The organism is Massilia norwichensis, assembly GCF_024753245.1.
In the GTDB taxonomy this organism is placed as follows: Bacteria; Pseudomonadota; Gammaproteobacteria; order Burkholderiales; family Burkholderiaceae_D; genus Telluria; species Telluria norwichensis.
The window spans coordinates 1-56,752 of the sequence record NZ_JANUGX010000012.1; the positions used below are offsets into that span (position 1 = coordinate 1).

The 56,752-nt window shown below is 64.8% G+C and carries 53 protein-coding genes and 1 tRNA gene (1 of these 54 cut by a window edge); 16 read left to right on the forward strand and 38 right to left on the reverse strand.

Going from position 1 to position 56,752, the window contains the following annotated elements:
* Window positions 1–30 precede the first annotated feature (30 nt).
* Together NX782_RS11570 and NX782_RS11575 are read right to left on the reverse strand one after the other, a co-directional pair.
* Window positions 31–107 (reverse strand) — tRNA-Pro (locus NX782_RS11570).
* A gap of 48 nt (window positions 108–155) precedes the next feature.
* Entirely contained in the window at window positions 156–2,051 is a 1,896-nt protein-coding gene (locus NX782_RS11575) for an MFS transporter (RefSeq protein WP_258845606.1), read from the reverse strand.
* A 291-nt stretch (window positions 2,052–2,342) separates the two neighbouring features.
* Here NX782_RS11575 and NX782_RS11580 point away from each other — a divergent pair, with 291 nt between their 5' ends.
* A complete protein-coding gene (locus NX782_RS11580) occupies window positions 2,343–2,552 on the forward strand; it encodes a hypothetical protein (RefSeq protein WP_258845607.1) in 210 nt (69 codons plus the stop codon).
* Here the strand turns inward: NX782_RS11580 and NX782_RS11585 are convergent.
* Together NX782_RS11585 and NX782_RS11590 are read right to left on the reverse strand one after the other, a co-directional pair.
* Complete coding sequence (locus tag NX782_RS11585; RefSeq protein WP_258845608.1) at window positions 2,549–3,868, reverse strand: homoserine dehydrogenase; 1,320 nt, start codon at window positions 3,866–3,868, stop codon at window positions 2,549–2,551. The two genes, NX782_RS11580 and NX782_RS11585, sit on opposite strands and share 4 nt — an antisense overlap.
* Window positions 3,869–3,890: 22 nt before the next feature.
* A complete protein-coding gene (locus NX782_RS11590; RefSeq protein WP_258845609.1) occupies window positions 3,891–5,117 on the reverse strand; it encodes a pyridoxal phosphate-dependent aminotransferase in 1,227 nt (408 codons plus the stop codon).
* A 151-nt stretch (window positions 5,118–5,268) separates the two neighbouring features.
* Between NX782_RS11590 and NX782_RS11595 the strand changes: the two genes are divergently transcribed.
* From NX782_RS11595 to NX782_RS11640, 10 genes are all read left to right on the forward strand, one after another.
* Entirely contained in the window at window positions 5,269–5,640 is a 372-nt protein-coding gene (locus NX782_RS11595; RefSeq protein WP_258845610.1) for an Mth938-like domain-containing protein, read from the forward strand.
* Window positions 5,637–7,304, forward strand: coding sequence for a glycosyltransferase family 39 protein (locus tag NX782_RS11600; RefSeq protein WP_258845611.1), 1,668 nt, complete (start codon window positions 5,637–5,639; stop codon window positions 7,302–7,304). The genes NX782_RS11595 and NX782_RS11600 overlap by 4 nt, the downstream gene beginning before the upstream one ends.
* Before the next feature lie 2 nt (window positions 7,305–7,306).
* Window positions 7,307–7,681: an SMR family transporter gene (locus tag NX782_RS11605; protein WP_258845613.1), complete on the forward strand. Its 375-nt coding sequence runs from the start codon at window positions 7,307–7,309 to the stop codon at window positions 7,679–7,681.
* 52 nt (window positions 7,682–7,733) lie between these two features.
* Window positions 7,734–8,873: a DegT/DnrJ/EryC1/StrS family aminotransferase gene (locus NX782_RS11610; RefSeq protein ID WP_258845614.1), complete on the forward strand. Its 1,140-nt coding sequence runs from the start codon at window positions 7,734–7,736 to the stop codon at window positions 8,871–8,873.
* Between the two features lie 26 nt (window positions 8,874–8,899).
* Entirely contained in the window at window positions 8,900–9,904 is a 1,005-nt protein-coding gene (locus NX782_RS11615) for a glycosyltransferase (protein ID WP_258845616.1), read from the forward strand.
* Between the two features lie 37 nt (window positions 9,905–9,941).
* Window positions 9,942–10,853 (forward strand): formyltransferase, encoded by a 912-nt coding sequence (locus NX782_RS11620; protein WP_258845617.1) that lies wholly within the window; start codon window positions 9,942–9,944, stop codon window positions 10,851–10,853.
* 11 nt (window positions 10,854–10,864) lie between these two features.
* Entirely contained in the window at window positions 10,865–11,806 is a 942-nt protein-coding gene (locus tag NX782_RS11625; protein WP_258845618.1) for a polysaccharide deacetylase family protein, read from the forward strand.
* Between the two features lie 12 nt (window positions 11,807–11,818).
* Window positions 11,819–12,325: a peroxiredoxin gene (locus NX782_RS11630; protein ID WP_370661787.1), complete on the forward strand. Its 507-nt coding sequence runs from the start codon at window positions 11,819–11,821 to the stop codon at window positions 12,323–12,325.
* Between the two features lie 339 nt (window positions 12,326–12,664).
* Complete coding sequence (locus NX782_RS11635; RefSeq protein WP_258845619.1) at window positions 12,665–14,461, forward strand: PhoH family protein; 1,797 nt, start codon at window positions 12,665–12,667, stop codon at window positions 14,459–14,461.
* Between the two features lie 166 nt (window positions 14,462–14,627).
* Window positions 14,628–14,864 (forward strand): hypothetical protein, encoded by a 237-nt coding sequence (locus NX782_RS11640; protein ID WP_258845620.1) that lies wholly within the window; start codon window positions 14,628–14,630, stop codon window positions 14,862–14,864.
* Window positions 14,865–14,933: 69 nt separating this feature from the next.
* Here NX782_RS11640 and pulA read toward each other — a convergent pair whose 3' ends face one another.
* From pulA to rpsF, 8 genes are all read right to left on the reverse strand, one after another.
* A complete protein-coding gene (gene pulA / locus NX782_RS11645; protein WP_258845621.1) occupies window positions 14,934–18,017 on the reverse strand; it encodes a pullulanase-type alpha-1,6-glucosidase in 3,084 nt (1,027 codons plus the stop codon).
* A gap of 220 nt (window positions 18,018–18,237) precedes the next feature.
* The gene (locus tag NX782_RS11650) at window positions 18,238–19,248 is read right to left on the reverse strand and encodes an inorganic phosphate transporter (RefSeq protein WP_258845622.1); all 1,011 of its coding nucleotides are present in this window, start codon (window positions 19,246–19,248) and stop codon (window positions 18,238–18,240) included.
* A gap of 21 nt (window positions 19,249–19,269) precedes the next feature.
* Window positions 19,270–19,896: a DUF47 domain-containing protein gene (locus NX782_RS11655; RefSeq protein ID WP_047823888.1), complete on the reverse strand. Its 627-nt coding sequence runs from the start codon at window positions 19,894–19,896 to the stop codon at window positions 19,270–19,272.
* Between the two features lie 114 nt (window positions 19,897–20,010).
* Window positions 20,011–21,396 carry a replicative DNA helicase gene (locus NX782_RS11660; protein WP_258845623.1) on the reverse strand — a complete coding sequence of 462 codons (1,386 nt, stop codon included), beginning with the start codon at window positions 21,394–21,396 and terminating at the stop codon, window positions 20,011–20,013.
* Window positions 21,397–21,514: 118 nt separating this feature from the next.
* The gene (gene rplI / locus NX782_RS11665; RefSeq protein ID WP_258845624.1) at window positions 21,515–21,967 is read right to left on the reverse strand and encodes a 50S ribosomal protein L9; all 453 of its coding nucleotides are present in this window, start codon (window positions 21,965–21,967) and stop codon (window positions 21,515–21,517) included.
* A gap of 33 nt (window positions 21,968–22,000) precedes the next feature.
* Complete coding sequence (gene rpsR, locus NX782_RS11670) at window positions 22,001–22,291, reverse strand: 30S ribosomal protein S18 (RefSeq protein WP_036249492.1); 291 nt, start codon at window positions 22,289–22,291, stop codon at window positions 22,001–22,003.
* On the reverse strand, window positions 22,278–22,595 hold the full coding sequence (gene priB / locus NX782_RS11675) for a primosomal replication protein N (protein ID WP_258845625.1): 318 nt from the start codon (window positions 22,593–22,595) through the stop codon (window positions 22,278–22,280). The genes rpsR and priB overlap by 14 nt, the downstream gene beginning before the upstream one ends.
* A gap of 27 nt (window positions 22,596–22,622) precedes the next feature.
* Window positions 22,623–23,006 (reverse strand): 30S ribosomal protein S6, encoded by a 384-nt coding sequence (rpsF, locus tag NX782_RS11680; protein WP_258845626.1) that lies wholly within the window; start codon window positions 23,004–23,006, stop codon window positions 22,623–22,625.
* A 296-nt stretch (window positions 23,007–23,302) separates the two neighbouring features.
* Here rpsF and lexA point away from each other — a divergent pair, with 296 nt between their 5' ends.
* The gene (gene lexA / locus NX782_RS11685; protein WP_258845627.1) at window positions 23,303–23,944 is read left to right on the forward strand and encodes a transcriptional repressor LexA; all 642 of its coding nucleotides are present in this window, start codon (window positions 23,303–23,305) and stop codon (window positions 23,942–23,944) included.
* A gap of 77 nt (window positions 23,945–24,021) precedes the next feature.
* Here lexA and NX782_RS11690 read toward each other — a convergent pair whose 3' ends face one another.
* The 10 genes from NX782_RS11690 to NX782_RS11735 form a co-directional block, all read right to left on the reverse strand.
* The gene (locus tag NX782_RS11690; protein WP_258845628.1) at window positions 24,022–24,777 is read right to left on the reverse strand and encodes a tetratricopeptide repeat protein; all 756 of its coding nucleotides are present in this window, start codon (window positions 24,775–24,777) and stop codon (window positions 24,022–24,024) included.
* 63 nt (window positions 24,778–24,840) lie between these two features.
* Window positions 24,841–25,626, reverse strand: a complete 786-nt coding sequence (locus tag NX782_RS11695; RefSeq protein ID WP_258845630.1) for a tetratricopeptide repeat protein — start codon at window positions 25,624–25,626, stop codon at window positions 24,841–24,843.
* A gap of 68 nt (window positions 25,627–25,694) precedes the next feature.
* Window positions 25,695–26,933, reverse strand: a complete 1,239-nt coding sequence (locus NX782_RS11700; RefSeq protein WP_258845631.1) for a cystathionine gamma-synthase family protein — start codon at window positions 26,931–26,933, stop codon at window positions 25,695–25,697.
* 125 nt (window positions 26,934–27,058) lie between these two features.
* Complete coding sequence (purF, locus tag NX782_RS11705) at window positions 27,059–28,582, reverse strand: amidophosphoribosyltransferase (protein ID WP_258845632.1); 1,524 nt, start codon at window positions 28,580–28,582, stop codon at window positions 27,059–27,061.
* 32 nt (window positions 28,583–28,614) lie between these two features.
* Window positions 28,615–29,103, reverse strand: coding sequence for a CvpA family protein (locus tag NX782_RS11710; RefSeq protein WP_258845633.1), 489 nt, complete (start codon window positions 29,101–29,103; stop codon window positions 28,615–28,617).
* 3 nt (window positions 29,104–29,106) lie between these two features.
* Window positions 29,107–30,111 (reverse strand): SPOR domain-containing protein, encoded by a 1,005-nt coding sequence (locus NX782_RS11715; protein WP_258845634.1) that lies wholly within the window; start codon window positions 30,109–30,111, stop codon window positions 29,107–29,109.
* An 11-nt stretch (window positions 30,112–30,122) separates the two neighbouring features.
* Window positions 30,123–31,421, reverse strand: a complete 1,299-nt coding sequence (gene folC / locus NX782_RS11720; RefSeq protein WP_258845635.1) for a bifunctional tetrahydrofolate synthase/dihydrofolate synthase — start codon at window positions 31,419–31,421, stop codon at window positions 30,123–30,125.
* Between the two features lie 72 nt (window positions 31,422–31,493).
* Entirely contained in the window at window positions 31,494–32,369 is an 876-nt protein-coding gene (accD, locus tag NX782_RS11725; RefSeq protein ID WP_258845636.1) for an acetyl-CoA carboxylase, carboxyltransferase subunit beta, read from the reverse strand.
* A gap of 131 nt (window positions 32,370–32,500) precedes the next feature.
* On the reverse strand, window positions 32,501–32,893 hold the full coding sequence (locus NX782_RS11730) for an ASCH domain-containing protein (protein WP_258845637.1): 393 nt from the start codon (window positions 32,891–32,893) through the stop codon (window positions 32,501–32,503).
* A complete protein-coding gene (locus NX782_RS11735; protein WP_258845638.1) occupies window positions 32,890–33,114 on the reverse strand; it encodes a hypothetical protein in 225 nt (74 codons plus the stop codon). Before NX782_RS11735 ends, NX782_RS11730 begins: the two co-directional genes overlap by 4 nt.
* Window positions 33,115–33,299: 185 nt before the next feature.
* Between NX782_RS11735 and NX782_RS11740 the strand changes: the two genes are divergently transcribed.
* Entirely contained in the window at window positions 33,300–33,653 is a 354-nt protein-coding gene (locus NX782_RS11740; protein WP_258845639.1) for a hypothetical protein, read from the forward strand.
* Between the two features lie 32 nt (window positions 33,654–33,685).
* Here NX782_RS11740 and trpA read toward each other — a convergent pair whose 3' ends face one another.
* From trpA to NX782_RS11800, 12 genes are all read right to left on the reverse strand, one after another.
* Window positions 33,686–34,486, reverse strand: coding sequence for a tryptophan synthase subunit alpha (trpA, locus tag NX782_RS11745; protein WP_258845640.1), 801 nt, complete (start codon window positions 34,484–34,486; stop codon window positions 33,686–33,688).
* A gap of 16 nt (window positions 34,487–34,502) precedes the next feature.
* Window positions 34,503–35,747: a tryptophan synthase subunit beta gene (gene trpB / locus NX782_RS11750; RefSeq protein ID WP_258845641.1), complete on the reverse strand. Its 1,245-nt coding sequence runs from the start codon at window positions 35,745–35,747 to the stop codon at window positions 34,503–34,505.
* The gene (locus tag NX782_RS11755; protein ID WP_258845642.1) at window positions 35,731–36,426 is read right to left on the reverse strand and encodes a phosphoribosylanthranilate isomerase; all 696 of its coding nucleotides are present in this window, start codon (window positions 36,424–36,426) and stop codon (window positions 35,731–35,733) included. The genes trpB and NX782_RS11755 overlap by 17 nt, the downstream gene beginning before the upstream one ends.
* The gene (gene truA / locus NX782_RS11760; protein ID WP_258845643.1) at window positions 36,423–37,220 is read right to left on the reverse strand and encodes a tRNA pseudouridine(38-40) synthase TruA; all 798 of its coding nucleotides are present in this window, start codon (window positions 37,218–37,220) and stop codon (window positions 36,423–36,425) included. Before truA ends, NX782_RS11755 begins: the two co-directional genes overlap by 4 nt.
* Before the next feature lie 10 nt (window positions 37,221–37,230).
* Entirely contained in the window at window positions 37,231–40,272 is a 3,042-nt protein-coding gene (locus tag NX782_RS11765) for a motility hub landmark protein FimV (RefSeq protein ID WP_258845644.1), read from the reverse strand.
* A gap of 274 nt (window positions 40,273–40,546) precedes the next feature.
* Window positions 40,547–41,671: an aspartate-semialdehyde dehydrogenase gene (gene asd, locus NX782_RS11770; RefSeq protein ID WP_258845645.1), complete on the reverse strand. Its 1,125-nt coding sequence runs from the start codon at window positions 41,669–41,671 to the stop codon at window positions 40,547–40,549.
* 72 nt (window positions 41,672–41,743) lie between these two features.
* The gene (gene leuB / locus NX782_RS11775) at window positions 41,744–42,814 is read right to left on the reverse strand and encodes a 3-isopropylmalate dehydrogenase (protein ID WP_258845646.1); all 1,071 of its coding nucleotides are present in this window, start codon (window positions 42,812–42,814) and stop codon (window positions 41,744–41,746) included.
* Between the two features lie 11 nt (window positions 42,815–42,825).
* On the reverse strand, window positions 42,826–43,473 hold the full coding sequence (gene leuD / locus NX782_RS11780; protein ID WP_258845647.1) for a 3-isopropylmalate dehydratase small subunit: 648 nt from the start codon (window positions 43,471–43,473) through the stop codon (window positions 42,826–42,828).
* 82 nt (window positions 43,474–43,555) lie between these two features.
* Entirely contained in the window at window positions 43,556–43,678 is a 123-nt protein-coding gene (locus tag NX782_RS11785) for an entericidin A/B family lipoprotein (protein WP_258845648.1), read from the reverse strand.
* A 63-nt stretch (window positions 43,679–43,741) separates the two neighbouring features.
* Complete coding sequence (leuC, locus tag NX782_RS11790) at window positions 43,742–45,142, reverse strand: 3-isopropylmalate dehydratase large subunit (protein ID WP_258845650.1); 1,401 nt, start codon at window positions 45,140–45,142, stop codon at window positions 43,742–43,744.
* Window positions 45,143–45,351: 209 nt separating this feature from the next.
* A complete protein-coding gene (locus NX782_RS11795) occupies window positions 45,352–47,256 on the reverse strand; it encodes a chemotaxis protein CheA (RefSeq protein WP_258845653.1) in 1,905 nt (634 codons plus the stop codon).
* Window positions 47,256–48,146, reverse strand: a complete 891-nt coding sequence (locus NX782_RS11800) for a protein phosphatase CheZ (protein WP_258845654.1) — start codon at window positions 48,144–48,146, stop codon at window positions 47,256–47,258. The genes NX782_RS11795 and NX782_RS11800 overlap by 1 nt, the downstream gene beginning before the upstream one ends.
* Window positions 48,147–48,513: 367 nt before the next feature.
* On the opposite strand from NX782_RS11800, the gene NX782_RS11805 reads away from it, so the two are divergent.
* The 3 genes from NX782_RS11805 (at window position 48,514) to NX782_RS11815 (ending at window position 50,912) form a co-directional block, all read left to right on the forward strand.
* Window positions 48,514–48,978, forward strand: coding sequence for a universal stress protein (locus tag NX782_RS11805; RefSeq protein ID WP_258845655.1), 465 nt, complete (start codon window positions 48,514–48,516; stop codon window positions 48,976–48,978).
* Between the two features lie 124 nt (window positions 48,979–49,102).
* Window positions 49,103–49,747 (forward strand): response regulator, encoded by a 645-nt coding sequence (locus NX782_RS11810; RefSeq protein ID WP_036232923.1) that lies wholly within the window; start codon window positions 49,103–49,105, stop codon window positions 49,745–49,747.
* Between the two features lie 370 nt (window positions 49,748–50,117).
* Window positions 50,118–50,912, forward strand: a complete 795-nt coding sequence (locus NX782_RS11815) for a Crp/Fnr family transcriptional regulator (RefSeq protein WP_258845752.1) — start codon at window positions 50,118–50,120, stop codon at window positions 50,910–50,912.
* A gap of 169 nt (window positions 50,913–51,081) precedes the next feature.
* Here the strand turns inward: NX782_RS11815 and NX782_RS11820 are convergent, their stop codons facing one another.
* The 4 genes from NX782_RS11820 to NX782_RS11835 all read right to left on the reverse strand — a co-directional run.
* Entirely contained in the window at window positions 51,082–52,212 is a 1,131-nt protein-coding gene (locus NX782_RS11820) for a glycine zipper 2TM domain-containing protein (protein WP_258845656.1), read from the reverse strand.
* A 69-nt stretch (window positions 52,213–52,281) separates the two neighbouring features.
* Complete coding sequence (pdeM, locus tag NX782_RS11825) at window positions 52,282–52,950, reverse strand: ligase-associated DNA damage response endonuclease PdeM (protein ID WP_258845657.1); 669 nt, start codon at window positions 52,948–52,950, stop codon at window positions 52,282–52,284.
* Window positions 52,947–55,442, reverse strand: coding sequence for a ligase-associated DNA damage response DEXH box helicase (locus NX782_RS11830; protein WP_258845659.1), 2,496 nt, complete (start codon window positions 55,440–55,442; stop codon window positions 52,947–52,949). The genes pdeM and NX782_RS11830 overlap by 4 nt, the downstream gene beginning before the upstream one ends.
* Window positions 55,439–56,752: the 3' portion of an ATP-dependent DNA ligase gene (locus NX782_RS11835; RefSeq protein ID WP_258845661.1), read on the reverse strand. It continues 318 nt past the right edge of the window; the window shows 1,314 of its 1,632 coding nt (coding positions 319–1,632); the start codon falls outside the window, past its right edge — the gene reads right to left on this strand; it ends in the stop codon at window positions 55,439–55,441. Before NX782_RS11835 ends, NX782_RS11830 begins: the two co-directional genes overlap by 4 nt.

Consider the following 56,752-nt stretch of genomic DNA (forward strand, 5'->3'; position numbering starts at 1 on the left):
ACCCGAAGGTTGGCTTTTTTTCTGATCTGTTGGTCGGGGCGAGAGGATTCGAACCTCCGACCCCCTGCACCCCATGCAGGTACGCTACCAGGCTGCGCTACGCCCCGACTCAGCCTGCAATTATATCAGAGGCGGACGGAATGATAAGTTTTTTGTTACTTCCACTCACCACGCAAGGCCAGGACCTCGTCGTACAGCCCTTCCGGCGTCACCTCCTGCGGCGGCACCGGACGTCCCACCGCCAGCGCCAGGCGCGAACGCCAGCCGCGCGCGAACGAGCGCTCGAACACGTTCGACGGGTCGCGCGAGAACACGCTGCCCCACAAGCCGCGCAGGGCCATCGGGATCACCGGCACCTTGCTGCGTTCGACGATCTTCGTGATGCCGCCGCGGAATTCGTTCATCTCGCCGGTGCGGGTCAGCTTGCCCTCCGGGAAAATGCAGACCAGCTCGCCTTCGTGCAGGGCCTGGGCGATGTCGACGAAGGCTTTTTCCATCAGCCACGGGTCTTCCTTGGCCGGGGCGATCGGAATCGCCTTTGCGGTGCGGAAGATGAAGCCCAGCAGCGGGGTCTTGAAGATGCGGTGGTCCATCACGAAGCGGATCGGGCGCGGACTGGCCGCCATGATCACGATCGCGTCGACGTAGGACACGTGGTTGCAGACCAGGACCGCGGCGCCCTCTTCCGGGATGCGGTCGGTATCGACGGTCGAGACGCGGTGGATGGTGTGGATCAGCAGCCAGGCCAGGAAGCGCATCAGGAATTCCGGCACCAGCGAGAAGATGTAGATGGCCACGACCGCGTTCAGCAGCGCGGTGGTCAGGAACATCTCGGGAATCGAGAAGCCCTGGCCGATCAGGAACACCGCCACGCCGGCCGCCGCCACCATGAACAGGGCGTTCAGGATGTTCATGCCGGCGATGGTGCGCGAGACGTGCTTGGGGTCGCAGCGGGTCTGGATCAGGGCAAACAGCGGCACGATGAAGAAGCCGCCGAACACGCCCAGCAGCAGCAGGTCCAGCAGGATGCGCCAGGTGCCGTGCTGGGCCAGCAGGCCGAGGAAATCGACGGCCGCGGTATTCGTGTACGCCAGGCTGGCGAAATAAAGGTCGATGCCGAACAGCGACAGGCCGATCGCGCCGAAGGGCACCAGGCCGATCTCGACCTTGCGGCCCGAGAGCTTTTCGCACAGCAGCGAGCCGGCGCCGATGCCCAGCGAGAAAATGGTCAGCAGCAGCACGAAGACGCTGTGGTCGCCGTGTAGGTAATCCTTGGCGTACAGCGGGAATTGCGACAGCACCAGGGCGCCGTAGAACCAGAACCAGGAATTGCCGAGCATGGACAGGAACACGGTGCGGTTCCGGCGCGAATAGCCCAGGTTGCGCAGCGATTCGGCGATCGGGTTCTTGCTGATGACGAGATCCGGCGCCGGCGCCGGCGATGCCGGTATGCGCGAGCTGGTCATCAGGCCCAGCACCGCCACCACGATGGTGCCGCCGGCCACCAGGTGAACGCCGAGGTCACCGTGGCCGGCCAGCACCGCGCCCATCACCTCGCCCAGCAGGATGCCGACGAAGGTGCCCATCTCGATCACGCCATTGCCGCCGACCAGTTCTTCCGGCTTCAGGTGCTGCGGCAGGTAGGCATATTTCACCGGTCCGAACAGGGTCGAGTGCACGCCCATGCCCGCCACCGCCACGATCAGCAGCCACAGAGTGTGCGTGTACCAGCCCACCGCCGCCACCATCATGATCACGATTTCGAGCGACTTGACCCAGCGCGCCAGCCTGCCCTTCTCGACCTTGTCCGCGATCTGGCCGGCGGTGGCCGAGAACACGACATAGGGCAGGATGAACAGGCCCGGAATCAGGTTGTTGAGCAGGGACGGCGCCAAGGTGGTCCAGGACAGCGCGTCGTAGGTCAGCACGACCAGGAGCGCGGTCTTGAACAGGTTGTCGTTGAAGGCGCCCAGGAACTGGGTCCAGAAAAAGGGGCCGAAGCGGCGCTGGCGCAGCAGGGCAAATTGGCTGGATTGGCTGGGGTGGCTCATGCAGGTATGGAATATCGTGGCGTCGAGAACCGTAATCTACCTCACAACATCAGGCTTGAACACCTGACATTGCTAGTTCTCAAACAGAGTCGCGGATAGTGATACCGTGCGGATCAGGTACCGCTGCATGGCACCACAGGTAGCGATTGATGACACCAAGCATGTACCGTACGACAACGTGCATTGCGCCCTGACAAGCATTCGCAGCGGCAAAAGCCCAGAAATTTGAGCCAGCACAAGCTGGATTCAGTACACGCTTTTTGTGCGGTGCAGCGCGGGTAGAATGCGCCCATGAACACGACCCGACACGCTTACAGCCTCCTGGAGTACAGCGCCGCCGATGCGCTGTTCGACCAGATCGAGCAGGACCTGCTCGCCCTCACCACTGCGCCGCTCGACAGCCGGGGCGGAGAACCGCCCGAGTGCGTCGACGAGTTCGCCGACGACTTTTTCAGTTGCATGGGCACGCTGCCCGGTACCGGGACCGGGCTGGCGAATTAGCTGAAGCTTTCCAGGCGGATGCGGATGACTTTGGCAACCACCGTCGACAGGGCTTCGATCTTCGCGATCGCCGCGTTGACGTATTTTTCGCGGGTCTGGTGGGTGATGATGACGATGTCCGTGCGCGCCTTCTCGCCCGGCTCCTTCTGCAGCACGGCGTCGATCGAGATGCCGGCTTCCGCCAGGATGCGGGTCAGGTCGGCCATCACGCCCAGCTGGTCCTGCACGTATACACGCAAATAGTAAGCGGTGCGGATCTCTTCCATCGGCAGGATAGGCAAATCCGCCAGCTCGGCCGGTTGGAAGGCCAGGTGCGGCACGCGCTGGTAAGGATCGACGGTCGCCAGGCGGGTCACATCCACCAGGTCGGCAATCACGGCCGAGGCAGTCGGCTCGGCGCCGGCGCCCTTGCCGTAGTAGAGCGTGGTGCCGACCGCATCGGCCTTGACCAGCACGGCATTCATCGCGCCTTCGACGTTGGCGATCAGGCGCGCGGCCGGAATCAGGGTCGGGTGCACGCGCAGCTCGATGCCCTCGGCGCCGTCGACCACGGTGCGGCGGGTGATGCCGAGCAGCTTGATGCGGTAGCCGAGCTGTTCGGCATAGCGGATGTCGACCGCCTGCAGCTGGCTGATGCCTTCGATGTGGCTGCGCGCAAACTGCATCGGGATGCCGAAGGCGATCGCCGCCATGATGGTCAGCTTGTGGGCGGCGTCGACGCCTTCGATGTCGAAGGTCGGGTCGGCTTCCGCATAGCCCAGCTCCTGGGCCTGCTTCAGCACGGTGGCGAAGTCCAGGCCCTTGTCGCGCATCTCGGACAGGATGAAGTTGGTGGTGCCGTTGATGATGCCGGCCACCGATTCGATGCGGTTGGCGGAGAGGCCCTCGCGCAGCGCCTTGATGATCGGCACACCGCCGGCCACCGCCGCCTCGAAAGCCACCATCACGCCCTTGGCCTGGGCCGCTTCGAAGATCTCGTTGCCGTGCAGGGCCAGCAGGGCTTTGTTGGCGGTGACGACGTGCTTGCCGTTGGCGATCGCCTGCAGCACCAGGTCGCGCGCCAGCTCGTAGCCGCCGATCAGCTCGACGACGATGTCGATCTCGGGGTGGTTCACGACCGCGAAGGGATCACCCACCACTTCCACGGCCTCACCCACGATACGCCGTGCGCGCTCGAGGTTGCGGGCGGCGACCATCGTCACTTCGATGCCGCGGCCGGCGCGGCGGCGGATTTCTTCCTGGTTGCGTTGGAGCACATGCCAGGTGCCGGCACCCACGGTGCCGACGCCCAGCAGACCTACTTTGATCGGTTTCATATAGTTAATTCTATTGTCGTTCTCAGCGCGCGTGGCGGCGCCGGTAGCCGTCGAGGAAGCGTGCGATGCGGCCGCAGGCATCCGTCAGGTCGTCGGAATTGGGCAGGAACACCAGCCGGAAGTGGTCCGGGGCGATCCAGTTGAAGCCGGTGCCTTGCACCAGCAGGACTTTTTCCTCGGACAACAGCTCGCAGATGAATTGCTGGTCGTCGGCGATCGGGTAGATCTTGGGGTCGAGGCGCGGGAACATGTACAGCGCGGCTTTTGGCTTCACGCAGGTCACGCCCGGAATATCGGTCAGGAGTTTGTGCGCGAGGTCGCGCTGGCGCGTCAGGCGGCCGTTCGGCGCCACCAGGTCGGCGATGCTCTGGTAGCCGCCGAGCGCGGTCTGGATCGCGAACTGGCCCGGCGCATTCGCGCACAGGCGCATCGAGGCCAGCATGTTCAGGCCTTCGATATAGTCTTTCGCATGGCGCTTTTCGCCGGATACCACCATCCAGCCGGCGCGGTAGCCGCAGGAGCGGTAGTTCTTCGACAGGCCGTTCAGGGTGACGAACAGCACGTCGTCGGCCAGCGAGGCCAGCGAGATGTGCTGTTCATCATCGTACAGTGTCTTGTCGTAGATTTCGTCGGCGTAGACGATCAGGCCGTGCTGGCGCGCCAGCTCGACGATCTCCAGCAGCACCTCGCGCGAATACAGTGCGCCGGTCGGGTTGTTCGGGTTGATGACGACGATCGCACGGGTGTTCGGCGTGATCTTCTTGCGCATGTCGGCGATGTCCGGCATCCAGCCGGCCTGCTCGTCGCACACGTAGTGCACCGGGTTGCCGCCGGCCAGGCTGACGGCGGCGGTCCACAGCGGGTAGTCGGGCGCCGGCACCAGCACTTCGTCGCCGTTGTTCAGCAGGCCCTGCATCGCCATCACGATCAGCTCGGAAGCGCCGTTGCCGAGGTAGATGTCGTCGATCTTCACGCCGGGAATGTTCTTTCCCTGGGTGTAGTGCATGACCGCCTTGCGCGGTGCAAACATGCCCTTCGAATCGGTGTAGCCGGCGGCGCCGTGCAGGTTGCGGATCATGTCCTGCACGATCTCGTCGGGCGGGTCGAAGCCGAACACGGCCAGGTTGCCGATGTTGAGTTTGATGATCTTGTGGCCGTCATCCTCCATCTGGCGCGCCTTCTCGAGCGCGGGGCCGCGGATTTCGTAACACACGTCATCCAGCTTGTTCGATTTCAGAATCGGTCGCAAAATGTCACCCTGCCAAGATATGGTTTGTTGCAATGCGAAAAATCCCATTCTGCCCAAAGCGCCGGGATTACGCAACCCGACTATGGCGGCGCAAGTAAACCCAGTTAAAATAGAAAGTTAGCGCGCGCAGCACGCACCCGAGAAAACGCCCATGAAGCTCCATTCCAGCAATACCGAGAAATTCCAGACCGTCACCGGTTACGACCGGTCCGGCGTCGAGATCAATGCCAAGCGCTTCGACTACAGCGTGCTGGTGATGCCCGAGCTTGCGCCGCGCGCATGGGACGTCAAGCGCTTCGAAGACCTCACTGCCGAGCACTTCGAACGGATCGCCGCCGACAACCCCGACGTGGTGGTGCTCGGCACCGGCGAACGCCAGCGTTTCGTGCACCCGCGCCTGATCGCCAGCCTGTCCGGCAAGCAGGTGGGCGTGGAAAGCATGGATAGCCATGCTGCCTGCCGCACCTATAACATCCTGATGGGTGAAGGCCGCAAGGTCACGCTGGCGCTGATCATCGAATGAAGGAACTGCACAAGAACAAGACGCTCGCCTGGACCCTGTTTCTTGCCTTTGCCGCCGTCCTGCTCGGCGTGCTGAGGGCGCGGACCCTGGTTCCTCCCGACGAAGGGCGCTACGCCGAGATGGCGCGCGAGATGTTCGCCAGCGGCGACTGGATCACCACCCGCCTGAACGGCATCAAGTACTTCGAGAAGCCGCCGCTGCAGACCTGGATGAACGCGCTGTCGTTCGAACTGTTCGGGCTGGGCGACTGGCAGGCGCGCCTGTGGACCGGCCTGTGCGGCCTGCTCGGCGTCGGCCTGACCGGCTATGCCGGCATGCGCGTGTTCGGCAGCCGCGTCGGCTTCTACGCCGCGCTGGTGCTGGGCTCCTCCTTCTACTGGGTCGCCTGCAGCCAGATCAATTCGCTCGACATGGGCCTGTCCGGCATGATGACGATCGCGCTGTGCGCCCTGCTGGTGGCCCAGCGCGACGAGGCCACGCCGGCTGAACAGCGCAACTGGATGCTGCTGTGCTGGGCCGGCATGGCCTTGTCGGTGCTGGCCAAAGGCCTGATCGGCCTGGTGCTGCCGGGCGGTGTACTGTTCTTCTACACCCTGTTCTCGCGCGACTGGAAGATCTGGACCCGGCTGCACCTGGTCAAAGGCCTGCTGCTGTTCTTCCTGATCGCCGCGCCCTGGTTCGTGCTGGTCGGCCTGAAGAATCCGGAGCAGCCGCACTTCTTCTTCATCCACGAACACTTCGACCGCTTCCTCAAAACCGAGCACCACCGCGAAGCCGCCTGGTATGTGTTCTTCGTCCTGCTGGCGGCCGGCAGCGTGCCCTGGGCCGGCGTGCTGATCCAGAGCCTGATCCTCGGCGCGAAGCGCGGCGGCGAAACCACCCGTTTCAAGCCGCGCCTGATGCTGCTGGTCTGGGTCGCCTTCATCATCCTGTTCTTCACCAAGTCGAATTCCAAGCTGCCCGGCTATATCGTGCCGGTGTTCCCGGCGGTGGCCCTGCTGGTGGCGAACTACCTGGAAGGCGGCACCCGCCGCGGCCGCATGATCACGGCCGGCCTCACCGCCCTGCTCGGCGCCGCCCTGCTCGGCTTCGTGCCCTTCATGCTGAAACTCGCCCGCCATCCCGGCGAGGACGTGCTGTACGCGGCCTACCAGCCCTGGGCGCTGGCGGCCGGCCTGGTGCTGCTGATCGGCGGGCTGCTTTCGATGCTGTACGCGCGCCAGATGCAGCGCGACCTGACGGTGCTGGTGCTGGCCATCGCCGGTTTCGCCGGCACCGAACTGCTCCTGACCGGCTTCGAGCCGATCGGCCAGGTCCGCGCCGGCACCACCCTGCTGCCGGCAATGAAGGCCGCCGGCGCCGCCAACCCGGCCACTCGCGTCTACTCGGTCGGCATCTACGAACAGTCGCTGACCTTCTACCTGGGCCGCCCGGTGACCCTGGTCGACTACTGGGACGAATTTAGCTTCGGCCTGGAGCAGCAGCCGCAGCTCTCGATTCCGACCATCCCGGCCTTCCTGGCGCGCTGGCGCCAGGAGGCGGCGGCCGGCGTGAAGAGCATCGCCATCGTCCGTCCCGAATTCGTGGCCGAATTCCAGCGCCAGGGCGTGCCGCTGCGCGTGGTCGCCGGCGATGCGCGCCGCACCGTGATCGCCAATTTCTGACTATGAACCTCTCTACTTTCGCATTCATCATTTCGGGCGTGCTGCTGAACGCCGTGGCCCAGGTGCTGCTCAAGGCCGGCACCAATGCCCTCGGCGGCGCCATCAATCTCACCTTCGGCAACGCCTTCGAGACCTTCATCCGGGTCGCGTCCCAGTTGCCCATCCTCGGTGGCCTGGCCTGCTATGCGCTGTCGCTGGTGGTGTGGATCATGGGCCTGTCGCGCACCGACGTGACCATCGCCTACCCGATGCTGTCGCTGGGCTATGTGGTCGCCGCGCTCGGCGCCTGGATGTTCCTGGGCGAGACCGTGTCGCCGCAGCGCCTGCTGGGGATCGGCGTGATCATGGTCGGCGTGGCGCTGCTTGCGCGTTCCTGACTGATAAAATCGTATTTACACATCCACCAATAACAATCCGACCGAGTTTTCCATGACTGCCGAGCTGCCCTTCCTGCCCTTTTCCCGGCCCACCATCGACGAAGAAACCATTGCCGCCGTCGGCGAGGTGCTGCGCTCCGGCTGGATCACCACCGGTCCGAAGAACCAGGCCTTCGAAGCCATGCTGTCCGAGTACTTCGGCGGCCGTCCGGTGCGCACCTTCAATTCCGGCACCTGCACGATGGAGATCGCGCTGCGCATCGCCGGCGTCGGGCCGGGCGACGAAGTGATCACCACCCCGAATTCCTGGGTCGCGACGGCCAACGTCATCATCGAAGTCGGCGCCACGCCGGTGTTCGCGGACATCGACCCGCTGACCCGCAACATCGACCTCGACAAGCTGGAAGCCGCGATCACCCCGCGTACTCGCGCGATCATCCCGGTCCACCTGACCGGCCTGCCGGTCGACATGGACCGCCTGTACACGATCGCCAACAAGCACGGGCTGCGCGTGGTCGAAGATGCGGCCCAGGCCCTGGGCTCGCAGTGGCAGGGCAAGCCGATCGGCTCCTTCGGCGACTTCGTCTCCTTCAGCTTCCAGGCCAACAAGAACATCACCACCGGCGAAGGCGGCTGCCTGGTCCTGAACAATGCGGAAGAGGCGCGCCTGGCCGAGAAATACCGCCTGCAGGGCGTGACCCGCAGCGGCGTGGACGGCATCGACGTCGACGTCCTGGGCGGCAAGTACAACCTGAGCGACATCATGGCCGTGATCGGCCTGGGCCAGATGAAGAACCTGGACAAGATCACCGCCCACCGCGCGATGCTGGCCCAGCACTACTTCGACTGCTTCGGTCCGGACTTCGAAGAACAATACGGCGTCCAGCTGCCGCTGAAGGCCTTCGGCAGCACCAACTGGCACCTGTTCCAGATCGTCCTGCCGGACAATGGTCCGGACACCCGCGCCGAGTTCATGACGCGCCTGCAGAAGGAGCACAACGTCGGCACCGGCTACCACTACCGCCCGATCCACCTGTTCACGATGTACCGCGAACGCGGCTTCACCGACGGGCAATTCCCGGTGGCCGAAAAGATCGGCCGCCTGAACGTGACCCTGCCGATGTTCTATGCGATGACCAGGGCCGACGTCGAGCGCGCCGTGGCGGCAGTGAAGGCGGTGCTGGCCAAATGAGCTTGAACGAAACAATGAGCGGCGCAATGAGCGGCACCATGAGCGCGGCGAAGCCCGAGCTGTCGATCGTCATCCCGGTCTATAACGAGGAGGCCGGCCTGGCCAACCTGTTCGCGCGCCTGTATCCGGCGATGGACAGGCTGGGCCTGGCCTATGAAGTCATCTTCGTCAACGACGGCAGCCGCGACAACTCGGTGGCGATCCTGGCCGAGCAGTACCGCAAGCGTCCGGACGTGACGCGCGTGGTGCTCTTCAACGGCAACTACGGCCAGCACATGGCGATCCTGGCCGGCTTCGAGCAGACCCGCGGCGACATCGTCATCACCCTCGACGCCGACCTGCAGAACCCGCCGGAAGAGATCCACAAGCTGGTCGCCAAGATGCGCGAGGGCTACGACTACGTCGGCTCGATCCGCCGCAAGCGCCAGGATTCGGCATGGCGCACCTATGCGTCCAAGGCCATGAACCGCCTGCGCGAGAAGATCACCAACATCCACATCACCGACCAGGGCAACATGCTGCGCGCCTATGGCCGCAACGTGATCGATCTGGTCAACCAGTGCGGCGAGGTGAACACCTTCGTGCCGGCGCTGGCCTATAAATTCTCGCGCAAGCCGACCGAGATCGTGGTCGAACACGAAGAACGCGCGGCCGGCGAATCGAAGTATTCGCTGTACAGCCTGATTCGCCTGAACTTCGATCTGATGACCGGCTTCTCGCTGGTGCCGCTGCAGTTCTTCTCGCTGATGGGCATGGTGCTGTCGCTGCTGTCGGCACTGCTGGTGGTGGTGCTGCTGCTGCGCCGCTTCATGCTGGGCGCCGAGGCCGAGGGCGTGTTCACCCTGTTCGCGATCGCCTTCTTCTTCATGGGCGTGATCCTGTTCGGCATCGGCCTGGTGGGCGAATACGTCGGCCGGATCTACCAGCAGGTGCGCGCGCGGCCGCGCTATGTGGTGCAGACCATCCTGCAGGGCGTGCCGCACGCGGTGCCGACACCCGAGCAAGCCGAAAAGCGCGGCATTGCGCGTTGATTCCTTCACCCGATCGCACCGAGAACACCGAAAGCCCATGAGCCAACCAGCCAAACGCGCAGTCGTCTTCGCCTACCATAACGTGGGCGTGCGCTGCCTGAAAGTCCTGCTCGCCGGCGGCGTCGACGTCGCCCTGGTCGTCACCCACGAAGACAGCGCCACCGAGAACATCTGGTTCGAGTCCGTGCAGTCGCTGTGCGAAACCGAGGGCATCCCCTTCATCACGCCGGCGGATGCGAAAGCGCCCGAGCTGCTGGCGCAACTCCAGGCGCTCAAGCCGGACCTGATGTTCAGCTTCTACTTCCGCCACATGCTGCCGCAGGCGATCCTCGACGTCGCCCCGGCCTACAACATGCACGGCTCGCTGCTCCCGGAATACCGCGGCCGCGCGCCGACCAACTGGGCGGTGCTGCACGGTGCGACCCGCACCGGCGCCACGCTGCACGAGATGACCGCCAAGCCGGATGCCGGCGCCATCGTGGCCCAGCAGGCCGTGCCCATTCTGCCCGACGATACCGCCTTCGAAGTCTTCGGCAAGGTGACTGTGGCGGCCGAACTGGCCCTTTACGACGTGCTGCCGCAACTGCTGGCCGGTACCGCGCCGCGCACGCCGAACGACCTGACCAAGGGCGGCTACTTCGGCGGGCGCAAGCCGGAAGACGGCCGCATCGACTGGGCCAGGCCTGCCAGGGAAGTCTACAACCTGCACCGCGCGGTGGCTCCGCCCTACCCCGGCGCCTTCACCGACATCGGCCCGCGCCGTTACGTGATCGAGCGCGCCCGCCCGTATCGCGGTGCGCTGCCCGACGGCCTGGCACCGGGCCTGGCGGTGGTTGACGGCGCCATTCTCGGCATCTGCGGCGATGGCCGCGCCCTGTCCATCCACAGCCTGCTGGCCGACGGCCTGCGCATTTCCGCTGCCGAACTGAAGACGCAACTCGCAGCGTAAGAGATTGAACCGTGGCCCCTCTGCTCGTTCTTAAAATCGACGTCGACACCTACCGCGGGACGCTCGAAGGCGTGCCGAACCTGGTGCGCATGCTGAGCCGCCACGCGGCCGGCGCGACCTTCCTGTTCTCGCTCGGCCCCGACCACACCGGCTGGGCGATGCGCCGCGCGCTGCGTCCGGGCTTCTTCCAGAAGGTCTCGCGCACCTCGGTGGTCGAACACTACGGCTTCAAGACGCTGATGTACGGGGTGCTGCTGCCCGGCCCGGACATCGGCGTGAAGGGTGCGGCCGAGATGCGCGCCGCGCGCGACGCCGGCTTCGAATGCGGCATCCACACCTGGGACCACGTGCGCTGGCAGGACAATGTGCGCACGCGCGACGCGCGCTGGACCGATGCCATGATGCAGAAAAGCGAACAGCGCTACGCCCAGGTCTTCGGCGAGGCCCCGCATACCCATGGCGCGGCCGGCTGGCAGATGAATCTTCCGGCTTTCCGGCGTCACGATAGCCAGGGCTATGCCTACGCATCCGATGGCCGCGCCATGCTGCGCGAGAACGGCGCGCTGGCCGATCCGCAGGCCGGGCCCTACCGCTTCCAGGGCATGCGCCACATCCAGATGCCGACCACGCTGCCCACGCTCGACGAGCTGCTGGGACGCGAAGTCGACGGCGTGGAGCTGAGTACGCAGAACATCGCCGCCCACCTGCTGCAGCTGACGGCCGACAACCGTCGCGATCACGTGTATACGCTGCACGCAGAACTTGAAGGACAGAAACTTGCCCCCATCTTCGAGCAGCTGTTGTCAGGTTGGAAAGCACAAGGCTACCAGCTTGCCTCAATGGCCGACTATTATGAGAAGATAAAACATGACCCGCTGCCCGAGTATCCGGTTCAGTGGGGAGAATTACCGGGACGCTCGGGAGAGCTGATCGTCCTCGATACCGAAACCTGAACGGAGAAACCCGTGGCCGAAAGCCCATCCGCAGCATCCACCGAACCCTTGGCCAACACGCAATTGGCGAACTTCAGCGCCGCCATGACCGGCGACCAGACCTTCGAGCTGCAAGGTCGCCCGGCGCGCTACACGGTGCTGTATTTTTATCCCAAGGACAATACGCCCGGCTGCACGACGGAAGCGATGAACTTCCGCGACCACCATGACGAACTGACCGCGCTGGGCGCCGTCGTCTACGGGATCAGCCGCGATTCGCTGCGCTCGCACGAGAGCTTCAAGTCCAAGCTCGGCCTGCCCTTCGAACTGATTTCCGACCCGGACGAGGCGGTCTGCAACCAGTTCAATGTCATGAAGATGAAAAACATGTACGGCAAGAAAGTACGTGGGGTCGAGCGCAGTACGTTTGTCATTGACGCTGGCGGCAAAGTGGTGAAAGAATGGCGTGGCGTGAAAGTCAATGATCACGTCAAGGAAGTGCTGGATTTCCTAAAGACCCAGCCCCCAGGCGCTCAATAAGCTACTGCGCGTTGCATTGGCGGCCTGCGATGCTCGCTGTACTTAAGTACAGCTGCGCTTCTCGGCCACCACTGCGGCCGCTCGCTACGCTTCTTGAGCACCTGGTAATGATGGCTCGGGTATTATTAACTCGTTGCCATTACATTTGCCTATTTTGAGTCCGAGTTTTACCCCTACGCATCATTTCAATCTGGCCCCCGCTCCCCTTGAGGAGCGACTTCCCGGCATGAGCGGAAGTGACGGGGCCGCGCAGCTTCCCCCACGGTTGCATCTGTCCGGCCCGGCGGCGACGACGTCCGCGCGGTGCATTTTTTCGACTTCATTACGATTGAGAACCTGATGCCATTACCGAAAATTCCAAGCAAGCCGGCGACGATTCTGCTGGCAAAAGATTATCCCAAAGCCGAACCCGGCAAATCGCCTGTCCGCGCAGCCGCGAAGGCGGAGAACGACCCCGTCGAAGACCTGATCAGCGGCGAAGCCGTCCCAGCCAAGACCACCCGCGCGCGCAAGTCCAAGGCCGCGCTGCTGGTCGAAGCGCCCTCGCGCGAATCGACCCCGCCCGCAGCGCCGGCAACGCTGCCCGCCCCTGCCCGCGCAGACAAGAGCGGCAAGAACGGCGTTGGCGCCAAACTGCGTGAAACCGACATGAACGAGCCGCATCCGGTCAAGCACAAGCCGGTCGAGGTCAACGTCAAGTCTTCGGTCAGCCGCAAGGCCGACAAGGCCGGCGCCGGCAAGATGTTCGTGCTCGACACGAACGTGCTGATGCACGATCCGACCTCGCTGTTCCGCTTCGAGGAGCACGACGTGTATCTGCCGATGATGACCCTCGAGGAGCTCGACAACCACAAGAAGGGCATGTCGGAAGTCGCCCGCAACGCGCGCCAGGTCTCGCGCACGCTGGACGCGCTGATCGCCAACACCGACGACGACGCCATCGAAGCCGGCATCCCGCTGGCCAAGCTGGGCAACAAGGATGCGCGCGGCCGCCTGTACTTCCAGACCCGCCTGAACGCCGCCACGCTGCCGGAAGGCCTGCCGTCGGGCAAAGCCGACAACCAGATCCTGGGCGTGGTGCGCGCGCTGGAAGCCGACCAGTCGGGCCGCGCGATCGTACTGGTGTCGAAGGACATCAACATGCGCATCAAGGCGCGTGCCCTGGGCCTGGCCGCCGAGGACTACTTCAACGACCACGTGCTGGAAGATACCGACCTGCTGTACTCGGGCATCGTCCAGCTGCCGGACGACTTCTGGGACAAGCATGGCAAGAACATGGAGTCCTGGCAGGAGATCAAGGGCGGCAATTCGTCGACCTACTACCGCGTCACCGGCCCCTTCATTCCTTCGCTGATGGTGAACCAGTTCGTGTTCTTCGAGCCGAACAATGGCGAAGCGCCGTTCCAGGGCCAGGTCAAGGAAATCAACGGCAAGACCGCCGTGTTCCAGACCCTGCGCGACTACAGCCACAACAAGAACAACGTCTGGGGCATCACCGCGCGCAACCGCGAGCAGAATTTCGCGCTGAACCTGCTCATGAACCCGGAAGTCGACTTCATCACCCTGCTCGGCCAGGCCGGTACCGGCAAGACCCTGCTGGCGCTGGCCGCCGGCCTGGCGCAGGTGCTGGAGACCAAGGTCTACAACGAGATCATCGTCACCCGCGTCACGGTGCCGGTGGGCGAGGACATCGGCTTCCTGCCGGGTACCGAGGAAGAGAAGATGTCGCCGTGGATGGGCGCCTTCGACGACAACCTCGAAGTCCTGATGAAGGGCGACAGCGACGCCGGCGACTGGGGCCGCGCTGCGACCCAGGACCTGATCCGTTCGCGCATCAAGATCAAGTCGCTGAACTTCATGCGCGGCCGTACCTTCGTGAACAAGTTCCTGATCATCGACGAGGCCCAGAACCTGACGCCCAAGCAGATGAAGACCCTGGTCACGCGCGCCGGTCCCGGCACCAAGATCCTCTGCCTGGGTAACATCGCGCAGATCGACACGCCTTACCTGACCGAAGGCTCGAGCGGCCTGACCTACGTGGTCGACCGCTTCAAGGGCTGGAGCCACGGCGGCCACGTGACGCTGGCGCGCGGCGAACGTTCGCGCCTGGCCGACCACGCGAGCGACGTACTGTAAGCCTCGGGCGCACCCAGCGCCCCACAACGAAAAGCCTGCGGCCCTTGATGGGGACGCAGGCTTTTTTATTGCCGCCCTGTCAATGCAAAATTGTAATTACAGAGAAGTTTCCTCTATGATACGGCTATCATGCATTCATCAACGTAGTGCAACCAAGGAGAAAGCAATGAAACGTTTTACCCTGCTGGCGGCAAGCGTGCTCGTCCTGCTGGCCGGCTGTGCCGCTAGCGGCACCCAGGAAGGCGCCCAGCGTGCCGGCGTTGAAGAATCGTATGTCCCGACCGGCAGCATGATCGCGCGCCGCAACGTCGACCGCAACAGCGCCGTGAAGTCCGCGAGCAAGGAAGAACTGGAAAATGCGCGCCTGCTGGGCGGCGGCGCCCTGAACCTGCCGCAGAACTGAGGCAGCGCGCCAAAGCGAAGGGCCGGGCGCTTGCGCTGCCCGGCCCTTGTCATTCAGCCCTTCCCTGCTTTACTCGTTGGCGTTCTGGACGAACACCGCCGCCGTGCGCGCCGGGATGCTGAAGGTGGCGCGATTGCCGTCGAAATCGGCGGCCTTCACCACCTCGTCGCTGCCGTTGCGCTGGATGCGGTGCAGCTTCAGCTTGCGTCCCTTCAGGGCCGGCACCGCGATGGTCCTGGCGGCCTTGTCGACGTTGAACACCACCACCACGCCCTTGTACTGGGCGCCCTTGTATTTGCCCGGATCGTTGCCGTCGATTTCCATCACGATCATGCCCGGCACCTGGTCGGGGCCGACGTTATGGAACTTCAGGCGTTCGATCACGTCCTGGGCGCTGCGCAGGCGGAACAGGGTCGACTCCTGGCGGATCGCCAGCAGGTCTTCGAACACGGCCTTGGCCTGCAGGATCGCGCGCGTATCCGGCTTGATCAGCGGATTGTTCAGGATCGGCGCCATCAGGCCCCAATTGTCCTGGTTCGGTCCCGCCATCGGCAGGCCGACGCCGAAGTTATTCGACGCGTAGCTGTAGTCCAGGCGGTTGAACCAGTCGCCGGCGTTGTAGCTGTCGCGGTCCAGCGACTTCGAACGCAGGATCTCCTGGCCGGCATGGATGAAGGGCACGCCCTGCGACAGCAGCACGATGGCCGCGCCCAGATTCTGCACGCGCACGCGGTCCGCCAGCGAAGTCGATTGCGGCAGGCGGAAGGCGTTGATGTCGAACAGGGTCTGGTTGTCGTGCGCCTCGATGTAGTTGATGGTCTCCGACGGGCTCAGCGCAAAGCCTGCCTGCTGGCCGAAGTAGTCGATCTGGGCGTTGGTCCGCAGCGAACCGAAACGGTCGGTGAAGCGGTAGTCGCGCAGGGTGCCGGACAGCGCGACGCGCACCATGTCGGCCAGGCGCAAGGCGTCGTCGCGGCTCTGGTTGGCCTGGCCGTTCGGGTCGTACCACACGCCGTTGATGAAGCCCTGCTGGGTGATCAGCGCACTGCCGCCGTCGCAGCAGCCGCCGCCGCGCACGGCGTCGCGCATGCGGTCGTTGAAGGAGCCGATGCCGGTGCCGGCCATGTTGGCCTGGCGCGCCTGCACGAAGCGGGCGTCGTTGGCGACGCTGCCGAAGTTCCAGGCTTCGCCGTACAGGTAGATGTCGCGGCCGGCGGCCTGGTTGACCGAGGCTTGCAGGCGCTTGAGCAGGTCGAGCGGGGTGAAACCCATGATGTCGAAGCGGAAGCTGTCGACCTTGTACTGCCTGGCCCACAGCGATACCGAGTCGATCATCAGCTTGCCCATCATCGCGTTTTCCTGGGCGGTGTCGGCGCAGCAGCTGTCGTTGAGGATGTTGCCGTTAGCGCCGAGGCGGTAGTAATAGGTCGGCACGATGCGGTCCAGCACCGACAGCGGCCCCTGTTGCGACTGGCTGGTGTGGTTGTAGACCACGTCCATGGTCACGCGCAGGCCGTTGTCGTGCAGGCTCTGCACCATCGCGCGGAACTCGCGCACGCGCGCGGCGCCGTCGTTGGCATCGCTGGCGTAGCTGCCTTCCGGCGCGTTGTAGTGGACCGGGTCGTAGCCCCAGTTGAAGCAGTCGCTGTCCGCCACCGCCGCCACCGCCGCCTGCTGGGCGCTCGAATCGGCGGCCGCGGCCGGGATGGCAGGCGTCGCGCAGCCAGCCTCGTTCACGCTGGCGAAGTCGAAGCTGGGCAGCAGGTGCACATGGGTCATGCCGGCCTTCTGCAGCGACTTCAGGTGGCGCATCGGGTTCGCCTGTTCATCGGTGAAAGCCAGGTACTTGCCGCGGTAGGCGGCTGGCACCGTCGTGTCCTGGGCCGAGAAGTCGCGGATGTGCAGCTCGTACAGCGCGATATCGGTCGGCGCCTCCAGCTTCGGGATGCGCTGGTTGTCCCAGCCGGCCGGTTTCAGCGCCGGGCTGTCGAGGTTGGCCACAAAAGAACGGGTGCTGTTCGCGTTCAGGCTCAGCGAATACGGATCGGTGACGGTGTTAGTCACGAGGGCATTGTTCGCCCAGCGCGACAGCACCTGCACGGTGTAGGTGTAGTAAGCGCGGTTGGTCCAGCTGCCGTCCGCCGCCGTGTAACGCCACACGCCGCTGGCTGCATCCTTCGTCATCGGCACGCTGGCGCTCGCCGCTGCGGTGCCGTTCGGGTAGACGTTCAGCGACACCGCCTTTGCGGTCGGTGCCCACACGCGGAAGGTCGGGATGCCGGCACGGTCGAAGCTCAGGCCCAGCTCGGCGTTCGATGCCGCCGGGGCGAACACGTCGTCCAGCATGCCGGCCATCTGCAGCGAAGTCGCCTGCACCAGATTGCCGCTGGCGTCGTACTGGGCGATCGCGAACTGGCCGCTGGCCAGCTGCGCGGCCTTGGCCGCGTCAGGGCCGGCGAGCTGCAGGCCGGTGGCGCCGGCCAGGTGCGGATACTTGCTGCGGATCGCGTCCGACAGCGGCGCCGGAACCAGGGCGAAGCTGCCGTTCGCGCCGACCAGGCCGGTGGCGGCATCGGGCGTGGCGCTCAAGCCGCCGTTCAGCGCGTAGAACAGCTTGTAGCTGGCGCCGGATGCCGGCACGCCGGGCCAGGCCAGCGTGGTGGCGGACAGCCAGTGCGCGCTGGCGTTGCCGAGGTTGCCGTAGCTAAGCGCCGGCGCGCTGTTGTAGACCGCGCAGTCGCCTTCCAGCATCCAGATTTCCTGGCCCTTGGCATACACATCGGCGTTCAGGTCGGCGTGCTGGTCGCTGCCGCAGTTCTTGAAGCCGGTGCCGTCGGTGACCAGGAACCAGATCGCGCTTTTACCGGCGGCCAGCGGAATGTCGACGTAGCCGCCGAAGGCATCGGTCCCGGTGAACATGAAGCGGTCGGTGATCCAGGCGCCGCTCGGACGCTGCGGGCCGTCCCAGGAATACACGCCCCATTGCGCGGTGTCGTTCTGGATACGGTGGAAGTGCATGCGGATGCTGCCGGGCGCTACCGGCGCGACGGCGGCGGCCGGCGCCGAGGCCAGCAGGCGGGCGCCGCCACTGCTGCCCTGCAGGTCGGCGCTGTCGCCGGCACCGCAGGCGGTTAGTAGACTGCCGAGCAGCACGGATGTGCAAACGGCTGCGGCAAAGCGCAGCCGTGAAGTCAAACTACGTCTGGTTAGCATAGTGTCCCCTGTGTTTATTATCGGTGGCAAAAGCCACTGTGTAATATTACTACCATCGATAACAAAAAATCATGGAACAACGTTGCGTGGCGTCCACAAAACAAAAGGGCGGGATTCGCATCCCGCCCTTCTCATTTGAAGCTGGCTCGAAAGCCGCTGCTTACAGCACGTGGGTACCGATCCACCAGGCGATCGCCGACATGAAAGCCGAGGCCGGAATCGTGAAGACCCAGGCCCAGACGATGTTGCCCGCCACGCCCCAGCGCACGGCCGACGCCTTCTGCGCCGAGCCGACACCGACGATCGCGCCGGTGATGGTGTGGGTGGTCGAGACCGGCACGCCGATGGCGCTGGCCAGGAACAGGGTGATGGCGCCGCCCGATTCCGCGCAGAAGCCGCCCACCGGTTTCAGCTTGGTGATCTTCTGGCCCATGGTCTTGACGATGCGCCAGCCGCCGAACAGGGTGCCGAGCGAGATCGCGGTGTAGCAGGAGATGATGACCCACAGCGGCGGTGCGGCATCGCCCTGCGCCGACACGCCGGCGAAGATCAGCATCATCCAGATGATGCCGATGGTCTTTTGCGCGTCATTGCCGCCGTGGCCCAGGCTGTAGGCTGCGGCCGAGACCAGCTGCAGGCGGCGGAACCAGGTGTCGACCTTGCGCGGCGGGGTCTTCACGAAGATCCAGGACACCGCCAGCATCACGACCGAGCCGAGCAGGAAGCCCAGCAGCGGCGACAGGATGATCCAGGTGACGGTCTTCAGCAGGCCGCCGCCGACCAGGGCGCCGGTGCCCGACTTGGCCACGGCCGCGCCGACCAGGCCGCCGATCAGCGCGTGCGAGGACGAGGACGGGATCCCGTAGTACCAGGTGATGATGTTCCAGACGATCGCCCCGACCAGGGCGCCGAAGATCACGTACTGGTCGACGACCGCGGGATCGACGGTGCCCTTGCCCACTGTCGCCGCCACGTGCACGCCCACCGTGAAGATGGCGACGAAGTTGAACAGTGCGGACATCGCCACCGCGGTCTGGGGTTTCAGCACGCCGGTCGACACCACCGTCGCGATCGCGTTGGCGGCGTCGTGGAAACCGTTCATGAAGTCGAAGACCAGCGCTAAAAGGACGAGCAGGCCCAGCACATAGATGCTGATTTGAAGATGATCCATATTGTTCTTATTGTTTTGGGCTTACGCGTTTTCGACGATGATGCCTTCGATGATGTTGGCGACATCCTCGCAGCGGTCGGTGACGGTTTCCAGGATCTCGTAGATCGCCTTCATCTTGATCAGGTTGCGCACGTCCGGCTCGTCGCGGAACAGCTTGGACATGGCGGCGCGCATGACGTGGTCGGCGTCCGATTCCAGGCGGTCGATCTCTTCGCAGATCGCGACCATCTTCTGGGCGTTGTCCATGTTGTGCAGCATGCCGACAGCCTGCTGGACCTTTTCGCAGCAGGCCAGGCACAGCTCGGCCAGGCGCTTGGCTTCCGGGGTCACGGCGTGCAGGTCGTACAGCGAGATCGTCTGGGCCGCGTCTTCCATCATGTCGAGGATGTCGTCCATGCGGGTGATCAGCTTGTGGATGTCGTCACGGTCCAGCGGCGTGATGAAGGTCTTGTGCAGCAGGTCGACGCACGCGTAGGTGATCTTGTCCGCCTGTTTTTCGATGCTCTCCACGGCGTGGGTGCGGTTTTCCAGGTCGTCGAAGTTGGTCATCAGGCCGACCATTTCCTGCGCACCCTTCACGCACAGCGCGGCGTGCTGGTTGAACAGATCGAAAAATTTGCCCTCGGTGGGCATCAGGCGTCCAAACATATGGTTCTCCGTTGTAAATCTCTTGGAACTTCTTTTTAAAAGGCCCGCAGCGGAGGGGTCAGGGTTGGGTTTCCCTGACCCCGGTAATCAAGCCGCTACAGTTTATGTATCGGCTTAATCGCCCTGGTAAATACTAAGGCTGCCGCTGTAATTCCCGAACTTGGTATACATGCCCATCCAGGTCAGTCGCACCGCCCCGATCGGGCCGTTACGCTGTTTGCCGATAATGATCTCGGCGGTACCTTTGTCGGGCGAGTCCGGGTTGTAGACTTCGTCGCGGTACAGGAAGATGATGACGTCCGCGTCCTGCTCGATAGCGCCCGATTCGCGCAGGTCGGACATGACCGGACGCTTGTTCGGGCGTTGTTCCAGCGATCGGTTCAGCTGGGACAGCGCGATCACCGGACAGCCCAGCTCTTTGGCCAGGCCCTTCAGGCTACGCGAAATCTCGGAAATTTCCGAAGCACGGTTGTCGCCGGGCTTCGAGCCCTGCATCAGCTGCAGGTAGTCGACGATGATCAGGCCCAGTTTGCCGCACTGGCGGGCCAGGCGGCGCGCACGGGCGCGCATCTCGATCGGGTTCAGTGCCGGCGTCTCGTCGATGAAGATCTGGGCGTCGTTCATCTTCTGGATCGCGTGCGTCAGGCGCGGCCAGTCCTCGTCGATCAGCTTGCCGGTACGCAGGCGGTGCTGGTCGAGCTGGCCGATCGAGCCGAGCATACGCATCGCCAGCTGGGCGCCGCCCATCTCCATCGAGAAGATCGCGACCGGCAGGCCGGCCTCGACGGCGACGGCTTCGCCGATGTTGACCGAGAACGCGGTTTTACCCATCGACGGACGGCCGGCAACGATGACCAGGTCGCCCGGCTGCAGGCCGGAAGTCATCTTGTCGAGGTCGATGAAGCCGGTCGGAACGCCGGTGATCTCGCCCTGGTTCTCGCGGCTGTAGAGTTCGTCGATGCGCTCGACCACCTGGGTCAGCAGCGGCTGCACCGGAATCCAGCCCTGGGCACCGCGCGCGCCCTGCTCGGCGATCGCGAAGATGCGCGACTCGGCCTCGTCGAGGATCTGCTTGACCTCGGCGCCCTGCGGATTGAAGGCCTTGGCCGAGACTTCGTCGGCCACGGTGATGAGCTGGCGCAGCACGCCGCGGTCGCGGACGATCTCGGCGTAACGGCGGATGTTGGCGGCGGACGGCGTGTTCTGCGCCATCGCGTTGAGGTACTGCAGCCCGCCCACTTCCTCGGCCTTGCCGAGCTGGACGAGCGATTCGTAGACGGTGATCACGTCGGCCGGCTTGCCGGCATTGATCAGGCGGACCATCTGTTCGAAGATGATCCGGTGGTCGTAGCGGTAGAAGTCCTCCGCATGCATGAAGTCGGCAATACGGTCCCACGCCGCGTTATCGCGCAGCAGACCGCCGATGACGGACTGTTCTGCTTCGATGGAATGCGGGGGAATACGGAGCGACTCGATCTGCGGGTCTGCTGGGGTGTTCATGGCCGACATTATACCTTTTCCGCATCGACCGCTGAAATGATTGATGATTTTCCAGACGTAAAAAAGCCGGGCGAACCCGGCTTTTTTCATTCCTGCAACAAACGTTGCCAGAAATTATTTAGGCAGCTTCGCCCACGACAGCGACGGTCACGTCAACGACGACGTCGGTGTGCAGAGCGACGGCAACCGGGTGCTCGCCGGTGGTCTTCAGCGGGCCGGTCGGCATGCGCACGTTGGCCTTCTCGACGGCGAAACCTTGCTTGCTCAGGGCTTCAGCGATGTCGAAGTTGGTCACGGAACCGAACAGACGGCCATCGACGCCAGCTTTCTGAGCGATGGTGATGGTCATGCCGTTCAGCTTCTCGCCCTGGCCTTGTGCGGCTGCCAGCTTCTCGGCGGCTGCCTTTTCCAGTTCGGCGCGCTTGACTTCGAACTCGGCCACAGCCGATTCGGTTGCACGGCGGGCTTTCTTTTGCGGGATCAGGAAGTTACGTGCGTAACCGTCCTTGACCTTGACCACGTCGCCCAGGTTACCGACGTTGACGACTTTTTCCAGCAGGATGACTTGCATATTATTCTCCAGTATACGTGTCGTGACCGACGATTAAGCGTTGTGCAGGTCGGTGTACGGCAGCAGGGCTAGGTAGCGGGCGCGCTTGATGGCGGTGTCCACTTGGCGCTGGTAGTGCGCCTTGGTACCGGTCAGGCGTGCCGGCATGATCTTGCCGTTTTCCTGGACGAAATCCTTCAGGGTGTCGACGTCTTTGTAGTCAACCTGTTCCACGCCTGCAGCGGTGAAGCGGCAGAACTTCTTGCGCTTGAACAGCGGGTTCTGCTGTTTGCGCTTCAGTTTTTCCTTGGCTTTGTTTTTGTCGAACTTTTTACCGAATGCCATTTGAGGCTCCTGTATCTAATCTGTTGAAATCAATGATGTGAAACACCAGGGCTTTGCTGTTGCGGTTCTTCCTGGCCAAAAATCCCTTGAACCGGTGTACGGCGCCCAGCTCCGCGTCGGCAAACCGGCCCGAAATATCGCCCGCGGCAAGCGCGGAAATCTCGAACTCGACCTGCCTCGCGATCCCCGCTTCAGTCTGCTGCGACCCATGTTGCAGGGTGCCGCTGACGATGGGGATGCCGGCCGGGGTATAGCGCAGGGTATCGCGTTCCGCGATGCTTGCGACCAGCAACAGCTCGTTCACTGCCCTTGCGCGCTTCTTTCCGAAGAATTAAGCAGCGGCAGCCGGAGCAGCAGCAGCTTCGGCGCGGTGGCTCTTGGCTGCGTCTTCGCGCTGGACCGACTTCATCATCGGCGACGGTGCGGTTTCAGCCTTCTTCATCTTAACGGTCAGGTGACGCAGCACGGCATCATTGAATTTGAATGCGGTTTCCAGCTCGACCAGGGTCTCGTTGTCGCACTCGATGTTCATGCAGATGTAGTGTGCCTTCGGCAGCTTCTGGATCTGGTAAGCCATTTGACGGCGGCCCCAGTCTTCGACACGGTGGATGTTACCGCCGCGCGAGGTGACCGTGGTCTTGTAGCGCTCGATCATCGCCGGGACCTGCTCGCTCTGGTCCGGGTGGACGATAAATACGATTTCATAATGACGCATGCAACACTCCTTAAGGACGTTTAAACAAATGCCCACCTCGGCGTCAAGACGAGTGTGGGAAGGGAAAGCCCGACATTATAACCGTAAAAACGTCAAGAGCTCAATCACCATCTTCGACCATGGCCGCGGCGCGCTCTGTCCCGCGGTTATCGGCTGTGCCCGCCAAGCAAAAAAATCGGCCGAAAACATGGATTCCCCTTGCGCCCGGCGCAATACTGTACAAAAATACAGGGTGTCGAGTGTCACCGCAGACCGTTGGTTCGCTGACTCTCCTTTTCACCTACATTTATTTCACCATGCTTAAGCTCACCGCACGGCAAGAACAGATCCTCAACCTGATCAAGGAAGCCATCGACAACACCGGCTTTCCACCGACCCGCGCCGAAATCGCCAAGGAGCTTGGCTTCCGCTCGGCCAACGCCGCCGAGGAGCACCTGCAAGCCCTGGCGCGCAAGGGCGCGATCGAAATTTCCCCTGGCACCTCGCGCGGCATCCGCCTGGTCGGCAGCACTGACGACAGCGCGCCGGCGCCTAGCGTCCCGGCAGCCCTGCTGATGTCGCTGCCGCTGGTCGGCCGCGTCGCCGCGGGTTCACCCATCCTGGCCCAGGAACACGTCGAGACCACCTACTCGGTCGACCCGGCCATGTTCTCGGCCAAGCCCGACTTCCTGCTGAAGGTCAAGGGCTGGTCGATGCGCGACGCCGGCATCTGCGATGGCGACTTCCTCGCTGTCAAGAAGGTGGATTCGGCCAAGAACGGCCAGATCGTGGTTGCCCGCATCGGCGACGAAGTCACCGTCAAGCGCTACCGTAAGAGCGGCAGCACCATCGAACTGCTGCCGGAAAACCCGGACTTCTCCGTCATCACGGTCGATCCGCAGAGCGACGAGTTCGCGCTGGAAGGCCTGGCGGTCGGCCTGCTGCGGTCCTGGCACTAAGCTAGCACTAAGTCAGCACCAGGCTGTTTCTGATGCCGGCGCACGGTGACACACCGGCGCCGGCATTTTCTTTTGCATTATTGCGTCGTGCGGTTCTGGCGCCGCTCCTCCAGCTCGTGCTGGCGCTCCGGCGTCGGCGCGTTCTTCACGATCTCGTTGTGCTCCTTGACCCAGGCATCGGTGGCCGCGCGCCAGGCCGCGAAGTCGGCCAGCACCAGCTTCGACTTCACCTGAGCGCTCTCCGATAGATTGGCGATGACGTCGTTCAGGTGCTTGCCGGCCTGCTCCATCTCCGGCTTGGTCATCAGCTTCGCGATATCGGCCGGGATCAGCTTGGTGCCGGGGTTGGCATCGTTCAGCGCATGCACCAGGCCGTTGTGGCAGTCCTGCCAGGTCTTGATGTTGGCCCAGATCCGGTCGATCTCGTCGTTCTGCTTCGAGATCGAAGGCAGGCGCGGCGCCGGGCAGCGGTACTGACCACTGCGGAAGTCGGAGCCGTCGTATTGCGTGATCCAGTAATCGATGTCCTTGCGGCGCTCGGCGCGCTGGCGGATCAGGTCCAGCGAAGCGATCGCGACCGCATTGCCCTTCGCCGCCGCCTTGCGGAACCAGGCCTCGGCCTTCGGCTCGTCCACGCTGCCGGCTTCGCCGTACAGGTACATTTCGCCAAGGTGCTGCTGGGCCACCGGATTGCCGGCATTCGCCAGCTTGGTGTATTTCTGCAGAGCTTCGGGATAGGCTTTCTTGGCGAACAGAGCGTCGGCATCGGCGAGCTCGTCGGCGCAGACGGCGCCTGCTGCCAGCATGGCGACGCAAAACAGGAGAGTCTTCATGGAAACGGGGCTGTGAAAAAGGAAAGTCATGATACCTGCACAGCCCTGCCGGCTCAACCGGCCTTATTTGCCGATCGGCCGGCTGTCGAGCTTGCGCGCTTCCTCCTCCCGACGGATGTCGGTCGCGAGGCTGGCCTTGTTCGCCTCCTGCTGCGCATTGGCTGCAAGGACGAACTCATTGGTCGCCTTGTGCCAGGCGTCGCGCTCCGCACTGAAGTTCAGCGCCTCGGCCTGGCGCCGCGTCACGACAGCAACCGTCGCGTCGTCGACGTGGGCGATGGCCTGCTCCGCTTCGCGTGGACTCATCAGTTGCAGCACATCGGTGGGAATGCGCTTGTTGGGCGGCGCAAGTTGGTTGATCCCGGCGACGAAGTCGTTGTAGCAGGTTTCCCAGTTCGCAATGGCTTCGCTGACAGCCTTGATGTCGGCATTTGTCTTCGAAACGGCCGGGATCGCGGGCATTGGGCAGGCGTATTTGCCCGACACCAGGTCCTCGCCCTTGTAGCCCTGGGTCCAGTAGGCAATGTCGGCGGCACGCTTCTCGCGCGTTTGCAGGATACCCAGCGTCTCTTTGGCGCCGCCGTGACCGCTGGCCGCGGCCTTTTGCAGCCAGGTCTGCGACTTGGCCATGTCGACCGCGGTGCCGTCGCCGTACCAGTACATCTCACCCAGGCGGAACTGCGCTTCGGCATTGCCGGCATTCGCCAGCTTCGCGTAGATGGGGAAAGCCTTGTCGTATGCCTTTGCGCGCAAGGCCTTTTCGGCATCGCCCAGATCATCGGCGCAGGCCATGCCCGCAACCAGCATCAGCATCAGCATCAGCATCGCAACACCAAGTCGCTTCATCATCTCTCCTCCTGAATAGGGATAGGTATGGAAGATGATGATAGACGTGCAATTACTTCAAGACAATGCGATCAGGATAAGGCCGAACGAAAATCTTCCACCAGATCGTCGGTATCCTCGATGCCGACCGACACCCGGATCAGCGACTCGGCAATACCCATGCTGGCACGGCGCTCCGGCCCCATCTCGAAGAAGATCGTGTGCGCGACCGGGATCACCAGGGTGCGGGTATCGCCCAGGTTCGAAGCCGGGATCGCAATCCTGAGGCGGTTCAGGTAATCGAAGCAGTCGATGCCTTCCTTCAACTCGAAGCTGAACAGCGAGCCGTAGGCGCGGAACAGTTCGCTCGCCAGGGCGTGCTGGGGGTGCGAGGCCAGGCCGGGATAATGGACCGCGGCCACGCGCTCGTCGGCCTGCAGCATGGTCGCCAGCGCCAGCGCGTTGGCGCTGGTGCGCTCCATGCGCAGGGCCAGGGTCTCGGCGCCGACCGCGATGTGATGCGCGGCTTCCGGCGCCAGGCTCGCGCCGAAATCGCGCAGCGACTTGGCGCGCAGCTGGGCCATGCCCTGGGCTGCCGGCGCCAGTTTGCGGAAATTCGGCGCGATGTTCGGATAGGCGCTCCAGTCGAACAGGCCGGTATCGGTCAAGGCACCGCCGAGCGCCATGCCGTGGCCGCCGATCGACTTGGTCAGCGAATTCACGACCAGGCCCGCACCCACCGCTTTCGGGCGGAACAAATAAGGCGTGGTCATGGTGTTGTCGACCACGTAGAGAATGCCGCGCTCGCGGCACAGCTGGCCGATGCGCGCCAGGTCGGCGATCTGGGTGCGCGGATTGGCGATGGTCTCGACGAACACCAGGCGCGTGTTGTCCTGCAGCGCGGCTTCGACATTGGCGACGTCGGTGGCATCGACGAAGGACACCTCGGCCCCCTGCCCCGCCACCGTGTTCCACAGGCTGTTGGTATTCCCGAACAGGAAGCTCGAGGACACGACATGGTCGCCGTCCTTGAGCAGGGCCTGGGCCAGCGCGCCGATCGCCGCCATGCCGGTGCCGAAGCACAGCGTGGCCACGCCGCCTTCCATCTTGCTGATCTTGTCTTCCAGCGCCGCCACCGTCGGGTTGCCCTGGCGGCCGTAGCGGAAGCCCGGCTCCTTGCCCTGGAAGACCGAGGCCAGCTGGCGCGCGTCGCCGTAGCCGAAGGCCACCGAGGTGTGGATGGGCTTGTGCAGCGAGCCCTGTTCGATCGGTTTCTGGCGGTCGTTGTGGAGGATGGTGGTGGTGAAGCCGTAGGTGGTCTTGTCGCTCATGATCGGGCTCTACTGGTCAGGTCGGAATGAGGGACGTGGGCACGGAGTGCCCACCCTACGGGCGCGTGACGTAGGGTGGGGTGTTGAGCCCGAGGGCTCAACACGAACGTGCCCACGATCGTGCGTTATTCGGCCGCTACCGACGGATTCAGGTTCAGCTGGGTCCGCACCAGGTCCTCGGACGACTTGCCCGAGCTCTTGTGGCGGTGGGTCTCCAGCCTGTCGAGGAACTCCGGCGTGATGTCGCCGGTGATGTAGACGCCGTCGAAGCAGGAAGCCTCGACGCTGGTCAGCTCCGGGTTCACGTCCATGATCGACTTCTTCAGCGCCTCGATGTCCTGGTAGACCAGGCGGTCGGCCGTGATCTCGCGGCACACCTCGTCCACCGTGCGGCCGTGGGCGATCAGCTCGTCGCGGGTCGGCATGTCGATGCCGTACACGTTCGGGTACAGCACCGGCGGCGCGGCCGAGGCGAAGAACACCTTGCGGGCGCCGGCTTCGCGCGCCATCTGCACGATCTCGCGACTGGTGGTGCCGCGCACGATCGAGTCGTCGACCAGCAGCACGTTCTTGTCCTTGAATTCGGCGGCGATGGCGTTGAGCTTCTGGCGCACCGACTTCTTGCGCATGCCCTGGCCCGGCATGATGAAGGTGCGGCCGATGTAGCGGTTCTTGATGAAGCCTTCCCGGTACTCGACGCCCAGCTTCAGCGCCAGCTGGATCGCGGCCGGACGCGAGGAATCCGGGATCGGCATCACGACGTCGATTTCCTCGAGCGGGATCTCCTTGCGGATCTTGTCCGCCAGGTACTCACCCATTTTCAGACGCGTCGCGTAGACCGAGGCGCCGTCGATCACGGAGTCCGGACGCGCCAGGTAGACGTATTCGAAGGCGCAGGGGTTCAGCGACGGATTCTCGGCGCACTGGCGCGCGTGCATCTGGCTGTTTTCGTCGATCCACACGGCTTCGCCCGGCGCGATGTCGCGCACGAAGCGGAAGCCCAGGCCTTCCAGCGCCACCGATTCGCTGGCCACCAGGTATTCCGGGCCCTGCTCGGTTTCGTTCACGCCCAGGCACAGCGGACGGATGCCGAAGGGATCGCGGAAGGCCAGCAGGCCGTGGCCGGCGATCTGGGCGATCACGGCATAGGCGCCGCGCACGCGCTTGTGGACCATGGCGACTGCCTTGAACACGGCTTCGGCGTCGAGCGAATAGCCGTCGGCGGCGGTCTGGATCTCGTGGGCCAGCACGTTCAGCAGCACTTCCGAGTCGGAGCTGGTGTTGACGTGGCGGCGGTCGATGCGGAACAGCTCGTCCTTCAGCTGCGCCTGGTTGGTCAGGTTGCCGTTGTGCGCCAGCGTGATGCCGAACGGCGCGTTGACGTAGAACGGCTGCGCTTCCTCTTCACTGGACGAGCCGGCGGTCGGATAGCGGCAATGGCCGATGCCGGAATTGCCCATCAGCGAGCGCATGTTACGAGTGCGGAACACGTCGCGTACCAGGCCGTTGGCCTTGTACATCGAGAACATGCTGCTGTGGTTGGTTGCGATACCGGCCGCATCCTGGCCGCGGTGCTGCAACAGCAGCAATGCGTCATACAGCAACTGGTTGACGGGGGCTTGCGAGACGACGCCGACGATGCCACACATGGTGCGCTCCTAAACAGCTGAACAAAAGAATTTTAAAACTGCACGTGCTGCGCAAGGGCAGCAGGCAAGAAAGGCTTGACCGTGCGCGCCCCTGTTTCCGCCATGGGCGAGAGCAGCGCGTCTTTCCAGAAAGCCTGTTGGGGGATGGAAGTCATTCCGCACAATATGACGCCGGCCAGCACGATTACAATCCCCCGGCCCAGTCCGAACAGGCCGCCGAGTCCGCGGTCGGCCAGCGACAGGCCGGTCGCCTCGATCAGCGCGCCGATCGCCAGTGCCAGCAAGCCCATCAGGACGCGCACGCCGAGGAACAATGCGATGAAGGCGACGATCAACCTGAGCGACTCCCCCGGAACCACCGATGGTAGCATGGGCGCCAGTTTCGCGCCGAAGGCGTTCGCCACCACGAAGGCCGCGATCCAGCCGACCAGGGACAGGATTTCCTTGACCAGCCCGCGCATGGTGCTGATGACAACCGACGAGACCAGGATGAACAGGACGATGTAGTCGAAAATCGTCACGGCTCAAGCGGGAGTTGCGAAGCCCGACAGGCCGATGCGACCCAGCCTGGCGCGCATCTTGTCGGCCTCTTCCTTGCTCAGCGGACCGATCTTCACCTTGATCAGTTCACCGGCCTTCTCGGTATGCGAGCTGATGCCGGCGCCGCGCAGTTTAGCCTGCAGCTCGGCGGCCTTTTCCTGGGTCGACAGCGCGGCGACCTGCAGCACGACCTTCTGTCCGCCGGTGTCGGCCGGCTTCTCGGCCTTTTCGGCGCCCTTGCCTTCGAGGATGGCGAGCGCGCGGGCTTCGTCATGCGGCTTGGCCGGCTTGTCCTCGCTCTTCGGCTTGACGGGCTTCTCGAGCTTGTCGGCCTTGTCCGCTTTTTCGGCCAGCTTGTGCTCGGCCCTGGTGTCCTTGTGTTCCGGCTTGTGCTCGGGCTTCGGCTCCGGCTTGTGCTCGGGCTTGGGTTCCGGTTTCGGCTCAGCCTTGGCTTTCGGCGGCTCCGGCTTGCGTTCCGGCTTCGGCGGCGTGGCGCGGGTCACCGGCGGCGGCATCTGGACCACTTCCTCGCCCTTGTCGACGGTGTCGACGGCGGCCACGGTCCTGCTGTTCACGGGCGCGGGCGCTGGCGCGGGTGCTTCGGCGATCGGCGCATCGGATGCGGCGGGCGCAGGTTCGGTCGGCACCGGCAGCGGCGCCGCCTTGTCCTTGGACGGGATCTGGATCGCGATGTCGCCGGCCAGCGGCTTGGGCTGCGAGTCGAGCAGCATCGGCAGGCCGACGGCGGCCGCCAGCGCCAGCGCGATGGCGCCGACCAGGCGGCGCCTTGCGCGCTTCTTCTCGGGCAGCAGCGGGTCGTTGCCGGTGCCGCGCCCGCGCGTGCTGCCGGCGACGGCACCCACGCTCGAGGCGCGTTTGGAACGGGCGCGTTCGCCGAGTGCGGCGTCGTCGTCCTTGCTGTAGAAACGGCCGCTGTCCTCGGCAGCGCGGCCTTGCTTGTTTTTACCGAAGAACGAGAACAAGCCCATGCGTTGTCAGGTCAATGAAGAGAGGATTTACGGGCCGCCATCACGCCAGCCACGGTATAGAAGGAGCCAAAGACCACTATTCTATCATCCTGTCCGGCCCGGCTAGTTGCGTCCTGGAAGGCCGCCGCCGGATCGGCGAAAGTCTGCACCGAAAATTCGTCCGGCTTGACGCCGGCCGGCTTCTTCGCCTGCAGCTTTTCGGCCAGCACGTCCGGGTCGGCCGAACGGGGCGACGGCAGCGCCGCCACGCACCAGTGGTCGACGTAGGGCGCCATGTGCTCGATGACGGCGTCGATGTCCTTGTCCTGCATGATGCCGAACACCGCATAGGTGAAACGGTGGTAGCCCATGTTCGACAGGTTCTGCGCCAGCGTCGCCGCCGCGTGCGGATTGTGGGCCACGTCCAGCACCGTGGTCGGACGGCCAGGCAGCACCTGGAAGCGGCCCGGCAGCTCGACCATCGCCAGACCGGCGCGCACTTCCTGCGCACCCACCGGCAGCTGCATGCGCAGCGCTTCGAGCGCGGCCAGCGCGGCCGAGGCGTTCAGCAGCTGGTTCGCGCCGCGCAGGGCCGGATAGGCCAGCGAGTTGCGGCGCTGCGAACGGCCGCCATAGGCCCACTGCTGCTTGTCGCCCTGGTAGTTGAAGTCGCGGCCGATCAGCCACAGGTCGGCGCCGATGTCTTCGGCATGCTTGATCAGCGACGCCGGCGGTTGCGGATCGCTGCAGATCGCCGGACGGCCGCTCCGGAAGATGCCGGCCTTCTCGAAGCCGATCTCCTCGCGCGTGTCGCCCAGGTAGTCCTTGTGGTCGATGTCGATGCTGGTGACGATGGACACGTCGGCGTCGATCACGTTGACCGCATCCAGGCGCCCGCCCAGGCCCACCTCGAGGATCGCGACGTCGATCTCGCTGGTGGACAGCAGGTGCGCGATCGCCAGCGTGGTGAACTCGAAATAGGTCAGGTCGATGTCGCCGCGCGCGGTTTCCACCACGTCGAAGGCGGACACCAGTGCTTCATCGCTGGCCATCTCGCCGTTGATGCGGGCGCGCTCGTTGAAGTCGAGGAAGTGCGGCTTGATGTACAGGCCGGTGCGGTAGCCGCCCTGCAGCAGCATCGCCTCCAGCATGGCGCAGGTCGAGCCTTTGCCGTTGGTGCCGGCCACCATGATCACGGGGCAGGAGAACGCGAGGTGCATGCGTTCCTTGACGGCGCGCACGCGGTCCAGGCCCATGTCGATATGGGTCTCGGCATGGCGCGACTCGAGCAGCGCCAGCCAGTCGGGCAAGGTGGTGGGGAGCATAGGCATGGGGGATGTGCGGTGCAGAGCGGTAAAGGGCGCCTGGCACAGCATCCCTTTACCGCTTTTTTCTGGATGGATTTACGCGAGGACGTCGGCCGGCTGGCTTTGCAGCAGGGCCAGCAGATGGGCGATCTCTTCGCGCATCTTGCGGCGGTCGACGATCATGTCGACGGCGCCCTTCTGGACCAGGAACTCGGCGCGCTGGAAGCCTTCCGGCAGCTTTTCGCGCACGGTGTTTTCGATCACGCGCGGGCCGGCGAAGCCGATCAGGGCCTTCGGTTCGGCGATCACGACGTCGCCCATGAAGGCGAACGACGCGGACACGCCACCCATGGTCGGGTCGGTCAGCACGCTAATGAAGGGCAGCTTCTTTTCGGAGAGCTTGGTCAGCATGGCAGTGGTCTTCGCCATCTGCATCAGCGACAGCAGGCCTTCCTGCATACGGGCGCCGCCGGTGGCGGTGATGCAGATGAAGGGCACCTTCTGCTCCAGGGCCACCTGGGCGCCGCGCGCGAAACGCTCGCCGACCACGGAACCCATCGAGCCGGCCATGAATTCGAATTCGAAGCAGGCGACGACGACCGGCAGGCTCATGATCGAGCCGCCCTGCACGATCAGGGCATCGGTTTCGCCGGTGGCGTCCATGGCCTGCTTGAGACGGTCCGGATACTTCTTGCTGTCCTTGAACTTCAGGGTGTCGACCGGCAGCGCGTCCTGGCCGATCTCATAGCGGCCGCCTTCGTCCAGCAGCGCATCGAGGCGCTCGCGGGCGCGGATGCGCATGTGATGGCTGCACTTCGGGCACACGTGCAGGTTGGACTCGAGGTCGGTCCGGTACAGCACCGATTCGCACGACGGGCACTTGACCCACAGGCCTTCGGGCATGGTCTGCTTCTTGGCGGCGGCATCGGAGCGCTGGATCCGTGGGGGCAGCAGTTTTTCCAACCAACTCATGTGTTCTCCTTTGCGGCAATTCAGAATTGGCGGTAGTGTAGCCGGTCAAGTCCCTCTTGTCGAATGCTTGCTCTAATTTACTTGCCTGTTAGTCAAACTTGAAAACCAGGCCACATGCGGGCTGTGGCGGATCAGGGCAGGCCCGTCTCGACCAGCTCGAAGTGCAGGGCGACGAATTCGAAATCGTCGTGCAACTCGTATTGCGGCAGGCAGGCGATGTGCACCTCCTGGAATTCGCGCGCGCTCGACATGTTCTCGCCGCGCCATACCGCCTCCGGGATATCGCCGAAGCGGATTGTTTCCACTTTGGTGGCGCGGATCAGGCAGCGCAGGCGCTGCTTCAAATCGTAGACTTCGATCAGGTCGCCGGCCGCGTAGCCGCCGTCGCCGTATTCGCCGTAGCCCTTGTAGTAGTCTTCGGCCACGTCGGCGGTGACGGTCTTGCGGCCTGCCATGACGTCGCGCGGCAGGCTGTCGTCTTCTTCATCGGCGCCCCAGAAGGTCAGGCGTTTCAGGCGGCTCATTCTTCCCTGCGCTCGGCGATCGTGAATTCGATGCCGCCGACCCAGCGGGCCACGCCGTTGTAGACCCAGGCGCCGAGGAAGGTGAAGATGAAGCCGAACACCGCGTACATCAGCGGCATCCACCACAGCATGCCCCAGGGGATGGGCTGGTGGGTGAGCAGCGAAGGAACGATCGCGAACAGCATCATCGGGATCGAGATGACCAGGTACAGCACGGTCATGACTTTTGCCGTTTGCAGTTTGGAGATATGAACGATCTGGGTTTTCATGTCGGCAGGATGTGGTTGCACTGACGACAATGTAGCTGATGTTTGCAATTAGGCAAACAAAAATGAAGGCGCCGCCCTGGTTTTCGACGGCATGCCTTTCGGTGTACGATACATGCGTTTCTTGCAAGGATATGGAGATGAAGACCTTCATGCGCAATCGCCCGGCTGCAGTCGTGAATGCCTTCCTGGTTGCCGCCGTGTTTGCCGTCGCGTTCTGGACCATCGATCGGCTCCCGGGCGCCGGCCAGGTCGCGATTCACTGGGGGCCCGACAACCGGCCTGACGCCTGGATCGGCGGGGCCGCCGTCCAGCTGGTGAATCCGATCGTCGCGCTGGTGATCTGGTTCCTGATGTGCGCCGCGCCGCAGCGCTTCGCAGCGCCCGGAAAATCGCCGGATACCGTGCACGCCAGGCTGTCCGTCGTTTTCCAGATCCAGTTGGCGGTGCAGCTCCTGATCGCGATCTACGCGCTGGGCTGGTCGCCGTTCTGACCGGGGCGCATGCCCCGGCCGGTACTGCCTGCTTACTTGGCGTCCAGCGCCGCGCGGATCCCCGCCACGAAGGCGCGCACCGCTTCCGCCCCCTGCTCTTTCGGCGTGTTCTCCAGCTCCTGGATGATGCGGCTGCCGATCACCACGGCATCCGCCACCGCCGCCACCGACTTCGCGGTCTCGGCATCGCGGATGCCGAAGCCGACGCCGATCGGCAGCTTCACATGTTCGCGGATCGCGGCCACGCGGCGCGCCACGTCGGCGGTGTCGATGCCGCCGGCGCCGGTCACGCCCTTCAGCGAGACGTAATACGAGAAGCCGCTGCCGTGGCGCGCCACCTGCTTCACACGTTCCACCGTCGAGGTGGGTGCGAGCAGGAAGATCAGGTCGAGGTCGTTCGCCTTCATCTCCGCGGCGAAATCTGCGCACTCCTCCGGCGGATAGTCGACCACGATGGCGCCGTCGGCGCCCGCGGCCTTGGCGCGGCGGATGAATTCCGAAGGCCCCATGCGCTCGATCGGATTGGCGTAGCCCATCAGGACCACCGGCGTGTGCTGGTTGGTCTTGCGGAATTCAAGCACGTAGTTGAAGACGTCGTTCATGCTGATGCCGAAGGCCAGCGCGCGTTCGCAGGCGCGCTGGATGACCGGGCCTTCCGCCATCGGGTCGGAGAACGGGACGCCGAGTTCCAGCACGTCGGCGCCGCCCGCCACCAGCGCGTGCATGATGGGCACGGTGACATCGGGGCCGGGGTCGCCGGCGGTGACGAAGGTGACGAGGCCGGTCTTGCCCTGCTGTTTCAGGGCATTGAAGGTAAGTTCGATTCGGGACATGTCTGCTCTCTTTTTATCAACCGAAATTCAGGCCGGCGCGCTGCGCGACCGTGTGCATGTCCTTGTCGCCGCGGCCGGACAAGTTCACCAGGATGATCTGGTCGGCAGGCAGGGTCGGCGCCAGCTTGGCCGCGTACGCGATCGCGTGCGAGGATTCCAGCGCCGGGATGATGCCTTCGATGCGGCAGCAGTCGTGGAAGGCCTGCAGCGCTTCGTCGTCGGTGATCGAGACATATTGGGCGCGCTCGATGTCCTTCAGCCAGGCGTGCTCGGGGCCGACGCCCGGATAGTCCAGGCCGGCCGAGACCGAGTGCGTTTCGATGATCTGGCCGTTCGCATCCTGCAGCAGGTAGGTGCGGTTGCCGTGCAGGACGCCTGGGAAGCCGGCCGTCAGCGAGGCCGAGTGCTTGCCGCTGTCCAGGCCCTCGCCCGCCGCCTCGACGCCGACCAGCTTGACGCCCGGCTCGTCGATATAGGGGTAGAAGATGCCCATCGCGTTCGAACCGCCGCCGATGCAGGCGACCACATAGTCCGGCTGGCGGCCGGTCATCTGCGGCATCTGCACGCGGCATTCCTCGCCGATCACCGACTGGAAGTCGCGCACCATCATCGGGTACGGGTGCGGGCCAGCCACGGTGCCGATGATGTAGAAGGTGTTTTCGATGTTGGTGACCCAGTCGCGCATCGCTTCGTTGAGCGCGTCCTTCAAGGTCTTGGAGCCGCTTTCCACCGGCACCACGGTCGCCCCCAGCAGCTTCATGCGGTACACGTTCTGGGCCTGGCGCTTGACGTCCTCGGCGCCCATGTAGACCACGCATTCGAGGCCGAAGCGGGCGCAGATGGTGGCGGTGGCGACGCCGTGCTGGCCGGCGCCGGTCTCGGCGATGATGCGCGGCTTGCCCATGCGTTTCGCCAGCAGGGCCTGGCCGATCACGTTGTTGATCTTGTGGGCGCCGGTGTGGTTCAGGTCTTCGCGCTTGAAGAAGATCTGGGCGCCGAGGCCATCGTGCGCGCCCTGCTGCGACCAGCGCTTGGCGTGGTAGACCGGCGACGGACGGCCGACGAAGTGCGCCAGCTCGTAGCGGAACTCTTCCAGGAACGCGGGATCCTGGCTGTAGCGGGCATAGGCTTCGTTCAGCTCGGCCAGCGCGTGGCTGAGGGTTTCGGCGACAAAAGAGCCGCCGTAGGGGCCGAAGTGGCCGGAAGCGTCCGGCAGCTGGTATTCGGGGGTCTTGAAAAGACTTTTAGGAGTGTTCTCCATGGTGTGACTCGCTCGTATCGGGTGATGCATCGGCAGCCCGCACCGCGTCGATGAACGCGGCAATCTTGCGGGCATCCTTGATCCCCTTGCTTTCCTCGACACCACTGCTGATGTCGACCGCAAAGGGGCGTACGCGCATCACCGCGCTAGTCACGTTTTGCACGCTCAAGCCACCACTCAAAACGACCCGAGGCGCGAGCTCTTTTGGAATAAGAGACCAATCGAAAACCTTTCCTGCACCGCCGTAGGCGTCGACCCAGGTGTCGAGCAACAGACCCGAAAACCAGGCGCTGGCGACGCGGTATTGAGCTTCCGATTCTAGCAGGTCGGACGCGCTTGTGTCGGGTTTGACGCGGAAAGCCCGCACGAAAGGCCGCCGCACCGCCGCGGCAATGGCGGCGCACTGCTCGGCGGTTTCGTCGCCGTGGAACTGCAGCAGTGCGATCGGGCCGTTGTCGACGGCCTGGCGCACCTCATCCACGCTAGCGTTGACGAACAGGCCGACGCCGTTCACGAAGGGCGGCATGGCCGGGGCCAGCGCCTTCCATTGTTCGGGGGCGAGGTAGCGCGGGCTCTTCGGGTAGAACACGAAGCCGAGGGCATCGGCGCCGCCGTCGACTGCCGCGCGCAGGTCTTGTTCGCGGGTGATGCCGCAGATTTTGATTCGGGTGCGATTCATAAAAAGAACGGCGGCGTCGCCTCTTGCGGCAGTCCCCACTTCGGGTCGTAGTCGATTGTAGCAAGATACAAGCCGTCGGGCATGAAGGTCGGCGCGGCGGCGTCGCGCGAGCGGGCCGCGAGCACCTCGGCCATCCAGCCCGGCTCGTTGCGGCCGGTGCCCACGTAGATCAGCGAGCCGACGATATTCCTCACCATGTGGTGCAGGAAGGCCGAGGCGCGCACCGTGAACACGATCACGTCGCCCTGGCGCACGATGTTCACTTCGTGCATCTGCTTGATCGGCGAATTCGCCTGGCATCCGGAAGCGCGGAAGCTGCTGAAGTCGTGCGTGCCGATCAGGTGCCGGGCCGCCTCCTGCATGCGCTCGACGTCCAGCGGACGGAACACCCAGCCGGCGCGGCCGGCCAGCAGGGCCGACGGATTCGGGTGGTTGTACAGCACGTAGCGGTAGGTGCGCGACCTGGCCGAAAAGCGCGCGTGGAAGTCCTGCCCTTCCGCATCCGGCGCGACCGCATGCGCCCAGCGCACGACGATCGAATCCGGCAGGAAGGCGTTGGTGCCGCGCACCCAGGACTGCGGCGGGCGGTCCAGCTCCGTGTCGAAGTGGACGACCTGCTCGATCGCGTGCACGCCGGCGTCGGTGCGGCCGGCGCAGGCGGTGGCGATCGGCGTGCAGGCAAATTTCTCGAGCGCGATTTCCAGTTTATCCTGGACCGTGTCGCGCGATGGTTGTTTCTGGTACCCGTTCCAGGCGGTGCCGATGTACTGGACACCCAATGCAATTCTTGTCACCCGACCGGCCTCACACGAGCTGTGCGCGCATTGCGTTGGCCTTCGAGACCTGGTCGCTGTTGCCGCCCTTGATGACTTCCTCGAGCAGCTCGCGCGCGCCCTCCTTGTCACCGATTTCCTGATACGCGATGGCCAGATCCAGCTTGGTTTCCATCTCCATGTGCGCGGCCGTCATCTCGGCCGGCGCGGCGGCGCTGGCGGTTTCCACTTCCGGCAGCGCCAGACCGTTGCCCTCGCCCGGCAGGTCGAGGTCGAAGCCGCCGAGGTCGAAGGCCGGCTCGACCTTTGCCGGCTCCAGCATGTCGTGCGGCGCGTAGGCCGCGCTTTCGACCGGCGCCGGGGTCGCCGTCGGCAGCCCGTTGTGCAGCGTGTCCAGGCCAAACAGTTCGTCTTCCAGCGAGAGCGCCGGGGCCGGGTCGGCCTGCGCCGGCTTGGCCTCGTCGACCAGGCCGAAGTCCATGGTGTCGAGGTCGAACAGCGGGTCCTTCAATTCGGTGGCCGGGGCGGTTTCTTCCGGCGCGGCCGGGATCGACGGCAAGTCGAATTCCCTGGCCAGGTTGGCCATGTCGAAGTCGCTGTTGGCGAATTCGTTGGCCGGTGCGGCGGCAGCGATGTCGGAGGCCGCGCCGGCGCCCGGGATGGTGTCGCCGAGGTCGAAGTCGCCGAACGGCAGGTCGTCCGCGGTCTCGAGCGGCTGGATGGCCGGCTGCGGCAGCGGGCTCGCGGCCGGGGCGCCGAAGTCCATGTCGAAGGAGAAGTCGAGCGGCTCGTCGGCGGCTGCCGGCGCCGCTGCGCCGGTCGTTTCGGCATGCATCGCCACCGGCTCGGCCGCTGCGGCTGCCGGAGCTGCGTCGAAGCTGCCCATGTCGAAGTCGAGCAGGTTGTCGTCGTGCGCCGCTTGCGCCGGCTTCGGTTCCTCGGCCTGCACCGGCTCGAAGGCCAGGCCGCCCAGGTCGAAGTCGAGCGTATGCTCGTCGTCGGCCGGGCTGGCTGCGGCGGCTTGCGGCTGGACGGGCGACTGCGCGGCCGACTGCGCGGCCGGCTGCGCGGCACCCATCGCGCCGGCGAAGTGCTGGTCGAAGCTCATCGGCTCGTGCGCCGCGGCGGCCGGGGTCGCGGTCATGTCGTCGGCGGCGCCGAAGACGTCGTCGAAGTCGCGTGAACTCAGGGTCTGCGCTGCCTCGCCGGGGGCCGGGACGGCGTCGGCCTGCGGCGCGCCGGCCGCATACAGCGGGTTCAGCGGATCGATGGACAGGCCCAGCGCGGCGGCCTGCGCCCACTCGTCGCCGTGGCCGCGCGTCATGCTGTACAGCTCGCCGGCCTGGGTCTCGAAGGCGCGCTGGTCCTTGCGGGCGGCGTAGATCTCGAGCAGCTTGAGGCGCACCGGATAGCGTTCCGGATGGGTGCGCAGCGCTTCCTTCAGGATCTCTTCGGCCTGGGCGTCGCGGCCATAGGCGATGTAGACGTCGGCTTCGGCCACCGGGTCGACTTCGTTGGTGTCGAGCTGGCTGGCCGAGGGCGCGAAGCTGGAATTGAACACGCTGTTGTTGGTGTCCACGCTCTGGCCGCCGGTTTCGGCGAACAGCGAGTGCGCCGGTGCGGTCGGCACGCCCAGGATCGACGGCTCGGCGACGGCCTTGACCTCTTTCTTCTTGCGGCGCTGGGCCGCCAGCAGGCCGCCGAGCAGCAGCACGGCCGCGCCGCCGCCGACCAGCGGCAGGTTCTCCATCAGGAAGTCGAAGATGCCCGGTTCCGCGGCAGGCGCCGGGGCCGGTGCCGGCTTGATGGTCGGCAGCTTCTTCGGCGCCGGCTTGTCCTGCGCCGGGGCCGGAGTCGGGGCAGGCGTGACGGTGGCGGCAGCGTTCTGCTGGGCCTCGGCGCCGCCCTTGCTCTTGACCGTCGCCAGCTTCTCGAGGTCGTTGATGTTCTGTTCGAGCTCCTTCACGCGCTTCTGGGATTCTTCCAGCTCGCGCTGCTTGGCGATCGTGTCCTCGGCGCTCATGGTCGCGCCCTTGCCGGCAGCGCTGCCGGCAGCAGGCGCCTTCGACAGGCGCAACTGGTCCTGGGACTCGTTGGCGGCGGTCGGGCGCTCCTCGACCTTGGCGGTGATCTTGCCGCCGGCGCTCTGGCCCGCCTGCGGAGTCCTGGTCGGCTCGGCATTGCCGACCTGGCCGGCCAGCTTGTTGCGGTAGGCGTTGAAGTCGGCCGCGTGGGCGACCACGACGCCATGCGCCTCGCCCTCGTTCAGCGACTGCACGCTGCCGGCGTCCGGCACCGACAGGATGCGGCCCGACTTCAGGCGGTTCATGTTGTTGCCGATGAAGGCATCCGGATTGGCGCGGTACAGCGCCACCAGCATCATGTCGAGCGAAACGTCGACCGGCTTCAGTTGCGCGGCGATGCGGCCCAGGCTGTCGCCCGGCTTGACGCGGTACTTTGAAGCACCGCTCGCGGCGCTGCCCGAAGACGCCGGCCTGCCCTCCTCGGCGGCGCGTGCGCGGTCGGCGCGGCGCGGACGTTCGCTCGCCACCGGTGCCGCCGGCGCGGCCGCAGCCGGGGCTTCGGCACGCGGGCGCGCGGCCGGCGGCGCTTCGTTCGATGCCACCTGCGCCGACTGGGTCGCGCGCAGCTCGGCCGGATCGAGCAGGAAGGTGTACTCGCGCACCAGGCGGCCGTTATTCCAGGTCAGCTCCAGCAGCATGTCGACGAAAGGCTCGTTCAGCGGCTGGGTCGAACTCACGCGGATGAACTGCCGGCCATTGCGCTGCTCGACCGCGAAACGCAGCGACAGCAGGGCCGGATTGAATTCGATGTTCGCGGTACGGAAGGCCTCCGGCGAAGCCAGCTTGGCCACCAGGCCGTTGGCCTCGTCGCTGGACACCGCCGTCAACTCGATTTCGGCACGCAGGGGCTGGCCGAGCGCCGAGAGCACGGTGAGTTTGCCGAGGCCCGCCGCATGCGCGGCCGAGCTCAGAACCAACGCACTGGCAACCGCCGCGGTGAGCTTCTTCAGCGCGGACGACTTCATCGAGGGACGTTGAGTGGAATGCATAATTCGACTGAATGAGTTGAGCGGAGAGGTGATCAGCCCGGAGGCGAGCCCGGTGGTCTCGGCAACATAGCATCATGCACTATGGCACGCAAGCTCTACGGAAAGAAACATTCACGACCCGTGAGATATGTAGACGGTCTATTCATGCAAGTGATGTTTTTTGGGTCAAACCATGACATTTGATTAGCACCTCTTGCCATGCCGACCACAAACGACGGCCATGAAAAAAGGCCGCACGAGGCCGCCTTCATTCTACCCTTGAACCGGGTCCGGCTTATTTGTCCAGCACGATGCGCAGCATGCGGCGCAGCGGTTCGGCGGCGCCCCACAGCAGCTGGTCGCCGACGGTGAAGGCCGAGATGTAGTCCGGGCCCATAGCCATCTTGCGCACGCGGCCGACCGGGATGTTCAGGCTGCCGGTGACGGCAGCCGGGGTCAGGTCGCGCATCGAGGCTTCGCGCGTGTTCGGCACGAACTTCACCCACTGGTTGTCGTTGGCGATGATGTCGTTGATCTCATCCAGCGGCACGTCCTTCTTGAGCTTGATGGTCAGCGCCTGCGAGTGGCAGCGCATCGCGCCGATGCGGACGCACAGGCCGTCGACCGGGATCACATTGCCCGATGCCGAGGTGCGGCCGAGGATCTTGTTGGTCTCGGCGCCGCCCTTCCACTCTTCCTTCGACTGGCCGTTGCCCAGGTCCTTGTCGATCCAGGGAATCAGGTTGCCGCCCAGCGGCACGCCGAACTGTTTCGTTTCCTCAAGCGACATGCCATGCTGGGTCGCCAGCACGGTGCGGTCGATCTCGAGGATGGCCGAGGCCGGGTCGTCCAGCAGCGGCTTGACGGCCGCGTTGATGGTGCCGAACTGGGTCAGCAGTTCGCGCATGTGCTGGGCACCGCCGCCCGATGCCGCCTGGTAGGTCATGGAGGTCATCCAGTCGACCAGGTCGTGCTTGAACAGGCCGCCCAGGCCCATCAGCATGCAGGACACGGTGCAGTTACCGCCGATGAAGTTCTTCACGCCGCGGGTCATCGCATCCTTGATGACGTTCAGGTTGACCGGGTCCAGCACGATGACGGCGTCGTCGTTCATGCGCAGGGTCGATGCAGCGTCGATCCAGTAGCCGTTCCAGCCGGCTGCGCGCAGCTGCGGGAAGACTTCGGTGGTGTAGTCGCCGCCCTGGCAGGAGATGATGATCTCGCACTTCGAGAGCTCGGCGATGTCGGTGGCGCTCTTCAGTTTGGTCTCGTTCTTCGCCATGGCCGGCGCAGCGCCGCCCGGGTTCGACGTGGTGAAGAACACCGGCTCGATATGGTCGAAATCGCCCTCGTCCTGCATACGCTTCATGAGGACCGACCCGACCATGCCGCGCCAACCAACCAGACCAACTAGTTTCATTTCAAATTCCCTCGTTTTATGTTTGCTTTCGTGGGCTTACCGGGCCCACGATGAATATCGATTAACGCCGCATCACGCCAATGCGTTGACCACCGCGTCGCCCATCTGTTCGGTACCGACGCGCGTGGTGCCCTGCTCGAAGATGTCCGGCGTGCGCAGGCCCTGTGCCAGCACGGCCTTGACGGCATTCTCGATGCGGTCCGCCTGCTCGGCCTTGCCGAGCGAGAAACGCAGCATCATCGCCGCCGACAGGATGGTCGCCAGCGGATTCGCGACGCCCTGGCCGGCGATATCCGGCGCCGAGCCGTGCGACGGTTCGTACAAGCCCTTGTTGTTCGCATCCAGCGAAGCCGAGGGCAGCATGCCGATCGAACCGGTCAGCATCGCGGCTGCGTCCGACAGGATGTCGCCGAACATGTTGCCGGTGACGATGACGTCGAACTTCTTGGGCGCGCGCACCAGCTGCATCGCCGCGTTATCGACGTACATGTGCTCGAGCTGGACGTCCTGGTATTCCTTGTGCACCTCGGTGACGATGTCGCGCCAGAACTGGAAGGTCTCCAGCACGTTGGCCTTGTCGACGCTGGTCACGCGCGAACCGCGCTTGCGCGCAGCCTGGAAGGCGACGTGGGCGATGCGGCGGATTTCGCCTTCCGCATAGCGCATGGTGTCGAAGCCTTCGCGCTGGCCTGCGAACGGACCGTCCGGACATTCGCGCACGCCGCGCGGCTTGCCGAAATAGATGTCGCCGGTCAGCTCGCGGATGATCAGGATGTCCAGGCCCGACACGACCTCCGGCTTGAGCGTCGATGCGCCCGCCAGTTCCGGATACAGGATGGCCGGACGCAGGTTGGCGAACAGGCCGAGTTCCTTGCGCAAGCCGAGGATGGCCTGCTCGGGGCGCAGCGCGCGCTCGAGATTGTCGTACTTGTAGTCGCCGACGGCGCCGAACAGCACCGCATCGGCGGCCTTGGCCAGCGCCAGCGTTTTTTCGGGTAACGGATGCCCGTGGGCCGCGTAGCCGGCGCCGCCGACTTCCGCGCTCTCCATCTCGAAGGATTCGCCGAGCGCGTTCAGCACCTTGACGGCCTGCGCCGTGATTTCGGGACCGATGCCGTCGCCCGGCAGGATGGCAATCTTCATGTCAGACTTTCTCAGATGGTGTTGGCGAGCCAGGGCTGCGCGCGCAGGTGGCGTTCTTCGAAGGCGCGGATCTCGTCGGCGTGGCGCAGGGTCAGGCCGATGTCGTCCAGGCCGTTCAGCAGGCAGTACTTGCGGAATTCGTCGATCGCGAATTCGAAGTCCAGCTGGCCGTCCGGCGTGCGGATCACCTGCTGCTCCAGATCGACCACCAGCCTGAAGCCCGGGAAGGCCTTCACTTCATTGAACAGCTGGTCGATCTGCTGTTCGCTCAGCGCGATCGGCAGCAGCCCGCTCTTGTAGCAGTTGTTGAAGAAGATGTCGGCGAAGCTCGGCGCGACGATGGCGCGGAAGCCGTACTGCTGCAGCGCCCAGGGCGCGTGCTCGCGCGAAGAACCGCAGCCGAAGTTCTTGCGGGCCAGCAGGATCGACGCGCCGGCGTAGCGCGGCTGGTTCAGCACGAAGTCCGGGTTCAGCGGGCGCTTGTCGTTGTCCATGCCCGGTTCGCCGTGGTCGAGGTAACGCCACTCGTCGAACAGGTTGGGGCCAAAGCCGGTACGGCGGATCGACTTCAGGAACTGCTTGGGGATGATGGCGTCGGTATCGACGTTGGCGCGGTCGAGCGGCGCCACCAGTCCTTCGTGTACGGTGAATTTTTCCATGATCCGAGGGGTCAGAGCCCGGTGTTGGTTTTCAAAGGGCTCTGACCCGGTAGTCCGCGGCCGATGCCCGTCGATTCGAAACTTACTTGCCGCCCGCGCCGGTAATGACCTGGCCAACCTTCTGCACGTCCTTGCCGACACCCGAGATGGTGTTGCAGCCGGCGGCAGCGATGGCGATGAGGGCGAGAGCGATTACTTTTTTCATGGTTCTGCTGTGTTGATTTATTGGGTTAAAAATGTGTGCGTGGCTGAGCACCGGGCTCCGACCCTAGATTTTACGGACGTCGACGAAGTGGCCCGCGATCCCGGCCGCCGCAGCCATGGCCGGCGACACCAGGTGGGTGCGTCCGCCCTGCCCCTGGCGGCCTTCGAAGTTGCGGTTCGAGGTCGAGGCGCAGCGCTCGCCCGGCTCGAGGCGGTCGGCGTTCATCGCCAGGCACATCGAGCAGCCCGGCTCGCGCCATTCGAAGCCGGCGGCCTTGAAGATGCGGTCGAGGCCTTCGCGCTCGGCCTGTTCCTTCACCAGGCCCGAACCCGGCACCACCATCGCCAGCTTGACGTTCGAAGCGCGCTGGCGCCCGCGCACGATGGCGGCGGCGGCGCGCAGGTCTTCGATGCGCGAGTTGGTGCAGGAGCCGATGAAGACCTTGTCGATGCGGATGTCCTCGATCGGGGTGTTCGGCTTGAGGTCCATGTAGACCAGCGCGCGCTCCATGGCGTCGCGCTTGACCGGGTCGCGTTCCTTGTCCGGATCCGGCACGCGGCCGTCGACCGTGGTCACCATCTCCGGCGAAGTGCCCCAGGTGACCTGCGGGCGGATGTCGGCGGCGTTCAGGGTCACGACCATGTCGAACTTCGCGCCCGGGTCGCTGTGCAGGGTGCGCCAGTAGGCGACCGCCTGCTCCCACTGCGGCCCGACCGGTGCGAACGGACGCCCCTTCACGTACTCGATGGTGGTGTCGTCGACCGCCACCATGCCGGCGCGCGCGCCCGCTTCGATCGCCATGTTACAGACCGTCATCCGGCCTTCCATCGACAGCGAACGGATGGTCGAGCCGGCGAATTCGATCGCGTAGCCGGTGCCGCCGGCGGTGCCGATCCTGCCGATCACGGCCAGCACGATGTCCTTGGCGGTGACGCCCGGCGGCAGCGCGCCGTCGACCTGCACCAGCATGGCCTTCGATTTCTTCGCCAGCAGGGTCTGGGTGGCCATCACGTGCTCGACTTCCGAGGTGCCGATGCCGTGCGCCAGGCAGCCGAAGGCGCCGATGGTCGAGGTGTGCGAGTCGCCGCAGACCACCGTCATGCCCGGCAGCGTCGCGCCCTGCTCCGGCCCGATCACGTGGACGATGCCCTGGCGCTTGTCGTTCATGTTGAAGTAGGTGACGCCGAAGGCCTTGGTGTTCTCATCCAGCGTCTCGACCTGCAGGCGCGAGGTCGGGTCCGCGATGCCGCGCGAACGGTCGGTGGTCGGCACATTGTGGTCGGCTACGGCAAGGTTGGCGGAGGTGCGCCATAGCTGGCGGTCCGCCACGCGCAGGCCTTCGAAGGCCTGGGGGCTGGTGACTTCGTGCACCAGCTGGCGGTCGATATACAGCACGGTGGTGCCATCCGCATCGGCACGCACGACATGCGAATCCCAGAGTTTGTCGTAGAGCGTTTTCAACATGATCTATCCATTCGAACAGCCGGCTTATGCGGGCATGGTCTTTGATTATGCCATATTTGTGCACTGCGTCAGCCCGCCCTGCTTGCACGATTATTTCAACCGAAACCTCTACATGCAAATTTTGTTTGCCTTGAATGACTGGAATGCAAATGAAAATAGCCTGCACGGTTTCCGGGCAGGCTATTCTTGGTTTTGTTGCTTTGTGGTTTTTATGCCGCCAGACGCACCGATGAGCGGCAGCCGTCCATCAGGAAGGACAGGCCGACGACCAGCACCAGCGAACCTTCCGCCGAGCGTGCGGTACCGGTGATGCCTTCGACGTGCAGCGCCGTCATCGGCTTGATCACCAGGTCGGCCGTGCCGTCCACCGCTTCCACCGCGATGATGTAGGGCTGGGGCGCGTTGATGACGATGCCGACGCGCTCCGAGCATTCCTCGTAGCCCAGCGACAGCGCCAGCGAACGCACCGGCAATGGACGGCCCTGGTCTTTCAGCACCGGGGCGCCGCCGACCTGCATGAAGGTCTCCGGCAGCTCGACCACGCGCTCGACCACCGCCATCGGCAGGGCCAGCTGGGCGCCCGAGGTCGACACCAGCATGGTCGGCACGATCGACAGTTCGATCGGCAGGCGGATCGAGAACTTGGTGCCCTTGCCCAGGTTCGAGTCGATGCGGATCGCGCCGCGGTTCTTCTCGACGGCGGTCTTGACCACGTCCATGCCAACGCCGCGGCCCGACACCGAGGACGCCACGTCCTTGGTCGAGAAGCCGGGCAGGAACACCAGCTGGTAGGCTTCGTCGTCGGACGTCGCCTGGTGCTCGGTGATCAGGCCCTTCTCCATCGCCTTCTTGCGCAGCTTGGCCGGGTCCATGCCGCGGCCGTCGTCCTGCAGCACGATCATGACGCTGTTGGCTTCCTGCCAGGCTTTCAGCAGGATGTAGGCCTTGGCCGGCTTGCCGTTGGCGACGCGGTCTTCCGGCCCTTCGACGCCATGGTCGAGCGCATTGCGCAGCATGTGCACCAGCGGATCGTACAGGCTGTCCACCACCACGCGGTCGACTTCGGTCTCGGCGCCTTCGATGGTTAGTTCGACTTCCTTGCCCAGGTCCTTGGCCAGCTCGCGCACCAGGCGCGGGAATTTCTGGAACAGGCGGCCGACCGGCTGCATGCGGGTCGCCAGCGTGGCGCGCTGCAGCTCGGCCGAGTAGCGCGAGGCGCGCTCCAGGGTTTCGGTCAGGGTCGCCATCAGGGTGGCAGCCTGGCCTTCGAACTTGAACTGCGACAGGCGCTCGAGCAGCACGGCGGCCTGGTTCGCGGCCTGCACCGATTCGCCGGCCACTTCCAGCAGCGCGTCCAGCTTGACCGCGTCGATACGGATGCTTTCGTCGGCCTTGGCGGCGGCAGCCTGCGCCGGCTTGTTCTCGGTGCGGCGCTCGACGCCGTCCCAGCCCGATTTGGCCTGCGCCGCGTCGGGTGCGGCAGCAGCAGGCGCTGCCGCCGCGGGCACTGCGGCAGCGGATGTCGCTTCCTGTGCAGCGGCAGTAGCAGCGGTAGCAGCTGCGGCGGCCGGCGTATGCGTGCCGGGCGGGACCACCGCCATGTACATCGCTTCCCAGTCCAGGCCGTCGGCGCTGGCAGCTGCGGCAACCGGGGCCGGTGCGGCGGCCGGCACTGGCGCCGGCGCTGCTGCCACGGGGGCCGGTGCCGGTGCTGCCGCCTTCGGCGCATCCTTGCCGTCGATCGCATCCTTCAGCATGCGCTCGAGGTCGGCCGGCATCGGCGCCAGCTGCTCGGGCGCGGTACCGTTGTTCAGGTCGTTGAGCTGGTCGGCGACGAAGCCGGATGCCTGCAGCGACGCTTCGATCGCCGACGGCGTGACCGGGGCCGCGCCGGTGCGCAGCGCGTCGAACAGGTTTTCCGTCAGGTGGCAGGCGGTCACCAGCGCAGGCAGTCCCATGAAGCCCGCGCCACCCTTGATGGTGTGGAACGAGCGGAACACCGCGTTCAGCGTTTCCTTGTTATCGGGATCGCGTTCGAGGCGGAGCAGGTGCTCCTCGACGTTGGTCGCCAGATCCAACGCCTCGATCACGAAATCCTTGAGCATTTCATCCATTAGAATCCCAGATCGGCAAGAAGGTCATCGACACTATCCTGGTCCAGCGCCGCGGTCGGCACCGACGGGCCCGACATCAGCTCGGCCGGCTTCTCCGGCTCCTGCGCGGCCGCCTTCTGCGCCAGCTTTTCCTTGACGTCGGCCGGCGCGCTGTCGCGCAGCAGCTGGGCCAGCTCGTTTTCCACGGTCTGGGTGATCTTGACGACTTTCTTGATCAGCTGACCGGTAATGTCCTGGAAGTCCTGCGCCATCATGATCTCGAGCAGGCGCGCCTTTTCGGCTTCGGTCGCTTCCGACACGGCCTGGGCGAAGCTGCGCGAGTCGCCGGCCAGGGCCTTGAACTGCTCGAGCGACAGCTTGCCGGCGAACAGGTCGGCCCAGCGGCCTTCCATGTCCTTGGCCTGCTTCGACAGGACGTCCTGGGCCGGCATGCCGTCGTCCAGCGTGTTCAGGACCTTGTTGGCGGCCTGCTCGGTCAGGGTGGCGACATATTCCAGGCGGTCCTGGGCGTCCACGATCTGCGAAGACGCTTCGGTCAGGGCCTTGTCGTAGCCGAGCTCGCGCAGCGAGTCGTGCATGATGCGCACGATGCTGCCCAGGCGGGCATACATCATCTGGCCATCCGGGTCGTCGGTGGCCTCGGCGGCGGGTATGGTGGCGGGTACGGCGGTGGCCACCGGCGCCGGTGCGAGCGCGGCTGCGACTGGCGCGGCGGCCGGCGCGACGCTCGAAGCCACCTGGTCGAACAGGGCCTCAAGATCGTCAGTGTCGTCACTGTCGCCACCGGCAGCGGGTTCGGGCGCCGGTGCCGGCGCCGGAGCGGGCGCGCTGGCTCGCTGCGCTGCCACTTCCTCGAATAGTGCGTCGAAATCGTCAGCGGCGTCGGTCATAGTCCCTGCTTCTCCATAATGTGTAAATATCGCGATGATCTGTACTGTGCTGTGCTTGCTCCCGTCAATACGATGACGGTACGGGTATTGCACGGAGTGTAGCAGCGTGGTTGCCGTAGGTAAATCTCGGAAAACGGACCGTTGTTCATTGGGTCAGTAAACTTAGTTAGGCGACAATTATTTCCACCCGTTTCTGAATATTTTCGCAAAGCAAGTGTTGTATTTTTTTATCGCGGCTTTGTCACAATCAATGTTTTCGCCCTAGAAAGCAAACACAACACTGAGCAAGATCAAGCATTTACCATCTGCCAAGGATGGAAACCCGAACTACAATAACCAGGTAACGTGATGTGAGGGAGGACTCACCATGTACCAGAAAATTCTGATCACCACCGACGGTTCCGCGGTGTCCCAGCACACCGCCTGTGCCGGTGTCCAGTTCGCACGGCAGATGGGCGCGGAAGTGCTCGCGCTGTTCGTCGCGCCCGAGTACCAGTATCCCGTGTATGTCGAGATCATCCCGCCTTCCTACCCTAGTGAGGAAGACTACCTGGGGCAGATGCGGCGCATGGGCGAGGAATACATGGGCAAGATCATGCGCTCGGCCGAGCAGGCCGGACTGAAGCATGCATGCATGACCGCGTTCTCGGACGCGCCAGCGCTGAAGATCGTCGACGTGGCCGAACAACAACACTGCGACCTGATCTTCATGGGCTCGCACGGCCGCAGCGGATGGGGCCAGTTGTTGCTCGGCAGCGTGACGAACAAGGTGTTGTCGCAGACCAGCAAGCCCGTGCTGGTGCACCGCTTGATCCGCGAACCCGGCACCTGAATCCGCCTGTTGCAAAAGACCGACGCCGGCGTGGGGACGCTCATTGCCAAAATAATTACAAATTATTCGTTAGCAATGTGCTAGCGTTTAATCTACGTTTCGCATTGCACTTTGGGGAACTTTCATGATTCGCATAGTCATCGCTGACGACCATACCATCATGCGCGAAGGTCTGAAGCGCATCCTCGACGGCGCCCTCGACATCGAGATCGTCGGCGAGGCCATCAATGGCTTCGAAGTCCTGTCGCTGGTGCGCCAGGGCGGCTTCGACCTGCTGCTGCTCGACCTGTCGATGCCGGGCCGCAGCGGCGTCGACCTGATCCGCCAGGTGCGCAGCGAAGCGCCCAAGCTGGCCATCCTCATCCTCACCATGCACGAGGAAGAGCAGTACGCGGTGCGTGCGATCCGCGCCGGTGCTCAGGGCTACCTGACCAAGGAAAGCGCCGGCACCCAGCTGGTCGGGGCGATCCGCAAGGTGGCATCCGGCCGTCCCTATATCAGTACCGAAGTGGCCGAGCAGCTGGCGCTGAACATCATGGCGCCGAACGAACAGCTGCTGCACAAGCAACTCTCGGACCGGGAATTCGAAGTCTTTTCTTTATTAGTGGGCGGAAAATCGATCACCGAAATCGCCAACAACCTGCACTTGTCGGTGAAGACGGTCAGTACGCACAAGACCCGCATCATGCAAAAAATGGGGATGACCTCGCTGTCGGAAATGGTGCAGTATGCCGTCGCGCACCGCCTGCTGGCGCCCATGAAGGCGTGATCGTCACCAAACTGTCTTAGACACCACAAGCTGACTGTGGTTTCCACGCCCAGTGCGTGGCGTCCAAGAGACTAGCTCATCAACGCAGCTATCCTACACGGGTATGCCCTGCTCTCCCTCGGAAGTGAGCCCAGACAGTAAGAAAACTCCTACAGTCTGACTCACCTTCCTACCTACACATTCAGCCGTTGCTGATATGAATGCCGAACTCGTGTTGGCATACTGACTTCAGCGTTTCGACTTGCTTGCGGTCCATTCTCCGCATTGAGCCTCCTGAAACCATGACTTACTAAACCTGGAGATGAGTATGCAGTCCCAGCCAATGTCAGAACAGCGCAATGCCTCCCCCTCGACCCTGCACTCGTCACAGATGGAAGCTGGGCGCCAGCGCCAAGGTCGCCTTTGGTCCAACCTGAAAGAAGTCTGCGACCTGCTCCATATTCCGGCCGCCGTATCGATGAACACCGAGGAACTCCTGTTCCAGCACGTGCAGTTCAAGACCGGCCAGCGTGTCCACACGATCGGCCAGGCTTTCGACACCCTGTACATCGTCAATTCCGGCTTCCTGAAAACGGTGCTGATCGACGAATTCGGCAACGAACAGGTGCTGAGCTTCCCCATGAAGGGCGACATGCTCGGCGTCGACGGCATCCACACCCGGCACTACGCGTCCGAAGCGGTCGCGCTGTCCGACTGCGACCTGATCCTCGTACCGTTCAAAAAGCTCACTGCCCTGGGGAGGGTGCATGCCGAGCTCGAGAACCTGATGTACGGCGTGATGAGCCGCGAACTGGTGCGCGAGCAGGCCATGATCGGCATGCTCGGGGCCCTGTCGGCGGAAGCCCGCGTGGCCCGCTTCCTGATCTCGCTGGCCGATCGCTTCGCCGCGATGGGTTACTCGAGCAAGCTGTTCAACCTGCGCATGACGCGCCACGAGATCGGCAGCTATCTGGGCCTGACGCTCGAAACCGTCAGCCGCACGCTGTCCGCCTTTAACGAGATCGGCTTGATCACCGTCGACCAGCGCACCATCGGCATCAAGGATCCGGAAGCCCTGAAAACCCTGCGCCGCCTGCCGCCCTCGCGTTCCCGCGCCAAGCAGAACGCCAAGGCCAAGGCCGACGCCGAATCCTCGGGCGACGGCCAGGTGCTGGCCACGGCCTGAACCTGCTTCGCAGCGCTTGAAACAGGAAAGCCGGCTCGAAACTGAGCCGGCTTCTTCATTTCTGGAGCGCCGACAAAACGCTCAGGGCAAGGGATGCGGCCACCCGACGTGCCTTCGAAGACAGTACGCTAGTACGGCGAGAAGGTGCAACGCCGCCATGGGCGTTTTGTCAGTCGCGGGTCAGGACGCCGTCGGCCACGCGCACCTGCTCGCCCACGCGGAAGCCCGGATCGTTGTCGTAGCGAATGGATTGCGTCGCGCCATTCTCGTAGCGCACCACCACTTCATAGCGCGGCGCGCGCGCGTTGCGCTCGATGGCGCGTCCGGCCAGCGCGCCGCCGACCGCACCGGCCACCGTCGCCGCCGTACGGCCGCTGCCGCTGCCCACCTGGTTGCCGAGCAGGCCGCCGACCGCGGCCCCGCCCAGCGTGCCGGCCGCGCCGGCTTCGCCCTGCAGCACATTCACCGATTCCACCGTCGCGCAGTTGGTGCAATAGCGTGCGACGCGCTGGCTGTCTTCCACGCGGCGATCATCGCGGCGATCGACGCGGCGGTTGTCGATACGGTCGTCACGGTCGCGCCCGCCCGCCAGCAGGGGCTGGCCCAGGGTCGCCGTCGAATAGCGGCCGTTGGCGCGGATGGTCGCGGTGACGGAAGCATCCGGCGCGATGTTGTCGTCACGGCGGATCGTGTACAGGCCGGCGTATTCGCCTGGCCGCACTTCCGGCAGCGTGAAGATGCCGCGCGTGCCGGCGATCTGGACGTCGACCTTGGCGCCCGGCGTGCCGATCACGGTGAACTTCAGCTCATGGCCCGGACCGAGATCGTCGCTGCCGCGCACGTCGAAGGTCTGGACGCGCGGCGTGCCTGCCAGCTGGCGGTCGTCTCCGCCCGTGCGGTCGGGCATGCGCACGATGGTCGCGGCCAGCGCCTGGGTCTTGACCATGCCGTTCACGCGCAGATTGGCGGTGATCGAGCTGTCCGGACGGATGCGGTCGTGGGTACCGATCGTGTAGGTGCCCTGGTAGGTGCCGGGACGGGTTTCGTTCAGATTGAGGTTGCGGGTGGCGCCGTCGATGCGCACGGTGGCGTTGCCGCCCGGCGTACCGAACACTTCGAAATTCAGTTCCGCGCCCGGCTCGATGCGGCGCAGTTCGTTGACATTGAAACCTTCGATGCGCGGCTCCAGCTGGCGCGCACGCGGGTGTTCCTGGGCCTGCACCGGCGCCGGCACGGTGGCCGTGAAGAGTGGCAGCGCGGCAACCACTGCCGCGGCGAGTGTCTGACGGGTTGTTGCCATGATGTCCTCCTGGGAAGTGCAATTGTCAATGTGGCCAGCTTACGCCGCACACGACCGTATCTCGGTGCGCTAACGTACGCTGTGCACTGCCTCGCCTGAGCTCACCCAAACCCGCTCCCCAGGCTCCGGCCGCAAGGCATGGCCGCCGGTGAACGCGCCGAAAGACGGCAGGATCATCCGCGTCGGCCCGGCGATAAAACACGGCAGGCGCAGCGCATCGGAACGCGTCGCCAGCACATAGACCGGATGCACGTGGCCAGCCAGCACGTAGCCGGGCGCGGCGATGTCCGGGTGGTGGCAGAAGGAATACGGCCCCACCGTCCAGGGTTCGTCGACGAGGTCGATACCGAGCTCCCCGGCCGGGTCGCCCGCATGCTTGTCGTGGTTGCCGCGCACCAGCGTCAGCACCAGCTCGCAGCGGCGCCGGCGCCAGGCCAGCATCGCGGCCTGGGTCGATGCCGCGTGGGCGGCGCGCGCATGCAGGAAGTCGCCGAGGAACAGCACGTGGTTCGCGCCGGTCAGTTCGATCAGGGCATCGAGGGCCAGCAGGTTTTCGGTGGTGGTCCCTTTCGGCACCGGAATGCCGAAGGACCGGAAGGCCGCCGCCTTGCCGAAATGGATGTCGGCGACGATCAGCATGCGCTCGCGCGGCCAGAATGCGGCCTTCTGCGGCAGCAGCACCAGCGGCTCTCCGCCGAGCTCCACCGTCAGCGCACCCGCGATCCCCACCCCATTCATGCCGCGGCCGCCTTTTCCAGTTCGCGCACCATGCGCGCCACGCGGTCGGACAGCTTCTCGGTCGAGACCTTTTCGCGGAAGCGCTCGACCATCAGCGGAAAGCCGAAGGGCGTGGCGCGTTTGACCTCGTGGAAGGCGATGCGGCGCCCGTGCAGCTCGGTGAGCGTGTCGCGCAGGCGGGTCAGTTCAAGCTCCTGCTCCAGCACCTCGCGCTCGGCCTGGGTCAGCAGCAGGTTGCCGCTGTCGTGCTTGCGGAAAACCTCGTAGAACAGCGCAGATGAAGCCTGCACCTGGCGCATCGACTTGCGCTGACCCGGAAAACCCTGGTTCACCAGCCCGGCGATGCGCGCCACCTCGCGGAAGCGCCGCTGCGCCAACTGGGTCGCGTTCAGGCTGTCCAGCACATCCTCCAGCAGGCGCCCGGTATCGAACAGCCCGACGCCGGCACCTAGCTGCGCCTCGAACATGCGGCCCCAGTCGACCGGCTCCGGCGACAGCAGCTCGAAGCCGTAGTCGTTCACCGCCACCGAAAAGGTGGAAGGCATGGTCTTCCCGACCCGAAAAGCCAGCAGCGACGCCAGGCCCGTGTGCACCGAGCGCCCGCCGAACGGGTAGACGAACAAGTGCCAGCCCTCGCGGCTTTTGAGGCTTTCGATGACCAGCACCTCGGCGGTAGGGAGCGCCGACCAGCGCGCCTGCACTTCCAGCAGCGGCCGCACGGCCTGCATTTCCGGGCCTTCGAAGATGCCTTGCGCGGCGCGCTCGAGTTCTTCGAGCCCGGCCCGCGCCATCTCCGCGCTGAGCGGCACCTTGGTTCCGCCCCAGCGGCTGATCGCGCCGCGCGTCGAAGCACTGCGCTTGACGTAAGCCGTCATCTCATGCACCCGCACCAGCTCCAGGATACGGCCGCTGAACAGGAAGTGGTCGCCGGGCTTCAGACGGCCCACAAAAGATTCCTCGACGCTGCCGATCCGGCCGCCGCTCACGTACTGCACCTGCATCTGCGCATCCGAGACGATGGTGCCGATGCTCATGCGGTGCCGACGCCCGATCGTCGCGTCGGGCACGCGGTAGACGCCCTCCTCGTCCGGCAGCACGCGCCGGTACTCCGGATACACCTCCAGGCTCTGGCCGCCGCGCGCGACGAAGTCCAGCGCCCACTGCCACTCCTCCCTGGTGAGGTGGCGATAGGACCAGGCGGTCCTTACTTCCTCGTACAACTCCTCCGAGCGGAAGCCGCCGCCCAGCGCGATCGTCACCAGATGCTGCACCAGCACGTCGAAGGGTTTGTTCGGCACCTGGCGCGCCTCGATGCGGCGCGTGGCGACGGCGCGTTTGGCGCCGGCCGCTTCCAGCAGCTCCAGACTGTTGGTCGGCACCAGGGTCACGCGCGACACGCGTCCCGGCGCATGACCGCTGCGCCCGGCGCGCTGCAGCAGGCGCGCGATGTTCTTGGCGCTGCCGACCTGCAGCACGCGCTCGACCGGCAGGAAGTCCACGCCGAGGTCCAGGCTGGCCGTGCACACGACCGCCTTCAGCTCGCCGTTCTTGAGCCCCTTCTCGACCCAGTCGCGCACCTCGCGGTCGAGCGAGCCGTGGTGCAGCGCGACGGTGCCGGCCCAGTCCGGGCGCGCCTCGATCAGGTTCTGGTACCAGACTTCGGACGAAGCCCGGGTATTGGTGAAGACCAGGGTCGCGCCGTACTTCTCGATTTCCTCGATCACCGGCTGCAGCATCTGCAGGCCCAGGTGCCCGCCCCAGGGGAAGCGCGAAACGTTTTGCGGGATCAGGCAGTCGACCACGATCTGCTTCTTCAGGTCGCCCTCGACCAGCACGCTCTTGCTCTCGTCGGCACCGGCGCCCAGCAGCACGTTGCGCGCATCCTGCAGATTGCCCATGGTCGCCGACAGGCCCCACACGACCAGGTCCGGATTCCAGCGCCGCAGTCTTGCCAGCGCCAGCTGCACCTGCACGCCGCGCTTGCTGCCCATCAGCTCGTGCCACTCGTCGATGATGATCATGTCGAGGTGCTTGAACTGGTCGCGCGCACCCGCGTGCGACAGCAGCAGGGACAGCGATTCCGGCGTCGTGATCAGCGCGCCGGGCAGGTTCTTCGACTGGCGCGCGCGCTCGGCCGAGCCAGTGTCGCCGGTGCGCGCGCCCAGCGTCCAGCTGCCGATCGCGTCGGGGCTGGCGGCGCCCAACTCTTCTGCCGACACCTCGAGCGAGCGCTGGGTGTCGGCCGCCAAGGCGCGCATCGGCGTGATCCACAGCACCCGCAGACCGGTGCGGTCGCGGCGCGAGCGATTCGCGCCGCGCAGCATCGCCGCGAACCAGACGGCATAGGTTTTACCGGCGCCGGTATTCGCGTGCAGCAGCCCGGACTGCCCGGCCAGCGCTGCCTTCCACACCGCGCGCTGAAACGGGAAGACTTTCCAGCCGCGGTTCGCGAACCACGCATCGACCGCCTCTTCCGCCTTCGACTTGCTCATGGCGACGCCGCTTCCAACAAACCCTTCAAGGTATCCAGTGTATCGGCTTCTTCGACCGGCTTGTCGTCGCGCCGGCGCAGGATGCGCGGGAAGCGCACCGCGATCCCGGCCTTGTGCCGCGGCGACAGCGCGATGCCTTCGAAGCCCAGCTCGAACACCATGGTCGGCTTGACCGAGCGCACCGGCCCGAACTTCTCGACCGTGGTCTTGCGGATGGTGGCGTCGACCTGGCGGATCTCGGCATCGGTCAGGCCGGAATAGGCTTTCGCGAAGGGCACCAGGCGGCGCTGCTCGCCTTCGCCATCCCACACCGCGAAGGTGTAGTCGGTGTAGAGCGAAGCGCGGCGGCCGCTGCCCGGCTGGGCATAAATCAGCACCGCGTCCACCGCATACGGATCGATCTTCCACTTCCACCAGGTGCCGACGTCCTTGGTGCGGCCCACGCCGTACTGGGCGTTCCTCGCCTTCAGCATCATGCCCTCGACCCCGCGCGCGCGAGACTCTTCGCGCAGCCTGGCGAGGTCGTCCCAGCTGTCGGCGACCACCAGCGGCGAAATGCGCAGCTGCGGCCTGGCGACGCCGGTCACTAGGGTTTCCAGCAGCGCGCGCCGCTCGTGCTGGGGCAAGCCGCGCAGGTCGACGCCGTCCAGCTCGAGCAGATCGTAGGCCAGCAGCACCGCCGGCAGCTCGGCCAGCAGTTTGTTCGACAGGGTCTTGCGGCCGATGCGCTTCTGCAGATCGGCAAACGGCGCCGGCGCGTCTCCGCCGGTCCAGATCAGCACCTCGCCATCGACCACGGTCCCTTCCGGCAGCGTCAAGGCCGCCAGCTCCGGAAAGCGTTCGGTGATCAAATCTTCGCCGCGCGACCACAAATAGTTCTGCGCGCCGCGCCGCACCAGCTGGGCGCGGATGCCGTCGTACTTCCACTCGACCTGCCAGTCGGACAGCGTCCCCAGCTCGCTTGGTTCGCCATTCAACTGGTGCGCCAGGAAGAAGGGATAAGGCTGGCCGCCGCGCAGCTTGTGTTCGTCCTCGGACTGGGCCGCGATCAGCTGCAGGAAGCCGGCGGCTGTCGGGCGCACCCGGCCATCGGTCCAGCCCATCAGGCGCTGCGCGATCAGCTTGGCGTCGACCGCGGCGATGGCCGCCAGCGCACGCGTCACCAGCAGCTTCGAGACGCCGACCCGGAAACCGCCGCCGATCAGTTTGACGAACAGGAAGCGCTCGCGCCAGGTCAGCTCGTCCCAGTATTCGAACAGCTTTTCGCGGATGAAGCCGGGATCGGCGCCGCGCAGCGGGCCGATGCGCTC

Coding starts and splice junctions, on each gene's coding strand:
- NX782_RS11580 (WP_258845607.1), top strand. CDS start 2,343: ATGAACACGACCCGACACGCTTACAGCCTCCTGGAGTACAGCGCCGCC.
- trpA (WP_258845640.1), bottom strand. CDS start 34,486: ATGTCCCGAATCGAACTTACCTTCAATGCCCTGAAACAGCAGGGCAAG.
- NX782_RS11585 (WP_258845608.1), bottom strand. CDS start 3,868: ATGAAACCGATCAAAGTAGGTCTGCTGGGCGTCGGCACCGTGGGTGCC.
- leuD (WP_258845647.1), bottom strand. CDS start 43,473: ATGGAAAAATTCACCGTACACGAAGGACTGGTGGCGCCGCTCGACCGC.
- pdeM (WP_258845657.1), bottom strand. CDS start 52,950: ATGAATGGGGTGGGGATCGCGGGTGCGCTGACGGTGGAGCTCGGCGGA.
- NX782_RS11600 (WP_258845611.1), top strand. CDS start 5,637: ATGAAGGAACTGCACAAGAACAAGACGCTCGCCTGGACCCTGTTTCTT.
- NX782_RS11690 (WP_258845628.1), bottom strand. CDS start 24,777: ATGAAGACTCTCCTGTTTTGCGTCGCCATGCTGGCAGCAGGCGCCGTC.
- NX782_RS11755 (WP_258845642.1), bottom strand. CDS start 36,426: ATGAATCGCACCCGAATCAAAATCTGCGGCATCACCCGCGAACAAGAC.
- rpsR (WP_036249492.1), bottom strand. CDS start 22,291: ATGGCATTCGGTAAAAAGTTCGACAAAAACAAAGCCAAGGAAAAACTG.
- rpsF (WP_258845626.1), bottom strand. CDS start 23,006: ATGCGTCATTATGAAATCGTATTTATCGTCCACCCGGACCAGAGCGAG.
- NX782_RS11785 (WP_258845648.1), bottom strand. CDS start 43,678: ATGAAAAAAGTAATCGCTCTCGCCCTCATCGCCATCGCTGCCGCCGGC.
- NX782_RS11640 (WP_258845620.1), top strand. CDS start 14,628: ATGAAACGTTTTACCCTGCTGGCGGCAAGCGTGCTCGTCCTGCTGGCC.
- NX782_RS11695 (WP_258845630.1), bottom strand. CDS start 25,626: ATGATGAAGCGACTTGGTGTTGCGATGCTGATGCTGATGCTGATGCTG.
- NX782_RS11730 (WP_258845637.1), bottom strand. CDS start 32,893: ATGAGCCGCCTGAAACGCCTGACCTTCTGGGGCGCCGATGAAGAAGAC.
- lexA (WP_258845627.1), top strand. CDS start 23,303: ATGCTTAAGCTCACCGCACGGCAAGAACAGATCCTCAACCTGATCAAG.
- NX782_RS11800 (WP_258845654.1), bottom strand. CDS start 48,146: ATGACCGACGCCGCTGACGATTTCGACGCACTATTCGAGGAAGTGGCA.
- leuC (WP_258845650.1), bottom strand. CDS start 45,142: ATGTTGAAAACGCTCTACGACAAACTCTGGGATTCGCATGTCGTGCGT.
- NX782_RS11615 (WP_258845616.1), top strand. CDS start 8,900: ATGAGCGGCACCATGAGCGCGGCGAAGCCCGAGCTGTCGATCGTCATC.
- NX782_RS11660 (WP_258845623.1), bottom strand. CDS start 21,396: ATGAACACCCCAGCAGACCCGCAGATCGAGTCGCTCCGTATTCCCCCG.
- NX782_RS11815 (WP_258845752.1), top strand. CDS start 50,118: ATGGAAGCTGGGCGCCAGCGCCAAGGTCGCCTTTGGTCCAACCTGAAA.
- NX782_RS11805 (WP_258845655.1), top strand. CDS start 48,514: ATGTACCAGAAAATTCTGATCACCACCGACGGTTCCGCGGTGTCCCAG.
- trpB (WP_258845641.1), bottom strand. CDS start 35,747: ATGGAGAACACTCCTAAAAGTCTTTTCAAGACCCCCGAATACCAGCTG.
- NX782_RS11635 (WP_258845619.1), top strand. CDS start 12,665: ATGCCATTACCGAAAATTCCAAGCAAGCCGGCGACGATTCTGCTGGCA.
- leuB (WP_258845646.1), bottom strand. CDS start 42,814: ATGAAGATTGCCATCCTGCCGGGCGACGGCATCGGTCCCGAAATCACG.
- NX782_RS11575 (WP_258845606.1), bottom strand. CDS start 2,051: ATGAGCCACCCCAGCCAATCCAGCCAATTTGCCCTGCTGCGCCAGCGC.
- NX782_RS11700 (WP_258845631.1), bottom strand. CDS start 26,933: ATGAGCGACAAGACCACCTACGGCTTCACCACCACCATCCTCCACAAC.
- asd (WP_258845645.1), bottom strand. CDS start 41,671: ATGAAACTAGTTGGTCTGGTTGGTTGGCGCGGCATGGTCGGGTCGGTC.
- NX782_RS11595 (WP_258845610.1), top strand. CDS start 5,269: ATGAAGCTCCATTCCAGCAATACCGAGAAATTCCAGACCGTCACCGGT.
- NX782_RS11820 (WP_258845656.1), bottom strand. CDS start 52,212: ATGGCAACAACCCGTCAGACACTCGCCGCGGCAGTGGTTGCCGCGCTG.
- NX782_RS11740 (WP_258845639.1), top strand. CDS start 33,300: ATGAAGACCTTCATGCGCAATCGCCCGGCTGCAGTCGTGAATGCCTTC.
- NX782_RS11715 (WP_258845634.1), bottom strand. CDS start 30,111: ATGGGCTTGTTCTCGTTCTTCGGTAAAAACAAGCAAGGCCGCGCTGCC.
- folC (WP_258845635.1), bottom strand. CDS start 31,421: ATGCCTATGCTCCCCACCACCTTGCCCGACTGGCTGGCGCTGCTCGAG.
- NX782_RS11610 (WP_258845614.1), top strand. CDS start 7,734: ATGACTGCCGAGCTGCCCTTCCTGCCCTTTTCCCGGCCCACCATCGAC.
- NX782_RS11795 (WP_258845653.1), bottom strand. CDS start 47,256: ATGGATGAAATGCTCAAGGATTTCGTGATCGAGGCGTTGGATCTGGCG.
- NX782_RS11830 (WP_258845659.1), bottom strand. CDS start 55,442: ATGAGCAAGTCGAAGGCGGAAGAGGCGGTCGATGCGTGGTTCGCGAAC.
- NX782_RS11810 (WP_036232923.1), top strand. CDS start 49,103: ATGATTCGCATAGTCATCGCTGACGACCATACCATCATGCGCGAAGGT.
- NX782_RS11650 (WP_258845622.1), bottom strand. CDS start 19,248: ATGGATCATCTTCAAATCAGCATCTATGTGCTGGGCCTGCTCGTCCTT.
- NX782_RS11765 (WP_258845644.1), bottom strand. CDS start 40,272: ATGCATTCCACTCAACGTCCCTCGATGAAGTCGTCCGCGCTGAAGAAG.
- accD (WP_258845636.1), bottom strand. CDS start 32,369: ATGAGTTGGTTGGAAAAACTGCTGCCCCCACGGATCCAGCGCTCCGAT.
- NX782_RS11655 (WP_047823888.1), bottom strand. CDS start 19,896: ATGTTTGGACGCCTGATGCCCACCGAGGGCAAATTTTTCGATCTGTTC.
- NX782_RS11620 (WP_258845617.1), top strand. CDS start 9,942: ATGAGCCAACCAGCCAAACGCGCAGTCGTCTTCGCCTACCATAACGTG.
- NX782_RS11605 (WP_258845613.1), top strand. CDS start 7,307: ATGAACCTCTCTACTTTCGCATTCATCATTTCGGGCGTGCTGCTGAAC.
- rplI (WP_258845624.1), bottom strand. CDS start 21,967: ATGCAAGTCATCCTGCTGGAAAAAGTCGTCAACGTCGGTAACCTGGGC.
- NX782_RS11735 (WP_258845638.1), bottom strand. CDS start 33,114: ATGACCGTGCTGTACCTGGTCATCTCGATCCCGATGATGCTGTTCGCG.
- purF (WP_258845632.1), bottom strand. CDS start 28,582: ATGTGTGGCATCGTCGGCGTCGTCTCGCAAGCCCCCGTCAACCAGTTG.